Below are 45,946 nucleotides of genomic sequence, written 5' to 3'. Positions count from 1 at the left end.
TGTGTAGCTGACTGATACTAATAGATCGAGGGCTTAATCTTGATTAAGTTCAAAAGAATGCTGTGCAGTTTTCAGAGAATCATCTCTGGAACTAAGATATTTGGGGGTATAGCTCAGTTGGGAGAGCACCTGCCTTGCAAGCAGGGGGTCAGCAGTTCGAATCTGCTTATCTCCACCACATGGGTCTTTAGCTCAGTTGGTTAGAGCAACCGGCTCATAACCGGTAGGTCCGGGGTTCGAGCCCCTGAAGGCCCACCATATAAGGCCAAATAGCTCAGTCGGTAGAGCAGGGGACTGAAAATCCCCGTGTCGCTGGTTCGATTCCGGCTTTGGCCACCAAAACCTAGTATGTAAGTACTAGGTTTTTATTTTTTATGAGATGTTCTTTTCAAAGAATACTATTATGTTTATAATTAATATTAAGCGTATTATCTAACTTAATTTATGGAGGAGACTATATTTTGAGGATAAATAAATATATAAGTGACACTGGAATATGTTCAAGAAGAGAAGCGGATAAACTAATACAAAGTGGAAAAGTAACCATAAATGGAAAAAGAGCAGCTCTAGGTGATAGTGTAGAATATAATGATAAGGTTTTAGTAGACGGAAAGCCCTTAAAAGTAAAATCAAAAAGAGTGTATATTGTACTAAATAAACCTGTTGGCATAACCTGCACTACAGAACTTCACATAAAAGAGAATATAGTAGATTTTGTAGGGCATAAAGAGAGAATATTTCCAATTGGAAGACTAGATAAGGATTCAGAGGGGCTTATAATATTAACTAATGATGGAGATATAGTAAATAAGGTTTTAAGGTCAGAAAATAACCATGAAAAGGAATACATAGTAACAGTAAATAAATTAGTAACGGATAAATTTATTTCTAATATGGGAAATGGAGTTAATATAGAGGGGAAATTAACAAAAAAGTGTAAAGTAGAGAGGATTTCAGACTATACTTTTAGAATTATATTAACAGAAGGAAGAAATAGGCAGATTAGAAAAATGTCAGCAGCATTTGGTTACGAGGTTAAGAAATTAAAGAGAATAAGAATAATGAATATACTTTTGGGAGATCTCAAAAAGGGTAAGTGGAGAGATTTAACAAAGACTGAGTTAACAAGGCTATTCAAAGATATTGATTATAATGTAGAGATTCCTTAAAAACTTGACTCTATAAGTTATATAGGGTAAAATTTTTATGAATTAGAATATAATTTGTTGTAAAAATATTCAATAATATGGGGCTTAGAACTTAGCTGTATACTGGGCTCTATTTATTTTGTGTTGTTTAAAATACTATAAAATGTAGGTGATTATATGGAAAAGGATATAATGGAAATAGAACTTCAAAAGATTAAATCAAAGCTGTTATCTCCAATAAGAGAAGATTACAATCTAAAAGATTTTCTTAATAACATGACAAAGGACGAGCTAATTTCTATAAGAAAAACTTTAGGGGTTAAGGGGACAAGTTCTTTTACAAAACCTCAATTAATAGAAAGACTTAATGAGGTAATAAAAGAGAGTATACCTGATATATTACATAATATAACAGAAAAAGAATATTACATGCTTCTTATTATGATTCCGAAAAATGGAATAACACTGATTAATTTAGAAGATAAAAATCAATTAGAGATGATTGTAAGTCTTAGAAATTGGGGAATAGTTTATACTGGTAAAATTAATGATATGTTATTTGCCTCAATCCCTCGTGATATTTTCGGAGACATAAAAACTTCTATAGAAGACAAAAATGTTTCAGATTCTATAAGTAACAGACAAAAATGGTTAAGAGCAGTTTCAGGACTTTTGTATTTTTATGGTGCACTTGAAAAAGAAGAACTATATAACATGTTAATAAAGTTACTTGAAGAGGAAAAATCATTTGAAGAGTTTAGTAGAATAGTTGATATAGTTTGCAAAAATGGAAAGCTTATAAAGTCTGTGGATAATATATATTATTATTATAAAGTAGAAGATCCAAAGACAATTGTTGATGCACATAAAAAATCTCCACTTGAGTATCTAAATTTAGATATTAAGATTATTTATACATTTGGAATGGAAGATGCATTTAACTATAATGATTCTAACTATGCATTTTATGAGTTTTTAGTTAATAACCATAAGATGCTGCCACTTGATGCTGAAGCTTTAGTTAGTGAATGTGTATTTAAAATAAATAATGGATATACGAACCAGGAAGTAGTAAACTTTTTAAATACTTCTCTAGAAATAGATATACTTGATGAAAAAACAGTGATTAATCATATTGATGCCTTAGCACAAAATAACCCTCTTTGGACGTTGAAGGGAAATGCTAAGTCAGATATTTTAAAAGCATTAGGAAGAAATGATGAATGTTTTTGTGGTAGTGGGAAAAAATATAAGAAATGCTGTGAAGGTCGCTAATCAAATAACCTAGGCTTATGCTTAGGTTATTTTTTATGATATAATTATTGAATATACTTAAGAATATGAAGGAGAGTTACATGACGAAAATTACTTTAAAATCAAATATAAGAAAAAGAGTAGAAAAGGGACATCCATGGGTTTATGATAATGAAATAGATAAAATAGAAGGTGAATATTCAAATGGAGATATTGTGGATGTTCTAAATCCAAAGGGAAAGTTCATAGGAAGAGGATATATAAATGATAACTCAACAATTAGAGTTAGAATAATGACAAGAAACCCTAAGGAAGAAATAAATAGAGAATTTTTTGAAAGAAGAATAAAAAGAGCTTGGGAATATAGAAAAAAAGTAGTAGATACTTCAAGTTGTAGAGTTATATATGGTGAAGCTGATGAGATGCCAGGTATTATAGTAGATAAATTTAATGACTATTTATCTATTCAAACATTAACATATGGTATTGATCAATATAAAGATATTATAGTAGACATTTTGAAAGAAGTAATCGAACCTAAGGGTATATTTGAGAGAAATGATAATAATGTTAGAGAACTTGAAGGGCTAGAGCAATCTAAGGGAATTATATATGGAGACTTTGAACCACACACTATAATAAGTGAAAATGGAATAAAAATGCATGTCGATATTGAAAATGGACAAAAAACAGGGTACTTTTTAGACCAAAGAGAGAATAGACTTGCTATAAAAGATATAGTTAAGGATGGGGAAGTTTTAGATTGCTTTTCTCATACAGGGCCATTTGCTATGCATGCAGCATACTTTGGCGCAAAAAAGGTTACTGCTGTTGATATATCTGAACATGCAATTGAAACAGCAAAGGAAAATGCAAAACTTAATGGGTTAACAGATAAAATAGATTTTGTATGTGCTAATGTCTTTGATTTACTAAGAGAATATCAGGAAGAGGGAAAACAATTCGATGTAGTTATACTTGATCCTCCAGCGTTTACAAAGTCTGCAAAGAAAATAAAAAGTGCATATAAAGGATATAAGGAAATTAACTTAAGAGGAATGAAGCTAGTTAAACCAGGTGGATTCTTAGTAACAGCATCATGTTCACACTATATGTCTAAGGAACTATTTAGGGAAATGCTTCTTGAATCTGCAAGGGATGCTAGAAAGACTATCAGAGAAGTAGAGGTAAAAACTCAAGCTAAGGATCATCCATATCTTTGGAATTATGAAGAATCTTTATATTTAAAGTTTTTCATTTTAAACGTTTTATAAAGGTAAGTAGGTGTTAAGATGATAGAATTTAAAAATGATTGGGAAGTCTATTTAGCTGAAGAGTATAATAAGGATTATTATCAACAGCTTAGGAATTTTCTTGTTAAAGAATATAGTACAAAGACTATATATCCGAATAAGTATGATATTTTCAATGCAATTCACTTTACATCATACAGTGACACAAAGGTGGTAATACTAGGTCAGGACCCCTATCATGGACCTTCCCAGGCACATGGACTTAGCTTTTCTGTAAATACTAGTGTTAAGGTACCTCCTTCTCTACAAAATATTTATAAAGAACTCCATAATGATATTGGATGTTATATTCCTAATAATGGATACCTAAAGAAGTGGGCAGATCAAGGGGTAATGATGCTTAATACCGTATTAACAGTTGAAGCGGGTAAACCAAACTCCCATAAGGGAATAGGTTGGGAAATATTTACCGATAAGATTATTGAGACAATAAATATGAAAACTGATCCTGTTATTTTTATTCTTTGGGGTAAACATGCACAGGAGAAAGAATCATTAATAACAAATAAAAGTCATTTAATAATTAAATCACCTCATCCTAGTCCCTTTTCAGCTAACAGAGGCTTCTTTGGAAGTAAACCATTTTCTAAGGTTAATAATTTCTTGAATTCTATAGGTAAAGAAGGAATTGACTGGCAAATAGAGAATGTTTAGACTATGAAAACTATTATATAGAAATAAAAACCTCTTAATGATATAATGTTTTTTAATATATAACTTTAAGCTATATTAGTGTAAATAGGTATCCCTAAAAGTTATATAAGAATTAAAGGATATTATGTATATAAGACAGTTTAAAGATGGAGTTTATTGACTGTAAGGAGTTGATACAATTTGAAATTATGTTCAGTATGTAATAAGAACTTAGCTGTAATATTTACTACTAAGTTTGAAAATGGTGAAAATAAAGTAGTAGGTATGTGCGTAGAGTGTGCAAAGGACTCAGGTATACCTGTTATTGATCAAATAATGCAACAAAGTGGAATAACAGAGGAAGAATTAACTAATATAAATCAACAAATGGACACTATTTTTAAGGATTTAAATCTTGATGAACTTACAGATAGTAATTTTTTCTCATCACTTTTAGGGTCATCATCTAATGAAGGTGACTTAGAAGAACCATCTGAGGAAACAGTTAAAGAAGAGAATAATAGTAAAAAGAGCACTAAGAAGGATAGGAAAAAAGATAAAAAGACTAAAAATTTAGATACCTATGGTGTAAACTTAACTAACCTAGCTAAGGAAGGTAAAATAGACGAAGTAATTGGAAGAAGTAGGGAGATCCAAAGGGTAGTACAAATTTTAAATAGAAGAAGTAAAAACAACCCAGTTCTTATTGGTGAACCTGGGGTTGGTAAAACAGCTATTGCAGAGGGCCTTGCTTTAAGAGTTAGCAAAGGTGATGTGCCAGAAAAGCTTAGAAACATCAAAGTATATCTTTTAGATTTAACTGCTGTTGTTGCTGGAACTCAATTTAGAGGACAGTTTGAAGGAAGAATGAAGTCAATTATTGATGAGGTTAAAAACAGCAATAGAGAGATAGTCGTGGTAATAGATGAAATTCATAATATAATGGGTGCAGGAGAAGTTCAAGGTGGTGCAATGAATGCAGCTAATATCTTAAAGCCTGCATTAGCACGTGGTGAAATTCAAATTATAGGAACAACTACACTTGATGAATACAGAAAAAACATAGAGAAAGATTCTGCACTTGAAAGAAGATTTCAGCCAGTTTTAGTTGAGGAACCTACTATTGAAGAAACTGTAGACATAGTTCGTGGAATAAAGAATTATTATGAAAATTATCATAAAGTTAATATTTCAGATGACGTTGTAAAAGAAGCTGTTTTATTATCAGAAAGATATATTAGAGATAGATTTTTACCTGATAAGGCTATTGACGTTATAGATGAAGCTGCATCTAAGGTAAACCTTAAATCTAACCAAATTACTCAATTAGCTAGTGTAACTGATAAGCTTCATGAAACCATGAATCTAATGGAAGTTGCTAGAGAAAATCAAGACTATGAAAACTTAGCAAACTATAAGATGGAAGAAATAAAGCTAAAAGATAAAATTAAGTCATTAAAGGACGAGATAAAAGAAATTACACTTACAATAGAAGATGTAGCGGCTGTAGTAGAAGAGTGGACTAAAATACCTGTTCAAAGAATTACAGAGGGCGAAGCAGAAAGGCTTCTAAATCTTGAAAATAGAATTAAAAATAGAGTCATAGGACAAACAAAAGCAATTGAATCTTTATCAAGGGCTATAAGACGAAATAGGTCTGGATTTAAGAAGAAGAAAAAGCCTACATCATTTATTTTTGTTGGACCTACAGGTGTTGGTAAAACTGAACTTGTAAGAACACTTGCACTTGAACTTTTCAATAGTGAAGAAGCTTTAATTAGAATTGACATGTCTGAGTATATGGAAAAACATACAGTGTCTAAGTTAATAGGTGCACCTCCAGGATATGTAGGCTATGATGAAGGTGGTCAATTAACTGAAAAAGTTAGAAGAAAGCCCTATTCTGTTATTCTTTTAGATGAAATGGAGAAGGCACATCCAGATGTATTTAATATGTTACTTCAAATACTTGAGGATGGAAGATTAACTGATAATCAAGGCAAAACTGTTTCATTTGAAAATACAGTTATTATAATGACATCTAATGCAGGAACTAACTTTAGAAGCTCTGGTATAGGATTCTCTCAAAGTGAATTTGATAGATTAGAACAAAGTGTAAATGATGCTTTAAAGGAACATTTTAGACCTGAGTTTTTAAATAGAGTGGATGAGGTTATTATATTTAACTCATTGTCTAAGGAAGAATTAAAGCAAATAGTAAATATTATGCTTGATGAAGTAATAAATGATGCTAAGGATAAGGATATAAATATTAGTATTACTGAAGACTTGAAGGATTACATCCTAAAGGTAGGCTATGATGCCAAATACGGTGCAAGACCTTTAAGACGTGCTATACAAAGACATATTGAAGATAAGGTTGCAGAGGAATATCTAAAGGGTAATATTAAAGAAAATTCAAATATAACAGTTGATTTAGTTGATGAAGAAGTTGTTATAAGATAGTTAAAAGGCTGTAGATGTATCTACAGCCTTTGGTTTATAATGATTCATATGTTTCTTTAAGTAGAAGGGCATCATTTTCTAAAATAGGACTTTCACAAATTATACACCCCTTAGCGTTAAAATCCTTTAGAGCCTTTATACAATCTTTAAAATTAAAATCACTTTCGAGGAATGGAAGATGATTTTTTTCTCCCTTAGGTCCATAATTTATACCAGACATATGTATATGCATATCTTCAATAGCATCTCTCGATAGTTCTTTTTCGATGTATGATAAAACATTATAAAAATCTTTATATCCCTTAAGTCCACCATTTTCACGTGCATGAAGATGTGAAAAGTCTATACATAATTTACAAGTCTTTATTTCTTTACATATTGCAACAAGTTCAGTTAAATCACCAAATTGTGTTGGTTTCCCAGTAGTTTCAAGTCTATAATCTACACCAATATCAGGTAAAAGAGATAGATTATTTAAAATTGTTTCAAATGTTTCTTCCTTTGAGTCTTTAAGATAAAATCCAGGATGGAATACAAGGCTTCTTCCTTCTACTTTTTTAAGTGCATTAGCACCATTTACTATACGCTCAATTGACTTATCCTGCTTTTCTTTTTCGTCTGCATTAAGGTTTATGTAGTATGAACCATGGGCTGACAAATAAAAGTCTTTAGATAATTTTTCTGTTAAAATGCCATCTTTATTCTTATCAGTTACATTTACACTTCTAACAAAGGGAAGTTCCATTGCCTCAAGGCCTATTTTATTAAGGTGTTCTATACCTGACTTATAATTAAATTTTGTATTTTCATCTCCAAGTGGAAGTCCTGATATACCAAATAATAATTTGTCCATATAATAATCTCCTTTTATATTTAATTTACATATATTCTATCAAATATTCATTTTTACTTCTATAATGGTTACAATATAATATGTAGATAAATAGAGGAGGATATCATGAGAAAATTAAAGCTAAGGATTAAAAACAAACTTACATTAACGGAAGCACTTAGAATAATAAGATTTTCCGCTGAAAACCAAAGAAGTGTAAATCAAGGAGTTATAGATATAATAAAGAAAAGTTTTAACTTTAATGAAAAAGATTATATATATATAAAGGCAGAATTTGAACTAATATTATTAAGTCATAGCGTTGACCATATTCTAAGGTTATTGCAGGAATTTAGGGTTTTAGAAAAGTTAATACCAGGACTTTCTAGGTGCTATGGATTTAATCAACGTAGCAAGTATCATAACAAAGATGTTTTTGAACATATAATTTCGGTTACATCAATTGTACCTAGAGATATCACTTTAAGACTTTGTGGAATTCTACATGATATAGCAAAGCCTATATGCTTTACTATGGATTCTAAAGGGAATGGTCATTTTCCGAATCATGATGCATTATCTGCAAGTATGGCTAGGGATATTCTTAAGGGCTTTGGATATAGTGAAGATGTTATAGATAAGGTATACCTCTTGGTAAAGAATCATATGAAAAAGTGTAAAGTAGCTAGTAAGGAGAATTTAATAAAGTTAACAAATCTTGTAGGAAAGGACAATGTTATAGATCTTTTAGAGCTACAAATAGCAGATGACTTGTCTAAAAACCCAGAATATGTTAATGTAAAGCCTCTTGTATGCTTATACAAAATACAAAAAAACATAAACTAAGGCTACTTAGAAGTTATAGTGCTTCTAAGCAGCCTTAGTCGCTATTTAAGTTTTATCTTTTCAAATAATTCAATTAAGTTTTCTATAAGCATAGAATTCGTCATTGCACCAACGCCACCTGGAACAGGAGTAATTAGAGAAGCTTTCTTAGAAACATTATCAAAATCTACGTCTCCACATACTTTTCCATCAATTACGTTTATACCAGCATCAGCTATGATTACACCATCTTTAACCATGTCCTCTGAAATAAGACCTGCCTTACCAGCAGCAGCTATTATTATATCAGCTTCTAGTGTATGCTTCTTAACACTTTTTGTATGAAGATGGCATAATGTAACTGTGGCATTTTCTATTAATAGAAGTTGGGATACAGGTTTACCAACAGTCCTACCTGAACCTACAACAACAACTTCTTTACCACAAAAGTCAACGTTACTATCTTTAAGAGCACGAATTATACCTTTAGGGGTACAGGGAACAACACTCGGTTCTCCCATAAAGAGCTTACCAAGGTTTTCGGAATGTACACAATCAACATCCTTTAAAGGAGAAATTGAATTAGCTATTTTATTTTGGTCAAATTCATTAGGTAGTGGGAATTGTATAATGATTCCGTGGATACTATCTTCTTTATTTAATTTATCTAGCTCAGAAATAAGCTCTTTCTCTGTTATATCACTTTCAAACTTACTAATGTGTAGGTTTACAGAAAGTTCATCACAGGTTTTCACAATACTTTTAACATAGGAAACAGAGGAAGGATGATCTCCTACTTGCACAATTTCAAGATGAGGAACTTCACCATATTGATCATTTATTTTCTGTATTTTGTCTATAAGGGACAATCTTATTTTTCGTGATAATTCTTTACAGTCAATAATACTCATTATAGACCTCCTTGATTTTAATTTGATTATTGTTAATACTACAATTTTACTATTCTTGAAATAAAGCTATAAATTTTATTATTAACAACTTTATGGCATATATTTATTATTATATACATTTTAAGTTAAATTAGCAGTTGTATTGTTAATTTTACTTTTACAAATAAAATTAATCTATAATATAAATATGTATATAATATTAAATTAAGTATATATTTGTATTTTTTATAGATGCAATAGTAATTTATGAAAAAAATATAAAAAAAGTTTCTAAAATATGTTGACATTATATAGCGAAGTATATATAATAATTATTGTGAGCTGAGCGAGTAATCGCAAAGACAAACAGTTGGGTTATCGCCAAGCGGTAAGGCACGGGACTTTGACTCCCGCACGCGTAGGTTCGAATCCTACTAGCCCAGCCAATATGAGCCACTAGCTCAGTCGGTAGAGCACATGACTTTTAATCATGGTGTCCAGGGTTCGATTCCCTGGTGGCTCACCAGAAGTCAAGGATTATCCTTGGCTTTTTTTATATTCACTATTATGAAGCATACTAATTTACGTAAGGTTGAATAGATATTATACCCATATAAAAAGCATAAAATTTATGATAATATAATTGGTATACAATAGCCTAAACAAGTTTTGGTATTAATATGTATAAGACATAAGAGTGAGTATCTTTTAAATACACTCAATAATTCATATCTATAAAATTCATTAAGCTAATTAATTCTACAAAGTAAATCTTAATAAAACTTTTTATATATAAAAAATAATAATTAAATTATATATATTATAATTAGGTTTATAATGCTATATTAATAAGATATCTTTTAAGTATGTATAAATTAATTTTGTAAAAATAATAATTATTAATAAATAATTATTGCAAATAAATAAAGTTTATGATATATTATAAACATAAAGAATAAGAAAACAAAAACTTTAGGGGGGACTTAAATAATGAAAAAATTTGTATGTTTAGTTTGTGGATATGTTCATGAAGGAGATTCAGCACCTGAAGCTTGCCCACTATGTAAAGCAGGAGCAGATAAATTCCAAGTTAAGGCAGAAGGACAACTTGTTTACGCTGATGAACATAAAATAGGAATAGCAGAAGGAATCGATGCTGAAGTTCTAGAAGGACTAAAGGCAAACTTCATGGGAGAATGTACAGAAGTTGGTATGTATCTTGCTATGAGCCGTCAAGCAGATAGAGAAGGATTCCCAGAAATAGCTGAAGCTTACAAGAGAATAGCTTGGGAAGAAGCGGAACATGCTGCTAAGTTTGCAGAACTTCTAGGAGAAGTTGTAACTACAAGCACTAAGAAGAATCTTCAACTAAGAGTAGACGCTGAGCACGGAGCATGCCAAGGTAAGAAGGACCTAGCTACAAGAGCTAAGGAACTTAACTACGATGCTATCCATGATACAGTACACGAAATGTGTAAGGACGAAGCTCGTCATGGTTCAGCTTTCAAGGGAATGCTTGACAGATACTTCGGAGATAAGTAATTAATAGGGCCTGAAACCCTTTATATAGCACAACCGGATTATAACCGGAGGCAAAAAGGATGATTATTTAGTTAATCATCCTTTTTTATTTTTCTTATATATAAGTAAATAAAATATTTAATCATGGACTTTACTTTATGAAGATATATCACAAAAGGCTGAAATTACGAACCTAACAACTACAGTAGGAACTAAAGCACCTAATACAGATAACATTAAACTAACAACTGCTAAAGAGGTTACAGGTACGATAAATGAACTTTTTACAAATGCGAATAATGGGAAATCCTGGTAGCTAGCGTTGTTGGAAGTCCACTATTGGCTACACATACATTCAAACAACAATCAGATAAAGTACAAGGTATTAAAAATAAATTATGAAATAATTTGGTAGCTAATGGAGTAACAGCCAGTAGTACAGAAAGTTTAGAAGGAGCGGTTTTCAAGGGTGAATATATTAAGATTGTTGAGTATAAAGATAGGGTTAGAAAAGTATTATTTTAATAATGGAAATTGGATTTTAAATTAAATATGTGGTATTTTATGGTATATGAATAATTTTGTGATGGAGTGATATATATGAATACTATATATGATAAGGTAAAAGATATACATTATTTATTAAAGTACACACCTTATGAGGATAAATATGGTCTCTATACAACTAATATACTATTTACTGCTATTAAAATTGTAGATGTATATCATACAATTTGTATTGCAAGAGCTAATCTGCATTATATGGATAATGATGATTATGGGAATTTTGCGAGTGATGAAATAAGTAAGTTATTTGTAAATACTTTATTAATACAGAATGCTTTAATTTATTATAATTTTGCGATAGACTATAGTTGGCAAGTAATGTGGTTATATTACAGTCCTATGATAAAAGACATGATGCCAACTAATGAACTATATGAAAGCACTATAAAAGAATGCGATTATCAAAAGCTTAGATTAAGGTTGACTTTGGCCAATGAATTCAAGTTAAGAAAATTTTATTTAGAAAACTTTTTTGAAAATAATAATACACAAGAAATTAGGAAACTATATAACTTTATAAAACATAGAGGAACTGTACATTTTCCAGGTTTAGGTATGAATGAAAACAAGGCTAGTGTAGGTCTTTTTGGAATGGAAATGCCACTTATTTCTAGAGAAAGCATAGATCCTGATAAATTAAAAAATCAATTGATAGATTTGGATAATATGTTTGTAGAATATTTTGAAGAAATAATAGGTTTCTTAATACCATCTGAATATTTGCTTAATGGAGATGGAATAAGATCTTGTATTAATTATTATCAAAAATATAAACATGAATTAAAAGAGTATAACAAAAAGTGGAAGTGGTAAAAACTTGGTATTTACAATATTAGAGTACAATCTAGCATTGATATTGGTTCTCTATAGAATTAATTTAAATGACAAATATAATAATCTCATAATGGTAAAGATACTTTTAGGAGGTGTTTGTTTTGTCAGAAGTAGAGGATTTACTAAAAGATGTTGAGATCTTAAGGAAAAAACTATTGTATCTAATTGACAAAAAACAAGGTGATTTGGTTGATGAAGAGATAGTAAATTTAAGTAAGGTTTTAAATGCAGCATTAAATCAATATAACAAAGTTTTAGAAGAAAAGTTAAATCAATGATAGAGCTATTGAAGGCTCTTTTTTTATGCCTATAAATGACAAAGAACGTACGTTTTGAGGTGGTGAAATAGTAATATAATTAAACTAACAATGTTGTAAAATCATATTTTTAGTTATAAGTGATATTATCATAATTGATAATATACTATAGACATTTACTTGAGACAGTATTTATATAGAAATGATAATTTGATATAATATATATTACCATATAAAAGATATTAAGGAGAATTATTTATGAAGGTTAACTTTTATACTTCTAAAAGAGAGTACGATGAAAAGAAAGAAGAATTTAATAAAGCTATAATTTCAGTTGTTGAGAAAGGTATTTCTACGCTAGGACCAGAAGTAGTAAAGCTTGAGGATGAAATAAAAGAGTTTACTGGTGCTAAGTATGCTATTGGAGTAGCATCAGGAACAGATGCACTAGTTCTTGCATCAGATATTCTAGGCTTTAATGAAGGTACAGAGGTTATAACATCTCCATTTACATTTTTCGCATCCGCTTCATGTATAGCTAGAACTGGGGCTAAGCCAGTATTTGTTGATATTGATGAGGAAACTTTTAATATAGATGTAAACAAAATAGAAGAAAATATAACAGATAAGACAAAGGGTATATTACCAGTACATTTATTTTTACAAATGGCTGATATGGATAAGATTATGGACATAGCGAAAAGTCATAATCTAAGGGTTCTAGAAGATGCAGCTGAAGCATTTGGAATGAGATGGAGGGGTAATTCTGATGAATATAGACATGCTGGAACAATTGGAGATTTTGGGATATTCTCATTTTTCCCTACTAAGACCTTAGGGGGATATGGAGATGGAGGAATGATTGTTACTAATGATGAAAAGCTATATGAAATGGCAAAGATTTATAGAGTACATGGTGCTTCTAAAAAATATCACCATGAGTATATAGGATATAATTCAAGACTTGATAGTATACAAGCTGCTGTTCTTTCAGTTAAGATGAAATACATAAACGACTCTATAGAAAAAAGAGAAGAGATTGGATCATGGTATATTGATGGACTAAAAGACATTAAAGAAGTTAGAATACCTAAGATATTAGGAAATCAAAAACATGTGTTCTATGTATTCAATATATTAGCTGAAAAAAGAGATGAATTAGCTGAGTACTTAAAGGAAAAGGAAATAGGATTTAGTATATACTATCCAAAACCACTTCATCTTCAAGAATGCTTTAAATACCTTGGTCATAAGGAAGGTGATTTCCCGGTAGCAGAGAAGATATCTAAGGAAATTTTGGCGCTACCTATGTATCCAGAGTTAACACGTGAAGAAGTAGAATATGTATGTAATGTAATTAAAGAATTCTATGCTAAATAGATTAGAGGGACTGGCAAATTTGCTAGTCCTTTTTGTAATAAACCTTTATTAGTTATTCATAAGATATTATGTATAGCTATATGGAGGTGAATAGATGAGAGGATACAAGAGAGTAAGAAGAAAAAAGGGAGTTATAAACTTAATATTACTTTATGTAGGTATACTCATAGGATTATATTTACTAGCATTAATTATTACAGTTACATTAAATTTTTTGAATCCTACATCTTTAAAAGTAAAGACAATAACACGTCAAGAAGTATTTGATAGAGCAATTAGTATGATAAATTATACATGGGAATATAAGAAGATAGATGCAATAGAAGGTGTTACACCTCCATACTATTTAAATGAGAGTGGTAAGTTTATAGGAATACCATATTGTTATGGTGGTCAATTTTCACTTGATCATTCAAATGTAGAGGGTATAGGGAGTTTCCAAGACGCTTTAAATAAAAACTATTATCCAGGCAATATTAACACAAAAAATGGTTACGTTAAAGGAAGTGCAGGAGTTGATTGTTCAGGTTTCGTAGCCTCAGCTTTCAATATTAAAGAGAGAATATCAACATCAACAATGGATAAGTATTTTGGTAATATATCACTTAAGAAGATAAAACCAATGGATATTATAAACTCGAAGGGAAGACATGTGTACATATATCTTGGAACTACTAAGGACGAAAAGGGTATAATTATACTTGAATCCACAAGCAACGGTTTGAAAAAATATAAGGATAAAACAGTTGTAAATTACAAGACAATGAAGGAATTTAAGAAAGATTTAAACGAAAGAAATTACAGTATAATGAGATATAAAGGAATAAGAGGTAACGACATAAATAATAAGTTTGATAGCTACGAATTTAATAACAATGAAAGAAATGCTAAAATTATTGAGAACAATCAGGAAATTACAGGAAGCATAGATTACTTAGAAGATATAGATTATTACAATATGAACAATATAGATAATAAATTTATAAATGTTTCTAGTTTACAAATATCTCAAAAAATTACTATATATAATAATGAGAAAAGTTTCACTATTGATAAAAAAGGAAAATATGAAATAGATTTAAAGGGGAAAGTATATATAAAAGTAGAATTAAAAGGCAATAATTTAAAGGAAAAGAGCTATTCATTTGAAATATTTAATAAATAATCATTATTATTTATGTTAAGTACTTGAAAAATAATAAGTTTTATAATATCATCTTATAGTACATGTTTATTGATTTTTAATAAAATTTTTATAGATAAGGAGCTAATAAGATGAGCCTTTTTAAACAATGGGAAGAATTAGTAGAGGTTGATAGAACTCAACAAGAATCAGAAAGCTTTTGGAAAGAATATTTAGAAAAAGAAAGAGATGTATACATATACATTCTAAAGAATAAGGACGAAGTAGTTAAGGGGACTGTAAAGGACCTAGCTGAAAAGTTCAATATGGACTCAGTAACTTTTGCAGGATTTGTATCAGGAATTGAAACAAGTCTTAAAAACGAAATAAACCTAGATTCTTTAGAAGAATCTTCAGAAGTAGAATTAAACGTAGACTTCGAAAAGCTATTCTACAATATGCTAGACGCTAAGGCAGATTGGCTATTTACTTTAGAAGAGTGGGAAGAAGTATTATCACTTGAAGCAAGAGAAGCTATAGCTAAGGAGTACAAGCAATCAAAAACAATAGTTAAGGAAGAAAAGATTGGTAGAAATGATCCTTGTAAGTGCGGTAGCGGTAAGAAATATAAAAAATGTTGTGGTAAATAATAAAACAGGTGGATATCCACCTGTTTTTTTTATTTTAATCTTTTTAACACTTCTAATAGGTATTTCCACATTCTTTTCGTAGAAGGAATGCTTAGATGTTCATTAGGACTATGAACGTCAAAGTGGTCAGGACCAAAGGATATTATATCAAGCTCTGGTAGCTTACTTTTTAAAATTCCACATTCAAGTCCAGCATGAATAGCTGTTATAATAGGTTCTTTATTAAACATATCCTTAAACACATCTACGAATACGTTGCGTAGGTAGGAATCCTTAGAAAACTCCCATTCAGGATAATCACCATCTATATCTATTTTTGCATCAAATGAATTAGAAAGAACTATATGTTTGTTTAAAATATCCTGTTTTAAGGATGAAATAGAACTTCTAATAGCACTTTCAAATAGAACTTTACCAGATGATGTTTCAACTATTCCAAGATTAGTTGAACTTTCAGCAAGTCCATCTATAAAGTTACTCATCGACATAACGCCATTTGGTATAAGTGATATTATGTTTACAATTTTATTTGTTGTTTCTTTATCGAAGGATTCTCCTTCTAAAGAATTTTCAATTATTGAGACATTTATATTGTCATCTATGGACTGAAGTTCATTTTTAAAGTCTATATTAAACTGGGTAATTATATCTTTTAATTTATTAATATTCATTTTTTCAACAAAGACATTACAACTACATTCACGAGGAATAGCGTTCATTTTAGATCCACCATTTATATCTTTTATAAAGAAATCTACTCCCTCAACTAATAACTTAGATAATATTCTTCCCATAAGTTTATTTGAGTTGCCTCTTTGCTTTGTTATATCCATTCCTGAATGGCCACCTTTAAGGCCAGAAATGGATATGCTAAATCCTTTATAGTTATCCTTAAGAGATATATTGTTGCTATCAATAGTTATGCAGGTTCTAACACCACCACAGCAGCTTACAAGAAGGCTTCCATCTTCTTCTGAATCTATATTAATTAAATATTTACCACTTAAAAGCGATGGGTCAAGGTTCATAGCTCCTCCCATACCAACCTCTTCCTCTGTTGTTATAAGAACTTCTAAAGGGGGATGAGGAATATCATTTGATTCAAGTATTGCAAGTGCATAGGCAATAGCAACACCATTATCAGCTCCAAGAGTAGTATTTGTTGCATAAATCATATCATCAATTATTCTAGGTTTTATAGGGTCGATTAAAAAGTTATGACTAGTGTCATTATTTTTCTCACAAACCATATCCATATGACCTTGAAGTATAACTCCCTTAGAATTTTCATATCCTTTAGTGGCATTCTTTTTTATGATGACATTAAGGTGTTTATCTTGAAAAAATTCTAAAGAGTGTTTTTTTGCAAAGCTAACAAGATAGTCACTAATAGCTTTCTCGTTTTTTGATCCTCTCGGAATATTTGAAATTTCCTCAAAATATTTAAATACACTTTTTGGTTCTAAGTTTTCTAATATCATTTAGTCACCTCATAATTTAATAATTATGTTTCTATTATATGGTTTTAAAAAGATATTTACAAATTGGTTATAGAATAGATATAATTTATAGCTTGTAAAATGAATATAGCTATATTATAATATGTCTGCACATGAAAATTTCAATTTCGTATAATAACATTTATTCAACATTAATTTATAGTAATCGAATACGCATATCTTAATGGTTTTAATTATAAGGTAAGTTGTGACATTATTAACGCTGTTGACATAATTCTTTAAATATATAATAGATTATTAATAAATCAAGATTATATATAGTTTTATTTAAGTCTTTGGTATAACTTAAGGGAGGAAAGAAGTATGGAAAAGGGGATGTTAACAACACCTGAAATATGTCAGGAAACCATTCAAATCGGTATCAAAAAAGGTGTAAAAACAATGTTCTATCAAACACTAATATTAGCAACTCTAGCAGGTGCATTTATTGCTTTCGGTAGTTTTGTATCTATGGTGGGGTCACACGGTATATCAAACTATGGACTTTCGAAATTCGTAGCAGGTGCATTATTTCCAGTTGGTTTAGTTTTGGTTCTAGTGTGTGGTGCTGAATTGTTTACAGGAAATACACTTTTGATTCAAGCTTATATGGAAAAGGAAATCACATTATTTCAATTTGTAAAAAATTTAGTAACTGTATATGTAGGTAATTTCATTGGTGCATTTATGATTGCTGTTTTAATATATTTAAGTGGACTTTTATTAGGTAATGATGTAAAACTTGGGGCATATGTTATAAAGGTAGCTGCATACAAAGGAAGTCTTACTTTTATGAATGCTTTAGCTAGTGGTATATTGTGTAATTTTCTTGTATGTTTAGCTGTTTGGGGTTCCTATGCAGCTAAGGATGTTGCAGGCAAGATATTAATAGTTTGGGTTACGATTATGACATTTATAACTTCAGGGTTTGAACATAGTGTTGCAAATATGTATTACTTTTCAATCGGAATACTTGCAAAGCTAGACCCTAGAATTTTAGCTTCATCTCATCTTCCAGTGGATAAGATAAATAGCGTTAATATTTGGAATGCTATAGGTAATATTATACCAGTAACAATAGGAAATATCATAGGCGGTATGTTACTTGTAGGTCTTGCTTATTGGTTTGTTTTTGTAAGAATACCTAAAAATCAGGATGGTATAAAAAAATCTAAAGAAGATGTTTGTGAAAGTGAAAATGATAAGATAAGAGCATAGAATAATGAGTTGGAAGAATTTTCTTTCAACTTTTTATATTTTTAGACAAATAACTTAAATATTGATATAATGAATATGTAAAAAATTATATAAAAAATCAAGTTAGCAAGGAGTGGTATCAAGTGGATTTAAAGTCAAAGGAAAAAATCAGAAAATACTATATTGATTCTTGGACTGAAGCAGAGGATAGCGTAGTTGTTGAAACTGCTCTAAGAATATATATAAATAATAGTCATTATATATCACTTATGTGTACTCCAGATAAAATGGAAGAATTAGCTCTAGGCTTCTTATACTGTGAAGGTGTTATAAAGGATTATAGTGAAATTAAAAATATAAAGTTAGAAGATAACATACTAAACATTGAAATGGATAAGAAGGTTCATACTTACAAATTTAAGGATAGAGCAATGTCCTCAGGATGCTGTAAAGGAAGTATGCATATTAGCGTTATTAATCAAAATTCTCTTGAAAGGCTAGAATGCGATAAGGTATTCAATGCAGATAGTATTATTGGTTTAATGCATAACTTTAATAAGCATTCAGATCTTTTCCAAGAAACAGGTGGTGTTCATAGCTGCGGACTTTCAGATGGGAATGAAGTTATTTTATTTGCAGAGGATATTGGTAGACATAATGCCTTTGATAAGGTTATAGGTATGGCACTGAAAAATAATATCAAAATGGATGACAAGATTGTTCTAACTTCAGGTAGATTATCTTCAGACATCATAATTAAAGCAGCAAGTGCTAAGATACCTCTAGTTGTTTCTCATTCAGCAGCTACGAAGCTAGCACTTAATCTTGCTAAATCACTTAACATTGCTGCAGTTGGATTTGTAAGAGGAGAAAGATTTAACGTTTATACTTGTTTTGACAGAATAAAATAGAGGTGATAAGCTTGGAATTAAAGCTTGGAAATAGATTTAGGGAATTCATTAATGAAATTGAGAATTTTCTAAGGGATAGAAAGAACCTTATGGTTTATGAGGACTATATAGATGAAAATCTTAATAGTGCCTATAGATTCTTTTACTCAAATCCTAGGGACTTTTTAGAATTTATCAGTATAGATTTATATTTAAATCAAGAAAAAGAGGTTCCTTTAGGTAAAATAAGTACTATTACTTCTAAAAATGAAGTTAATAATGAAAATTTATATCCAATTTATGGTGAAGTTTTAACTGAGGAGTTTTTTGTTCGTGGTATAGAAAAAACCAAAATCAGTTTGATTTTAAATAGAAAAGGGTATGAAAATATTGAAGATGCAATAAAATACTTTGAAAAAAATATTATTTAATTAGCGTGAATTTTATAAAGCAAAAGCTACTGACTATAGTCAGTAGCTTTTATTTTTGGTTTTGCTGAAGAAAGTGATAAATAATAAAGATATATTTTTTAGTTACAATTCTTAAATTTATATTAAAAAGGTATAGACGACATGAAAATAGCATGTTAGAATGATATCAAGTCAAAGAATTTTGTAAATATTCAGCTAATTGTATATTTTAGGATCATTCTTGTATATACTCGATTATATGGTTCGAGTGTTTCTACTAGGTTACCGTAAAAAAAGCCTAACTACAGGAATAGCATAATAAAAGTGCTATTCTTGTAGTTAGGCTTTTTTATATTAGTACTTAAGGGGGAAAGGAAAATGGATAAGGGAATATTAACAACTCCTGAAATATGTGAGGAAACTATTAAAATTGGTATCAAAAAAGGTGTAAAAACAATGTTTTATCAAACATTAATACTTGCAATACTTGCTGGTGCCTTTATAGCATTTGGATGCTTTGTCTCTATTGTAGGATCACATGGGATTTCAAATTATGGACTTTCGAAGTTTGTAGCTGGTACACTATTTCCAGTTGGACTTGTTTTGGTTCTTATATGTGGAGCCGAATTATTTACAGGAAACACTCTCTTAATACAGGCGTACATGGAAAAAGAAGTTACACTATTCCAGTTTATAAAGAACTTAGTTACTGTTTATGTAGGCAATTTTATAGGTGCATTTATGAGTGCAGTTTTAATCTACTTAAGTGGACTTTTGTTAAGTAACGACTTGAAACTTGGGGCATATGTTTTAAAGGTAGCTTCTTATAAGGGAAGCCTATCCTTTTTAAATGCTTTAGTAAGCGGGATATTATGTAATTTTCTTGTGTGCTTAGCTGTTTGGGGCTCATATGCAGCTAAGGATGTAGCAGGCAAGATATTAATAGTTTGGGTTACGATTATGACATTTATAATATCAGGATTCGAGCATAGTGTTGCAAATATGTATTATTTTTCAATTGCAATACTTGCAAAGATTGATTCTAGAATTATAGTAGCATCTCATCTTTCAGCTGATAAATTAGAAAGCGTTAGTGTTTTTAATGCTATCGGAAATATAATACCTGTAACTATCGGAAATATTATCGGAGGTATGTTACTTGTAGGGCTAGCATATTGGTTTGTTTATGTAAAAATGCCTAGAGATAAAGATAATTCCACAAAGGAGAAGTACTAATAAAAATAAAGTTTATTTTCAATATATATTTAATATTAAGAAGAAGCTACTAAAGAAAATCAGTAGCTTCTTCTTAATTTGATGGTGAAAATACAATACCTACAGAACCAGGTCCTGTATGAACAACAAGTGATGGTGTTATTTGGGTAATACATATTTCACCTATATTATTAAATTCTTTTATCTTATCGTAGAGGAATTGAGCATCATCCTCTGCCATTCCTTGAAGTATCGAAACATTTGCTTTTGTAGTTAGTATGAATTTTTTTAGTGGTTCAAGCATTTTATCAAGGGCATTTTTCTTACCTCTAGCCTTTGAATAAGTAAAATACTTTCCTTCCTCATCAATAGATATTATTGGCTTCACATTTAATAAAGTACCAATTGTTGCAGCCACTTTTCCTATTCTACCGCCTTTTTGAAGATATTCAAAGGTATCAACAGTAAAATACACCTTAGTGTTTTTCTTAAAGGAGTCTAGCTTGGATACTATTATGTCAAAGTCTAGTCCAAGTTTAATAAGGCGTGCGGCTTCTAAAGTGACCATACCTAAACCACGGGATAACAATTTCGAGTCTACAATATGAATCTTTATTCCATCAATTTCATTTGCTACTGTATTCATCATACTATATGTACCACTTAAACCAGAGGATATTGAAACTACTAAACAGTGAGTATAGCCTTCAGACTTTATTTTTTTAATTGTAGCTAAAAAGTCTCCAGGGGATGGCATAGAAGTAGTTGGAATTTCTTTTTTAAAGTTAGCGTATACTTCATCAGCAGAAATATCAACTCCATCTTTAAATTCTCCATGGCTATAACTGATTCTTAATGGCAATACATTTATATTATTTTGTTGAATAATCTCTTTTGTTAAGTCGCATGAGCTATCAGTTACAAGAGCAATTTTATCCATATCATTAACCTCCAAATATTATATAGATAGTATCATTATACATCCTTAAATATTCTTTAACAAGTTATAGGGAAATGAATAACTTGTTAAAATAATCTTTATAAGAATATTCTGTATCATTTGTTTTAAAATATAAAATATTGGTAAAAATATTACTAATAAAACAGTATTGGAGTGATATTTACCAAATGTCAAGTATAAATACAATTTCCCTATTTAAGGATTATATGATAGAAAAAAAACTATCCGAAAGTGTAATAGAATATAACTTAAAAGTTGTTAACTTATTATATGATAATATTTTAATTCCACTTAATAAGGAACTTGATAGTATAGATGTTTATGCTTTTGAAGAATTTACAGATAGAATAGACATACTTGATAATAAGTTGCTAGGACGTGAAGGTATTGAGTTAATACTGGATGCAATGCTTATCCTAACGGAATTTTTAAAGTTTAAAAAGCTTATTAAGGGAGGTAAAATTGCATACTATAGAAGAATGTTTACTAATAAGGATTATTACTTAGATAAATATGATAGCATTAAAGGGAAAAAGGATAATGTTAAGGAATTTATAAGAAAAATTACTAAAAACAAATTAAGTTATCTATTTACAAGACTTTTAGATGAGATTAATGTATATACTTTTTCAACTATTTTGGAAGTAGAGAGTATTTTAGATGAAGAGGGAAGTGATGAAGCTTCAACTTTATTGATACATGCGTTAGAAAATATAAAGCTAATAGAAAAGAAGGGTAAAAGATTTATTGCTACAAAAAGGGGGAGGGCCCTTTTAAGATTAGAGCCTGAAGAAAGATATTCAGGAATTTTATATGCTTTTCTCTATGAAGTAAACTGGAATTCAAAGGGATTAAGCTCTAATGAGTTTAATATTAATGAGTTTATATCTGTTGTTTGTAGTATATTCAATAAAGAAGAATGCATATGTGTTGACTATAGTGAAATCTATGATACAGAAGATATAATTTCCTTTGTAAAGGGTAGTACAAGATTACAAAATTTACTTAAAGTTGATTTTAATAAAAAAGTTTTTGAAACTATATTTATAAATTTAGGTATTATAGATAGAGAGACTGCTAATGATAAAGAAATTTACACTATAAACGAATATGGTAAAAATATAATTAAACTTTTGTATAGTGAAAATGAAGTTTATATGAAGAGTAGAGTTGATAAGATAAACTTCCTAATTAAAAATAAGAGTTTTAATGTTTTAGAAAAAGAAATAATAAAGTTTATAAAAATATTTGGTGTTAATACTATAATGCTTGATTATCTTGGTCAAATTTTAATTGTAAAGAAACAATATAAAGAGGCATACAGTATTCTTTCATATGCATATGAAATATCATGTAAAAGAGGAAAGGTGGCAAAAAAAGCACTTTCACATCTTATAATATGTTGTAGAAAGCTTCAATTTTATATTGAAGAGGAGCAGTATCAAAAAAAATATAAGCTTATACAAAGATAAACCAGTAAAACTACTGGTTTATCTATATTTTAAATTATGTTTTCTAAGAAGGGAATATTTCATCTCCCAAATATTTGATGAAAGATCAACATAATATTTATGTGGAAAGTCAAATCTTAAAACTTCATCCCATAAATTAGAGACCTCATTTTGAGAGTATTCTCTTATCTCCTTTACACTAGGAGATGTATATACACATTTACCAGATTCAAAAATTGGGTTAAGTAGCTTTTTGGCATAGTAGTTATCTAGCCTTTTTCTTTTCCACGTATAAATAGGGTCGAAAATTTCTAAAGGCTTACTATCATCAATAATCTCATCATTGAAGGTAATAAGGTCAGCTATTGCCTTATGTGTATATTTATCAAATAGTCTGTAAACTTGTTTAAACCCTGGAGTTGTTATCTTCTCAGGATTTTCACTTATTTTTATTTTAGGGATAATACTTCCATCCTCTTCAACAGCAACTAGTTTATATACACCACCTAAAACCGGTGCTGATTTTGAAGTTATAAGTCTTTCTCCAACACCGAAACTGTCTATTTTAGCTCCTTGGCTAAGGACATCTCTAATTATATATTCATCTAAAGAGTTTGAAACTAATATTTTACAGTCTTCAAAACCAGCTTCATCAAGCATGATTCTTGCCTTCTCAGTAAGATAAGTAATATCTCCACTATCTATTCTAATCCCCTTTGGTCTAATACCAAGAGGAGCAAGTTCCTCTTTAAAGACTTTAATAGCATTTGGAATACCAGACTTTAGTACATTATATGTATCAACTAAAAGAAGACTGTTTTCAGGATAAGCCTTTACCCATGCTCTAAATGCTTCAAGTTCCGTGTCAAAGAGTTGCACCCAGCTATGAGCCATAGTACCTACTGCAGGTACTCCAAATAGTTTTTCGGCTATTGTACAGGCGGTTGAAGTACATCCTCCTATATAGGCAGCTCTTGCCCCAAAAATAGCACCGTCATATCCTTGTGCTCGTCTTGATCCAAACTCCATTACACTACGGCCCTTTGCGGCTCTAACTATTCTATTAGTTTTAGTAGCTATAAGTGTTTGGTGATTTATTGTTAGAAGTAGCATAGTTTCAATAAATTGAGCCTGCATTATTGGCCCTTTTACTACTACTAATGGTTCGTTAGGGAATACTGGAGTTCCCTCATTTACTGACCATACATCGCAGGTAAAATTGAAGTTTTCTAAATATGATATAAATTCCTCATCAAACATATTTTTGGATCTTAAATATTCAATGTCTTGACTTGAAAATTTAAGGTTTTTTAAGTATTCAATTAGTTGTTGAAGTCCTGCAAATACACAAAATCCACCATTATCAGGTACTTTTCTAAAATACAGGTCGAAATAAGCTATTTTATTTCCAACACCACTTTTAAGAAATCCATTTGCCATTGTTAGTTCATAGAAATCTACTAGTAAAGTTAAGTTTCTATCTTCCTTCCAATCTATTATAAAAGACATAGTTATTCTCCTTTAGCTTGTAATTAAAACAAAGTTTCTTTATAAACTATTTTATAGTTTACGCAAATATTATACAAGATATTATGAAAATTAACATAAAACTTTATAGAAGATAAAACACTATGTTAATTTTTGCAATAAAATAGTATAATGTGTATATGTTATAAATTAATTTTATATAATGGAGGTGTGTTAACAATTTGACTGATAATATATTTTACAAAAGCATGCCAAAGAGTCAACTACTTTCCCCCTTAGCAAGAGGAGAGTATGGGTTTATATATGAAAGTTTAAAGGAAGAAAAAACTTTTTCCTATATAGATGAAAATAATAATATTAATTTAGTAGCTAATTGTGGAAATAGGAATATTATGACTATTTTAAAGGCAAAAAAATCAATATATATTGATAAACATGCTCTTGGTGCTTTAATTCAGGTTAAATTCCTTGAATATGGTTTTTCATTTGATTTTGTTTACGACGTTTACAATAACTATGATTATAGTATTGTAAACAGTATTATAAACTCTAGTGAGGGAATAATAATTAATTTTCTTATAAATTATGAATCAGGTTATTCCAAGGCTTTTCATTTGAACTTTGATTTAGATGATAAACTTAAAGAGAGGTTAAATTACATAAAAGATACAACCTTTAATTTACAATATCCTAGAATTGACTTAGAGATTAAAAACGAAAATGAAAAAGTATCAAGGTTCCTAGAATATGAATACAACTTAAAAATTGTTGAGGATGTAATAGAAGCATGTGATAAGTTATGTAAATGGAAAAGCTCCGATAACTTCATTATCTACATGTCATATGATAAAAATATTACTTTATATTTAAGTGAAGAGTGTAAAAACTTTAATTTTATAAAATCTGAACTAAGTAGTAAATATAATTTAATAGATGAAGGAGAAAAAGTTATCAAAGGGGTTCCATTACTTAAGTACGATAGAGGATATTTATACTTTAACTCACACAAAGATTAAAGATGTTACTTTCTTAAAGTATTTTTTACTTAAGAAAGTAACATCTTTTATTTAAGAAACTAATATAGACAGTTCATCTTCTTCTAAATACTCCTTTTCTAAAAGAGCATCTGCTATTTTATCAAGCGTAGCCTTATTTTCCTGTAGTAAGGTTAATACCTCATTATAATATAGCGTAATATTATAATTACTTAAATCAAGGACTTTTTGAGATGCACCTTCTATCATTTCGTAGTTTAGCATTCCCATACTTTCAAACATTCCATAATGTTTAATCATAGATAGTAATATATTTGTAGCATGCTTAATGTCACCTTCTGCACCAGTGGTGATATTATCACTTCCAAATATGATATCCTCAGCAGCCCTTCCAGCTAATGATACTTTAATGTTGTTTATAAGGCTGATTTTTGTATGATAAAGACTATTAGGATGAATATTTAAAGTATATCCTCCAGCACCCTTTGTACTAGGGATAATACTTACCTTTTTTACCTTAACATTTGGGAGAAGTAATCTAGAAACTAATGCATGTCCAGCTTCGTGATAGGCAGTTATTCTTCTGTCATTTTCCTTGATGTAGCTCCTATCTTTCTTTTCAAATCCTGCAAGTACTATTTCATATGCCTTTTCAAAATCAAACTGTTCGATTAATTCCTTGTTGTTTTTAGCAGCGAGAATTGCAGCTTCATTAACTAGATTTTCGAGTTTTGCACCTGAAAAATATACAGTCATCTCAGCGAGTTTTCTTATATCAACATCATTTGATAGTGGCTTATCAGTGCAGTGAAGCCTTAGAATAGATTCTCTAGCATTAATATCTGGAAGTGATACTTCGATATGTCTATCAAATCTTCCAGGTCTAAGTAAAGCTTCATCAAGTGAATCAAGTCTATTAGTTGCAGCAAGTACAATAATATTATCACATGACTTAAACCCCGACATTTCTGTTAGTAGAGCATTTAATGTCTGATCTCTTTCATCATTAGATGAATCAGGGGAGGCTGCTCTTTTTTTTCCGATTGCATCAACTTCATCTATGAATATAACAGCCTTTTCATTTTCACGAGCTTTTTTGAATAAATCTCTAATTCTTGAAGCTCCAACACCAGCGTACATTTGTACAAAGTCAGAACCACTGGTTGAATAAAAGGGTACATTAGCTTCTGAAGCGAGTGCCTTTGCCATTAATGTTTTCCCTGTTCCAGGAGGACCATATAGAATTACACCTTTTGGTTGTCTTGCATTAAACTTCTTATATTTCTCAGGTGTTTTTAGAAAATCTACAAGTTCCCTAAGACTTTCTTTAGTTTCTATATTTCCTGCTACATCATCAAAGTTTATATTTGGAGCTGTTGCTTCTTTAAACAAGGAAGAGGACTTTAGCTTAGATTTAGATTTAATATATCTATAAGCTAAAAGCCCGACGCCTAGTATAAGCAAAACTGATATTATCATATTTGATAAATTGCTAGAAGAATAAGTACCTTCATGAACATTAATATCTTTAATCAAAAGTTCTTCTTTAAAGGTATTTGTATTTGGGTTTGAAGTAGAGTATTTTTTTCCATTTTTTAATGTATATTTAATATTTGATGAAGACTCTATATAAACATCGCTTATTTTACCTGAATTTAGTCTAACTAGAAAATCCTTATAACTTGATTTCATTACCGATGGTATATTATAGGAATATACTCCTATAAATAAGGATATTGTTAGTGCTAAAAAAGTTATAAAAAATAGTTTTTTCTTTATTTTTAACACCTAAGTCACCTCCTTGTTTACATAACTTTATTATAATTGAATAATACGAAATGTAAATAAATAACAGCAAAATATTCCATGTAAATATGTGAAAAAATAACCGATAACTAGGACATAATGCTGAAGAAAATGTATAATTATAATTACAAAAGTAAAGAGGATATATAATTTAGGAGGAAAATCTATGAGAATTTCAGGTATAGATAGAAAACCTACAATAGGAAAATCAAAAAAGAAAGGTAAAACAGAGGGGATAGGAGATTTTTCTAGTTTGCTGGACACAGCCAATAAGGAACAAGCTAAAATAAAAATTGATGAAATGTTAGATGAGATAGATAAGATTGGCAAAAAACTAATTTCAACAAGAAGTGTTGAAGATGCAAGGGAATATAAAGATAAAATTAAGGAATACTTAAATTTAATTGTTAAGAATATTTATGTTTTAAAGAGAGAAACAGGTCCATATAGTTATGGCATACACATACGAATTGAAGTAATTAACGAAAAGCTCGATAAATTAACGAAGGATTTAATTGAAAAGCAACAAGAGAGTATTGAACTTGCTAATAGAATATCTGAAATTAGAGGATTATTGGTAGATGTATATAAGTAGTTTTTATCATAGAAAAAATTTTTTATGGGGTATTGTATTCAATTAAAAAAAGATGTACAATAAGCTTACAGCCGAAAGGTTAATATGCCTGGGATGCTCGTATAGCTTTAGATTTGAACCGACATAGAATAAAGGGGAGCTGATGTCAATCAGGATATGTTATATCTACTACGAGTAGGGAAACAGAATACTTTTTGCAGGCACCCACCTGCTGAGAAGGCGGGTATCAAATTTAGAGTAAGCGACATGTTGGGTTTACTATGTAAATAACCTCCTGATTTTATCAGGAGGTTAAGTTTTGTTCTTTTATATTTTATTATAAAAGTCCAGCTACAGCAGGTAATAAACTAACTATAAAGGATACTAGAATTACTACTGTAACGATTTTAATCATTTTTTGGCGCTTTTCTTTTCTTCTACTCAAAATAAACACCTCTTTAAATTCTGTTTTACATATTAGTTTTTTTAAAATAAAATTATATGTAATATAATTATTATTATAAATCAGTTTTTAGTATAGTCAACATAAGTATTAAGGAGTAGATTTAAATATGAAAAAGTTTGGCAGTGCAGTAATTTTAGCAGGTGGTAAAAGTTCTAGGATGGGTTTTGACAAAAAAGATATGGTTATAAATAATGAGAGACTTTTGGTAAGTATGGTTAGAAAATTGCGAGATATTTTTGATGAGATTATTTTAATAACAAATAATGAAAATAGTCTTAATATTTTTGATAAAACCTCAAAGGATATTATTAAAAGTTTAGGACCATTATCCGGTATATATACAGGACTTAGCTTAGCTAGTAGTGAATATGTATACTTTATTGCATGTGATATGCCAGTAATAAATAAAAGCTATATTTTATATATGATAAAACAATTAGAAAACAAAAATGCTGAGGCTTGTGTCACCAGATATAATGAATGGATAGAACCATTTAATGCATTTTATTCTAAAGTAGTTTCAACTAGTATAGAGGAATTTCTAAATAATAATCGTAGAAGTATATATAGTCTTGTATCCTCTCTCAATACTATATATATTGAAGAAAATATAGCAAGAGAGTTTAGCAAGGACTTTGAAATGTTTTACAACCTAAACACAAAAGAGGATATTGACAATTACATAAAATACAACAATGAAAACCTAGATTAAATACTAGGTTAATTATACTTTCTATAAATATATTTTAATTACAAAAGTAACAACAAGATATTATTGTAGTATCTTGTTATAGTGTTATAAAGTGTAAATGATTTTTAGGGAGGTATATTATGAAAGATTATGATATAGCTATGGGAATTATAAGAGTTACTGAGGCAGCAACTCTTCAGTGCTCAAAATTTCTTGGAAGAGGAAATAGTGAAACACTTGACAAGGTGGCGGTAGATGGGGCAAGACATGCCTTTGAACTTTTACCAATTAAAGGGAAGGTTGTAATTGGAGAGTGTGAGCTTGAAAAATTACCAATAATGTACCATGGTGAAAAGGTAGGCATGTGGGAGGATGATCAGGTAAAGGCAGATGTTGCAATTGACCCTCTAGATGGTGCATCACTTGTTGCTAAGGGGAGACCAAATGCTTTATCATCTATAGCAGTAACTGAAAGAGGGGGAATTCTAAGTCTTCCTAAAATATACATGAAAAAAATAGCGGTTGGACCTAGAGCTAAGGGTTCTATAGATATAAATCTTTCATTAACTGAAAATATTAAAAAAGTGTCAAAATCTCTTAGTAAGGACATAACAGAAATGACTTTAATGATTCAAGATAGAGATAGGCATTCAAGTATAATTGAAGAAGCTAGGGGTGTTGGTGTTAGAGTTAAGATATTTTCAGAAGGGGATATAGCTGCAGCACTTGCAACAGCATTTGAATATACGGGAGTAGATATGCTTATAGGAATAGGAGGAACCCCTGAGGGAACACTTGCAGCAGCTGCTCTAAAGTGTATAGGAGGGGAATTACAAGCTATTCTTACCCCACAAAATGATGAAGAAATCAATATGTGCAAAAGGGCTGGGATTGATGACTTGAATAAGATATTTACTCAAGATGACCTTATAAAATCCGATGATGTATATTTTGCTGCAACTGCTATAACAAATTGTGATGTTCTAAAAGGAGTAAGATACTTAGAACATAAGGCTATTACTGAATCCTTAGTTATGAGATCATTTAATGGAACAGTTAGATTTGTTAAAGCTACACACAATTTAGATAAAAGTATGTTAAGTTTGGATTGATCTAAATTTAATGCTTAAAGATACATAAGGAGAATTTTACATGGAGCGTTTTTTCTTTTCAGCATTTATTTTTTTACTTACAATTACTTGTATATTTCTTAAGCCTTTTAATAAGAAGGAATGGGTATATACAACTTTTTTTGCGATGTTAACCTTATTGTTTGGACTTGTTAAATTTCATGATATTGAATATGTCTTTTCAAATGTATGGAATGCTGCTCTTTCACTTATTTCTATAATGATTATATCATTAGTACTTGACGATATTGGCTTTTTTAAGTGGTCAGCTTTAACTATGGTATTAACATCAGAGGGAAATAAATTTAAATTGTTTTTAAATTTAATAATATTAGGTTCATTAATAAGTGTTTTCTTTAATAATGATGGGGCAATACTAATACTTACTCCTATAATTTATGAAGCCATGAAAAGTCTTGGATTAACATACAGGGAAACTATTCCATTTCTTTTTGCATGTGGTTATATAGCTGATACGGCTAGTGTTCCCCTTGTAGTTAGCAATCTTGCAAATATTGTTGCTGCTGATACACTTTCAATTGATTTTACTTACTATCTTAGTAAAATGATAATCCCAGGGATTGTGATAATTGTATCTGTTTCAGTAACTATGTTTATTAATTATAGAAAAGAGCTAACAGGTTATTATAAAACTACAAATATAATTAATCCTGATGATTGTGTTAAGGATTGGAGTATTTTTAATTCAGGAATATTTACTTTATTACTTGTTATAGTTGGGTATTTTATTGGAGGGTTATATCGCATACCAGTATCAATAATATCAACCCTCGGAGCATTATTTCTTTTAGCTCAGGGTTACAGACGAAAAACAGTTAAAATAAATGGAATATTAAAAAAAGCACCATGGTCTATTTTAATTTTTGTACTTTCAATGTATTTAATAGTCTATGGTTTATACATAAATGGTTTAAATGTTGTCATGTATAATATTATGCAATTTTTAAATAATAAATCAGTTTTAGTAGTATCACTTCTCTATGGTATAATATCAACTATAGCTGCATGTTTTATGAATAATCTACCATCTGTTATGGTAGGTTCCATAGCAGTAAATGATAGTCTACTAAATGGTGTTACAAGAGAAATAATTTCATTTGCGAATGTAATAGGAAGTGATGTTGGTGCAAAAATAACACCAATAGGCTCTCTTGCAACAATTATGTGGATTGGTATATTAAGTCAAAGGGGTATTAAAATAAGTTTTAAGGAATATACAATAACTTCTCTTAAAATTATAGTTCCCCCATTACTAATAGGACTTATAGTATTAGCAATTATGTGAGGTGTAAAATGAAAAAAGAATTAAGAAAAGAACTAATAAAAAACAGAACTTCTATGGAAAATGTTGAAGTAGAAAAGCTAAGCGCACTTATAAACTCATACATAATGGAGTGGGATAAGTATAAAGAGGCTAAAGCAATTATGAGTTACTACTCATTTAGAAACGAAGTTTTAACTGATGAATTAATAAACCATTCATTCGATGAAGGAAAGACAGTTGTACTTCCTAAGTCAATAAAAGAAGGTAGTAAAATACTTCCTTGTATTATAAAAAGTTTATCTGAGCTTAAAAAAGAAAACTATGGAATAATGGAACCACCTACAGATAACTTACTAGATAGAGATGAACTTGATATTGTTTTTGTTCCTGGTGTAGGCTTTGATAAAAGAGGATTTAGAATAGGTTACGGCGCAGGCTACTATGATAGATTCTTAAATGACTATAAAGGTATCAAGGTTGGAGTATGCTTCGAACTTCAAATGGTAGAATATGCATATAATGATGAACATGACATCGCTATGGATTATATTATTACAGAAAAGGGCATAATAAAAACTGGTGATGAATAATGAAAATGTATGCTCTAGATGGAGAGTGTAGAGAAATAAAGGAAAGTGATATTCGTGATGATGCCTCTTGTTTTTACTGGATTAATATGTCATATGACGATAAGTATATGTTAGAAAAGTATATGGGTGTAAACCTTTATACACATGATGATTGTATATCAAAGCTTGAGGCTTCAAAGGTTGAATTTTATGATAAATATACTTTACTTACAATTGTGTCTATGAATTATGATGCTGGAAAGCTTTCTTCAGAGAATATCATAGTATTTTTAAATGAGAAATTCATATTCACTTTATGTAAAAGTCCAGTAAAGATAATTAAGGAACTTGAAAACGACTTTATATCACATAAAAATAGTGCCTTTTTCTCCACTAAAAACTCTCCCTCAAAGCTATTATATTATATACTAGATAAAATAATTTTAACAGATTATGAGATAATAATAAAACTTGAGAAGATAGCAGACAGCCTTGAATTAAACATAATGAAAAATGCTAGCAAACAGTTTTTAAATGCACTTATACACTTAAGACATCAAATACATACTTTAAGAAGATCAGTTGCTCCTTTAAGATATATTGGAGACGATTTAATTACAAATGAAAATGAAATATTTGAAGTTGAAACTATCAGAAACTTCAAAAACATTAACTCAAAAATTGATAAACTTATGCTTTCTTTGGAAAGTCTTGTTCAATATACAGCGCTTGTTAGAGAATCCTTTGAAACAGAGATGGCTAACAAAACAAACGAGTTAATGAAGCTTTTTACTATAGTTGCAATGATATTTTCTCCGTTAACTTTGGTGACAGGTATATATGGAATGAACTTTAAAATTCCGGAATATAAGTGGGAATTTGGTTACTTATATGTAATTTTATTAATGATAGGATTATCAGTTGGACTATTTTTCTACTTTAAAAAGAAAAACTGGATGTAGGAAAGGCGGTGTTACTTTGAAAAAATTAGAAAAAAAGTATGATCTTTTTTGGGAAACTGCAAGTGATGATGACATTAAAAAAGTAATGGAATTTAATGATGGCTATAAAAAGTTTATGGATAACTCAAAAACAGAAAGAGAATCTGTAGAAGAAATAGTCAAAATAGCAAAAGCAAATGGATATAGAAATCTTAAAGACATTATTAAAAATGGTGGGGATATTAAATCTGGAGATAAGGTATATGCTATTAATATGGATAAGGCGATTGCTTTATTTAATATAGGAGAAGGATCTTTAGTAGATGGAATGAACATTATAGGTTCTCATGTAGATGCTCCAAGAATTGACTTGAAACCAAATGCACTTTATCAAGATGAGGGTCTTGCTTTGTTTGAAACTCATTACTATGGAGGTATTAAAAAATACCAATGGGTTACTATTCCATTAGCTATACATGGAGTATTTATTAAAGAAAATGGTGAGAAGGTTAATATAGTTATTGGTGAAGATGAAAATGACCCAGTTGTTTATATTTCTGACCTTTTGATACATCTGTCTGCCAATCAAATGGAGAAAAAACTTGCTAAGGGTATAGAAGGTGAAGATTTAAATATCCTAGTTGGAAGTATTCCATTAAAAGATAGTAATAGTAAAGCAAAAGTTAAATCAAATATACTAAAAATATTACATGAAAAATATGATATAGTTGAAGAAGATTTTGTAAGTGCAGAAATAGAAATAGTACCTGCTGGAAAGTCTAGAGATGTAGGCCTTGATAGAAGCATGGTTATGGCTTATGGTCATGATGATAGAGTATGTGCATATACATCATTGATGGCTCTTACAGAGATTAGTGGGCAACAAAAGACTGCAGTTACTTTATTTGTAGATAAAGAGGAAATAGGCAGTGTAGGTGCCACAGGAATGGAATCAAGATTCTTTGAAAATATGGTAGCAGAAATTATGAATCTTAAAGGTGAATACACTGAGATTAATTTAAGACGTTCACTTTCTAATTCAAATATGCTTTCAGCAGATGTTACTGCTGCTATGGATCCTATATACAAATCTGTTCTTGAAAAGAATAATGCTGCATACTTAGGTAAGGGTGTTGTACTAACAAAGTATACAGGATCAAGAGGTAAAAGTGGAAGTAATGATGCAAATGCAGAGTTTGTAGCAAAAGTTAGAAGGATATTTAATAATAACAAAATAACATGGCAGACTGCTGAACTTGGAAAAGTAGACCAAGGCGGCGGGGGTACAATTGCATATATACTTGCTCAATATGGTATGGAGGTAGTAGACTGTGGAGTTGCACTTCTTAGTATGCATGCACCATTTGAAATAGCAAGTAAGGCAGATGTATACGAAGCCTATCGCGCATATAAGGCTTTTATGATAGAAGCATAGTCTAATTTAGAGTGATATGAAAGTAATATATTACTTTCTATACTAATATTCAATAAAGAAAAAGAGTTACTATTTAGTAAAAACTAGGTAGTGACTCTTTTTCTTTATAAAAATAAGGTTAAAGTAAAAAAAATTGGCCAACTAGTATTTATCATAAATTATATTATCATAATTGATAATATAATTTGAAAACAAAAAATAGAAAACTGATAATAAAAAAATAAAATAATTAAGAATATTTGTAAATATTAATTAATATTCTTTGAAATATTTATTAATATATTGTAAACTATATTTAATGGTAATACCTATCATTTTTAGCGGTAATACCTATCATAATTACGTAGTTTTGTTACTATAAATAATAAAAGCTTTCTTTTTCAGATATGATTTATATTTATATGCTTTTACGATCTAATATTCTATATTGAACAGCTTCAGCTACATGGTTTAAATCTATACTATCAGATAAATCCATATCCGCAATTGTTCTAGAAAGCTTAAGAATCTTGTTTAGTGAACGAGTACTTAAAGATAAATTATTAAATATGTCTTCAAGAAAATTATTGGTTTCCTTAGATATTTGGCAATATTTTTTTATATGTGAGGTTTGCATTTCAGAGTTAAACTTAATGTTTTCATTAATAAAACGAATTCTCTGGATTTCATGAACCTTCTCAACTCTATTTCGTATACTAATTGAAGATTCTTCATTTTTAGTAGAATTAATTTCTTTATAGCTAATAGGTTCTATAGAAATATGTATATCAATTCTATCTAGTATTGGACCAGAAACTTTAGAAAGATAATTTTTAATTTCATAATCATTACATCTACATTGTTTGTTTATAGTATCATAACCATAATATCCACATTTGCAAGGATTCATAGAAGCAACGAGTAAAAATCTAGAAGGATATGTATATATTCCTTTAGCTCTTGATATTATTATATTACCTGATTCCATAGGCTCTCTTAATGCCTCAAGGGATTCACGCTTATATTCAGGAAGTTCATCAAGATAAAGAACTCCATTATGTGCAAGAGATATTTCTCCTGGAAGAGGATTTACACCTCCACCTATTATTGCACTAAATGATGCTGTATGGTGAGGCTCCCTAAAAGGTGGAATAGTTATAAATTCGCTTTTATTTGAGCACTTTCCTGATATACTATGAATTTTTGTTACTTCAATTGCTTCTTCAACTGTAAGACTTGGAAGTATAGTTGGAATTCTTTTAGATAGCATAGTTTTGCCACCCCCCGGTGGCCCCAGCATTAATATATTATGATTTCCACTAGCACATATTTCTACTGCTCTTTTAGCGAAGCTTTGTCCCTTAACCTCAGAAAAGTCTAAATGAAAATTTAGGTTTCTCGAAATATTTCTAGAGATTTTAAGGGGATTTATTGAAATTTCTTTATTTAAAAATAACACTACTTCTTTAAGAGTTTTAACAGGATATATGACTATATTATCTATAGATGAAACTTCATTTATATTATCAAATGGAATGAATATTTCTTTAATACCTTTACTTCTAGCTTCTAGAACCATAGGAAGACATCCCTTAGTGTAGGTTATATCCCCACTAAGTGAAAGCTCTCCAATAAATGCAATTGAAGATGTATCAAATGATTTTATACTTCCAATATTATGTAATATGCCTATTGCTATAGGTAAGTCAAAATGGGGACCTTCTTTTTTCAGATGAGCTGGTGCAAAATTAACTATGATTCTACTTAGTGGAAACTCTAATCCAGAATTTTTAATAGCAACTCTTACTCTATCTTTTGATTCTTTAATTGTTATATCTGGGAGGCCTACCATATTGAAGACAGGTATTCCATTTTGAACATCTGCTTCTATTTTTACTATAAATCCTTCAACACCATGTAAGGATATTGAATTAATAGTACTAATCATTTAAATCATCTCCTTATTGGAGATTGTAGCCGTAGTTCAGGCTATCTATACAATGAATTGTGGGAAAATTGTGAATTATGTAATAGGGGGGTAACTAATGAAAACAAAAATAATAAATGTTAATTTTAAATGCGGTAAAATTCATCAAAATAATGATGATAGACTTGAGAATCTGCACTCAAGCCTTGCTGAAAAATTTAAAAAATCTAGAATGGAATTTGAGAGAATCTATAGTATCGAAAGAAGAATAGAGGGGTTTATTGGCTTCAATCAAAAGGATTATGAACAAAAAGTGGGGTGGAGTATTCTAGGTATCAGTATTGTATATATTTATGTTGTAGCAATACTACTTAACTTTCACAATTCTCTTTTTACTGTAGCTTTATTACTAGTAGGGGAATGGTATATCTTAGGTCTAAGGGGCAAATTATTTGCAATTTTTAAAAGCATAAAACTATCAAAATGCTTAAAAAGTATGAGTAAAGATAGTTTAGGTATTCTTAAAAATTTAATATTAGAAAGAGATAAAATAGAAAAGTCTATTGAGAACAATAAATATATAGAATATAAATACCTGCTAAAGTATATTCAAGATGATTTGTTAAGAGAAAGGTTCTTTGAACTTATAGAGGAATATATTTCTACTAACAGTGTAGATAATTTAAATCAAGCTGCAAAATACGCTGTTAAGGAAAGTCATAAAGTTAACTTTGGCCTTAGAAGAGAGTTTTAACGCATTTGACTCAGGTTGAAAAGTGTTAGTATAATAACAGAAGAAATTATAAAGGCATTAGATTTAACTTAAGAAGGTGTTTAAATGACAAAAAAACTGAAAGTTGGAATTATTGGTGCTGGTGCAGCAGGAATAACAGCAGCTATATTTATATCACGCTTTGGTGGTGAGGTATTCCTATTTGAACAATTAGATAGAGTAGGTAAAAAAATACTAGCAACAGGTAATGGAAGATGCAATATGACTAACACTGGAATCGATATATCAAGGTTTCATGGAGAAAATCCTAAGTTTGCATTTTCAGCCTTAAAAGAATTTAGTTCATATGATTCTATGGATTTCTTTCATGAACTTGGAGTTCTTTGTAAGGAAGAAGATGGGGGTAAAGTATATCCCTATAGCGATCAAGCATCTAGTGTATTAGATGTATTAAGGTATGAATTAGAATCTCAAGGAATAAAGGAAAGAGTATTAACTACAATAGAAAAGGTTAGTAAAACTGATAAAGGTTTTGTTTTACTAAGTAGTACTAAAGAAAAGTTTTTAGTTGATAAAGTAGTAATTGCTACAGGGGGGAAATCTTCTCCAAAGTTAGGGTCAAAGGGAATAGGGTATAAAATAGCAAAGGATTTAGGTCATAGTATAATAAATCCAGTTCCTGCACTAGTTCAACTAAAATTAGATTATGAAAATCTAAAGGCAATTAAAGGTGTAAAATTTATAGGTAATGCAGCAATTATATCTCAAGGTAAGACCATAAAGGAGTATGATGGAGAGATTCTATTTACTGACTATGGTATTTCAGGTCCACCTATTTTACAACTAAGTAGAACCGCAATGTTTGCATATAATAATGAAGAAACTCCTTATATAAAAGTAGATATGTTTAAAGACCTAAACTATGAAGAATTTATGTCACTAATTAAAGAAAGATTATCTACTGCCAATAATAAACCAATTGATTTTGCTCTTATTGGATTAATTAATAAGAAGTTGATTCCCATTGTATTAAAAGATGCTGGAATAATAAATTTAAAAAAGTTATGTAAAGATATATCTAAGAAGGAAATTGAATCACTATGTAAAATTCTTAAAGGCTGGACCTTTAAGATATCAGGATGTACAGGATGGGAGTTTTCTCAAGTTACTGCTGGAGGCGTTAATGTAAAAGAAGTTAACCCTAAAACACTTGAATCTAAAATTATAAAAGGGCTGTTTTTTGCAGGTGAAGTTTTAGATATTGATGGCGATTGTGGTGGGTTTAACTTGCAGTGGGCGTGGTCCTCAGGTTATCTTGTAGCAAACAATATATTTCATGATTAAGCAGTAGAATAAGTTCTACTGCTTTTCTTAAACCTACTACCTTTGAATAGAAAGATATTTAAATGACAAGAATGTAAATATCATTTAATGTATAGGAGAGAATTAATTGAGTATTTTTGAAAAACTATGGTTTACTAAAGTAGACATAGATAAAAACATAAAACTGGATATTTTAAATAAAGGAATAGAATTAAAGAAACTTTATAATCATAGCTATGAAAATTTATTAAAATTAGGACTATCTCTGAAAGATGCTATGGCATTTGAAAAAGCAAAAGACTCAGAGTATATCAATAAAGTTATTGATTATTTAGATAGAGAAAATATAAGATTTGTATTTATAACTGATAAGGAATATCCTGCTTTATTAAAACATATTTATATGCCACCTATAGGACTTTTTATTAAGGGGTGCAATATTAATCTTAATAACTCTATAGGGATAGTAGGTGCAAGACGTGCAAGTATTTATGGAAAGGAAGTAGCTAGAAAACTAGCAAGGGAAATCTCTTTAAATGGTATAACCGTTATTTCTGGTTTAGCATTAGGAATAGATGCTAGTGCACATATTGGTTCTATTGAAGGAAGTGGAATTACTGCAGCAGTAATTGGAAGTGGTCATATGCATACTTATCCCAAGACTAATAAACATCTTTATAATGAAGTTTTAAAAAAGGGATGTATTATTTCTGAATATTTTCCAGAACAAGAGCCATTAAAACATAGGTTTCCTGAAAGAAATAGAATTATAAGTGGAATATCCAAGGGTACTCTAGTAGTTGAAGCTGGAGATAAAAGTGGGTCTTTAATTACCGCAAACTTTGCTCTAAACCAAGGTAGAGAAGTATACTCTATTCCAGGAAACATATATTCACCTACAAGTATCGGCTGTAATAAGCTTATAAAAGAAGGTGCAAAGATTGTAATCGATGTTAATGATATATTAGAGGACTTCGATTGTGTCAAAGAAATTTCAAAAGAACATAAAAAGAATTTAGATGAAGATGAAACCAATGTAGTTTCTTGCTTGGAAAGTGGTAATAAAAGCTTTGAAGAAGTAGTAAATATCCTCAATATACCTTCAAATAAGCTTTTAGTAATTTTAAGTAAACTTGAGTGCAGAAGAATTATCAAGAGGGTTTATGGTAATTATTACTCAATTTACCAAACTTGATTTTCTAACACTATATCATTTATAATACACTTATTGTGTATAAAATAAATTCGGAGGTGTTTTTATGGCTCAGTCCCTGGTTATAGTGGAATCGCCAGCCAAGGCTAAAACAATTGGTAAATTTCTAGGAAAGAATTTTAAAGTTCATGCATCAATGGGACATGTAAGAGATCTTCCAAAGAGCCAAATAGGCGTCGATATAGATAATAACTATGAACCTAAATACATAACAATTAGAGGTAAAGGTGAAATTTTAAGTACATTAAAAAAGGAAGCTAAAAAAAGTGATAAAATATATCTTGCTACCGACCCTGATAGGGAAGGTGAAGCTATCTCTTGGCATTTAGCACATGCTTTAGGTTTAAATAACGATGATAGTATAAGAATTGAGTTTAATGAAATAACTAAAACCGCTGTCAAATCAGCAATAAAGAATCCACGCAGAATAAATAATAACTTAGTATATGCACAGCAAGCTAGAAGAATAGTTGATAGACTCGTGGGTTATCAAATAAGTCCTATACTTTGGAGAAAGATTAAATGGGGACTTAGTGCAGGTAGAGTACAGTCTGTTGCTGTTAAGTTGATTTGTGATAGAGAAAAAGAAATTAGAGAATTTATTCCAAAAGAATATTGGTCTTTAACCGCAAAGCTTAAAGCTAAAGGAGGAGTATTTGAAGCTAAGTTTCATGGCAAAGGTAAAACGAAACTTCCCCTTGATAATGAAAATGACGTAAATAAGATACTAGATGAAATTAAATCTAAAGACTTTGTTGTACATGAAGTGAAGAAAAGTGAGAGAAAAAGAGTACCTCCTGCACCTTTTATAACAAGTACACTTCAACAAGAAGCTTACAAAAAAATAAACTTTTCAACTAAGAAAACAATGTCTGTTGCCCAACAATTGTATGAAGGTATTGACATTAAAGGTGAAGGTACTGTTGGTCTTATAACGTATATGAGAACCGACTCAACAAGATTATCTACGGAAGCCCAGGATTCAGCTAAAAGCTTTATCGAAGAGGAATATGGTAAAGAATATTTATCACCTATTAATAGAGTTTATAAATCAAAAGGGACATCTCAAGATGCTCATGAAGCTGTTAGACCAACATCAGCCCTAAGAACACCTGAAAAAATCAAAGATTCTTTAACTAATGATCAATTTAAACTTTATAAACTTATATGGAGTAGATTTATAGCTAGCCAAATGAGTGATGCTATTTTTAATTCAGTTTCTGTTGATGTTACTGTAGGTGAATATCTTTTTAAAGCATCAGGGAGCACCATAAAGTTTCCAGGCTTTCTTAATACATATAAAATTGATGACGACGATGAATCTAAGAAATTACCTGAGCTTAATGAAGGAGAAGTACTTATTTCAAAGGGTATTGAACCTAAACAACATTTTACTCAACCACCTGCTAGATATACAGAAGCAAGCTTAGTTAAAACCCTTGAAGAAAACGGAATTGGAAGACCTAGTACATATGCACCAATAATAAGTACAATTACAGATAGAGGCTATGTTTTAAAAGATAAAAAAACATTGGCACCAACTGAACTTGGGGAAATTGTTACTGAACTACTAATCGAATACTTTAACAATATAGTTAACGTTGAATTTACAGCTAATATGGAAAAAAAACTTGATGAAATAGAAGCTGGCAGTGAAGAGTGGAGAGAGGTTGTTAATAACTTCTATTCCCCACTTAAGGACCTTATTGAAACTGCGGAAGAACAAATAGCAAAAATTAGTATTGAAGAACCTGTTGAAGTTACAGACATACTTTGTGATAAATGTGGTAAGAATATGGTTATAAAGCATGGTAGATACGGAAAGTTTTTAGCTTGTCCTGATTATCCTGAGTGTAAAAATACAAAACCAATTCTTGAAGAAATTGATGTTCCTTGTCCTAAATGTGAATCTACCATTGTAATAAGAAGAAGTAAAAAGGGTAGAACTTTTTATGGATGTAGCTCATACCCTGAATGTGATTTCGTTAGCTGGAACAAGCCAACAAATAAAAAATGTCCTGTTTGTGGAGAGATTCTTTATGAAAAAGCAACGAAAAAAGAAACAAAACTTATATGTAATAATGGAGATTACGAAGAAAAAATAGAAAATAATCCTGATGATGAAAAAATAAATTAACATAATGTTCACAATTATCCTGAGCTTTAGACCCTCTCAAATATTGCTTAATAAATTTTTTTATGTTAAAGTGAGTTGTGTTCTTGGGATGAACAATTCAAAATATTATATATTTTTTAATAATTCTAAAAATATACTATACTTTCAAAATATACGATATATACGATATATGATAATTATTATTAAAATTATAAAAATAGTAACAGAACATGCAGCTTATTTAAAGTTACTAAGAAATTATTAGATTAGAAAGATTTATTTGGGAGGTTATTCAGTAATGTCAACACTATTAGATAAAACAAGAAGATTGAACAAAATATTACAAAAAACAGCTACTGAAGCTGTTATGTTTTCAGATATTTGTAAAACTTTAAGTGATGTAATGGATTGTAATGTATATGTAGCAAGTAGAAAAGGAAAAATTTTAGGCCATGGTATTAAAGATGAATATGAGGCTGAATTAGTTAAGGATAGATTATTAAAAGATAATAAATTTTCTGAAGAGTATAATGCTATGCTTCTTCAAATCACAGAAAGTAGACCTAATCTTACAGATGGTGAATATTCTGCCTTTGGTGCTTCAGAGCAAAATATTAATAGTAATAAGGCAATAACTATTATACCGATTATAGGTAATAGAGAGAGACTTGGTACTTTAATTCTTGCTAGATATTCAAAGGAATTTAATGATGAAGATTTAGTTCTTGCAGAATATAGCTCTGCAATTGTTGGAATGGAAATAATAAGATCAAGACATGATGAAATAGAAGAAGAAGCAAGAAAGAAGGCTGTTGTTCAGTTAGCACTTGGAACACTTTCATATTCTGAACTTGAAGCAGTTGAGCGTATTTTTAGTGAATTAGATGGAAATGAAGGACTTCTTGTTGCAAGTAAAATTGCTGATAAAGTTGGAATTACAAGATCTGTAATTGTTAATGCATTAAGAAAGTTTGAAAGTGCTGGAGTAATAGAGTCAAGATCTCTTGGTATGAAGGGAACACATATAAAGATTCTTAACGACAAACTTATTGAAGAATTAGATAAGTTAAAAAACTAGTAAAAACTGGTTGATAATAAATATACTAATATAATTAGATTGTATTGCCTTATAAAAAAAATTATGTTATACTTTGTAAGGTAAATTACACACGCCGTACAATTTCTGAAAAGGTGCCCTAGAGGTTTTTTAGAAAAATGACTATGGCGGAGGAATAACCTGGAGGTGCAATATGTCAGTAATATCAATGAAACAACTACTAGAAGCTGGTGTACACTTTGGACACCAAACAAGAAGATGGAACCCTAAAATGGGAGAATACATCTTCACAGAAAGAAATGGAATTTATATCATCGACTTACAAAAAACTGTAAAGAAGATGGAAGAAGCTTATGATTTCGTTAAGGAAGCTTCAGTAGATGGATGTGAAGTACTATTTGTTGGTACTAAGAAGCAAGCTCAAGATTCAGTTAAGGAAGAAGCTGCAAGATGCGGAATGCACTTTGTAAGTGAAAGATGGCTTGGAGGAATGCTTACAAACTTCAAAACTATCAGAGCTAGAATCCAAAGACTTATGGATCTTGAAAAGATGCAAGAAGATGGAACTTTTGATCTTCTACCTAAGAAAGAAGTTATCAAGCTTAAGCATGAAATGGAAAAACTTGAAAAGAACCTTGGTGGTATCAAGAACATGAACAGAACACCAGATGTTCTATTCGTAGTAGATCCAAGAAAAGAAAAGAATGCTGTAGCTGAAGCTAAGATATTAGGAATTCCTGTTGTTGGTATCGTAGATACAAACTGTGATCCAGATGAAGTGGATTATGTAATACCAGGAAATGACGATGCTATTAGAGCCGTAAAGCTGATAGCTGGAAAGATAGCAGAAGCTATTATCGAAGGAAGACAAGGCGAACAAACTGCTGAATAATAATATAAGGGGTAAGGGTAAAGGAGTTTCCTATCCCTTACCTTTATTAACATAAGGGAGGAAATATAATATGGCAATCACTGCAAAAATGGTTAGCGAGTTAAGAGAAAGAACTGGAGCAGGTATGATGGACTGTAAGAAGGTTCTAGTAGAAACTGATGGAGATATGGAAAAAGCTGTTGAGCTACTAAGAGAAAAGGGTCTTGCAGCAGCTGCTAAGAAGGCTGGTAGAGTAGCTGCAGAAGGTCTTGTTGAAACATACATATCTGAAGACGGATCAAGAGGAGCAGTTGCAGAAGTTAACTGTGAAACAGACTTCGTTGCTAAAAACGAAGAGTTCATAGCACTTGCTAAGAACGTTGCTAAGCAAGCAGCACTTTCATCAGCTGCTGATGTTGAAGCTTTATTAGCTGAAAAGTACATTGCAGATGAAAGCATTACAGTTCAAGAAGCAGTTACTGCACTAATTGCTAAGCTTGGAGAAAACATGTCAGTAAGAAGATTTGATAGATTTGAAACAGCTGGAGTTCTTTCACAATACATCCATGGTGGTGGAAGAATAGCTGTTATGGTTGAGCTTGACTCAGCTAAGACAGAAACTGCTGAAATGGTTGCTAAGGAACTTGCTCTACAAGTTGCAGCATCAAATCCTCTTTTCCTATCAAGAGACATTGTATCAGAAGATGTTCTTAATAAAGAAAGAGAAATATACAGACAACAAGCTCTTAATGATGGAAAGCCAGAAAAGGTTGTTGAAAAGATGGTTGAAGGAAGAATTAACAAGTACTTTAAGGAAGTATGTCTTCTTGAACAACTTTGGATAAGAGACCAAGATTTCTCTATAACTAAGCTTGTAGAACAAAAATCAAAGGAACAAGGATCAGACATTAAGGTTGTTAGATTTGCTAGATTTGAAAAAGGTGAAGGTATAGAAAAGAAAGAAGAAGACTTCGCTGAAGAAGTAAGAAAGCAAGCAGGACTAAGCAAGTAATTTGCTTGTTGTAATTGTATCGAGAATTTTTCGATTACTGTAATTTAAAAGAGAACACACCGTGTTCTCTTTTTTTAAAAACCAAATACAATATAGAAGATATATATATATATATATAAATAATAATTCGGAGCAAATGGAGGTTAATCAACTATGAATTCTCCTAAATATAAAAGAGTAATGCTAAAGCTAAGTGGAGAAGCGCTAGCTGGAAAAAAGGGACATGGTTTTGACTTTGACGTAGTAGATAGAATAGCAAATGAAGTTAAAGAACTAGTAGAATCAAATATAGAAGTTACTATGGTAGTTGGCGGAGGAAATATATGGAGAGGTAGAAATGGAGTAGGTATGGAAAGATCTACCTCAGATTATATGGGAATGCTTGCAACATGTATCAACTCTCTAGCTATGCAAGATTCCCTTGAAAGAATGGGAGTTCATACTCGTGTTCAAACTGCTATAGAAATGAAGGAAGTTGCTGAACCATTTATTAGAAGAAGAGCTGTAAGACACTTAGAGAAGGGAAGAGTAGTTATTTTTGCTGCTGGATCAGGTAATCCTTATTTCTCAACTGATACTGCAGCAGCCTTAAGAGCTGCTGAAACAGATGCTGAAGTAATACTTCTTGCTAAAAAAGTTGATGGAGTTTATGATTCAGACCCAAATATTAACCCAAGTGCTAAGAAATTTGATAAGTTAACCTTTAAGGAAGTTCTCGAAAAAGACCTAAAGGTTATGGATGCAACTGCAACATCACTTTGTAAGGAAAATGATATACCAATAATAGTATTTGCTTTAGATGAACCTGGTAATATTCTAAAGGCGATTACTGGAGAAGTAACGGGAACTCTAGTTACTAATTAAGTGTATTATAAAGGAGGATTTTGGTTATGATAAAGGAAGTTATATCTGCTTCAGAAGATAAAATGAAAAAATCTATAGAAGTTTTATCGAAGGAACTTCAAGGTCTAAAGGCAGGAAGAGCAAACCCTTCAATGCTTGATAGAGTTGTAGTAGAC

41 protein-coding genes, 5 tRNA genes, 1 other RNA gene and 1 riboswitch (1 of these 48 cut by a window edge) are annotated in these 45,946 nt (G+C 30.3%); of the genes, 40 read left to right on the top strand and 7 right to left on the bottom strand.

The annotated features are described in order from the left end of the window. Positions 1–102 precede the first annotated feature (102 nt). From CLCY_RS02170 to CLCY_RS02135, 8 genes are all read left to right on the top strand, one after another. A tRNA-Ala gene (locus tag CLCY_RS02170) sits at positions 103–178 on the top strand. Positions 179–181: 3 nt separating this feature from the next. Next, positions 182–258, top strand: a tRNA-Ile gene (locus CLCY_RS02165). Positions 259–263: 5 nt separating this feature from the next. Then, positions 264–339: transfer RNA gene (locus tag CLCY_RS02160), tRNA-Phe, on the top strand. A 122-nt stretch (positions 340–461) separates the two neighbouring features. Then, complete coding sequence (rluF, locus tag CLCY_RS02155; RefSeq protein WP_048569493.1) at positions 462–1,169, top strand: 23S rRNA pseudouridine(2604) synthase RluF; 708 nt, start codon at positions 462–464, stop codon at positions 1,167–1,169. 156 nt (positions 1,170–1,325) lie between these two features. Next, positions 1,326–2,423 carry an SEC-C metal-binding domain-containing protein gene (locus CLCY_RS02150; RefSeq protein ID WP_048569492.1) on the top strand — a complete coding sequence of 366 codons (1,098 nt, stop codon included), beginning with the start codon at positions 1,326–1,328 and terminating at the stop codon, positions 2,421–2,423. Positions 2,424–2,503: 80 nt separating this feature from the next. Continuing rightward, positions 2,504–3,676 (top strand): class I SAM-dependent rRNA methyltransferase, encoded by a 1,173-nt coding sequence (locus CLCY_RS02145; protein ID WP_048569491.1) that lies wholly within the window; start codon positions 2,504–2,506, stop codon positions 3,674–3,676. Between the two features lie 18 nt (positions 3,677–3,694). Then, complete coding sequence (locus tag CLCY_RS02140; protein WP_048569490.1) at positions 3,695–4,369, top strand: uracil-DNA glycosylase; 675 nt, start codon at positions 3,695–3,697, stop codon at positions 4,367–4,369. Between the two features lie 180 nt (positions 4,370–4,549). Beyond that, positions 4,550–6,814 carry an ATP-dependent Clp protease ATP-binding subunit gene (locus CLCY_RS02135; RefSeq protein WP_048569489.1) on the top strand — a complete coding sequence of 755 codons (2,265 nt, stop codon included), beginning with the start codon at positions 4,550–4,552 and terminating at the stop codon, positions 6,812–6,814. A 34-nt stretch (positions 6,815–6,848) separates the two neighbouring features. Here the strand turns inward: CLCY_RS02135 and CLCY_RS02130 are convergent, their stop codons facing one another. Further along, positions 6,849–7,667 carry a TIM barrel protein gene (locus CLCY_RS02130; RefSeq protein WP_048569488.1) on the bottom strand — a complete coding sequence of 273 codons (819 nt, stop codon included), beginning with the start codon at positions 7,665–7,667 and terminating at the stop codon, positions 6,849–6,851. Between the two features lie 105 nt (positions 7,668–7,772). On the opposite strand from CLCY_RS02130, the gene CLCY_RS02125 reads away from it, so the two are divergent. Continuing rightward, positions 7,773–8,492, top strand: a complete 720-nt coding sequence (locus CLCY_RS02125) for an HD domain-containing protein (protein ID WP_048569487.1) — start codon at positions 7,773–7,775, stop codon at positions 8,490–8,492. A 41-nt stretch (positions 8,493–8,533) separates the two neighbouring features. Here CLCY_RS02125 and CLCY_RS02120 read toward each other — a convergent pair whose 3' ends face one another. Continuing rightward, the gene (locus CLCY_RS02120) at positions 8,534–9,382 is read right to left on the bottom strand and encodes a bifunctional 5,10-methylenetetrahydrofolate dehydrogenase/5,10-methenyltetrahydrofolate cyclohydrolase (protein WP_048569486.1); all 849 of its coding nucleotides are present in this window, start codon (positions 9,380–9,382) and stop codon (positions 8,534–8,536) included. 350 nt (positions 9,383–9,732) lie between these two features. Between CLCY_RS02120 and CLCY_RS02115 the strand changes: the two genes are divergently transcribed. The 8 genes from CLCY_RS02115 to CLCY_RS02080 all read left to right on the top strand — a co-directional run bounded on the left by CLCY_RS02115 (position 9,733) and on the right by CLCY_RS02080 (position 15,693). Next, a tRNA-Gln gene (locus CLCY_RS02115) sits at positions 9,733–9,807 on the top strand. Between the two features lie 4 nt (positions 9,808–9,811). After that, positions 9,812–9,887 (top strand) — tRNA-Lys (locus tag CLCY_RS02110). A gap of 464 nt (positions 9,888–10,351) precedes the next feature. Further along, entirely contained in the window at positions 10,352–10,903 is a 552-nt protein-coding gene (locus tag CLCY_RS02105; protein WP_048569485.1) for an NADH peroxidase, read from the top strand. Between the two features lie 579 nt (positions 10,904–11,482). Next, positions 11,483–12,262 carry a hypothetical protein gene (locus tag CLCY_RS02100; protein ID WP_048569484.1) on the top strand — a complete coding sequence of 260 codons (780 nt, stop codon included), beginning with the start codon at positions 11,483–11,485 and terminating at the stop codon, positions 12,260–12,262. Positions 12,263–12,375: 113 nt separating this feature from the next. Further along, positions 12,376–12,561, top strand: a complete 186-nt coding sequence (locus CLCY_RS02095; RefSeq protein WP_242844926.1) for an aspartyl-phosphate phosphatase Spo0E family protein — start codon at positions 12,376–12,378, stop codon at positions 12,559–12,561. Between the two features lie 237 nt (positions 12,562–12,798). Next, positions 12,799–13,920: a DegT/DnrJ/EryC1/StrS family aminotransferase gene (locus CLCY_RS02090; protein ID WP_048569482.1), complete on the top strand. Its 1,122-nt coding sequence runs from the start codon at positions 12,799–12,801 to the stop codon at positions 13,918–13,920. A 94-nt stretch (positions 13,921–14,014) separates the two neighbouring features. After that, on the top strand, positions 14,015–15,085 hold the full coding sequence (locus CLCY_RS02085; protein ID WP_048569481.1) for a C40 family peptidase: 1,071 nt from the start codon (positions 14,015–14,017) through the stop codon (positions 15,083–15,085). Positions 15,086–15,195: 110 nt separating this feature from the next. Beyond that, the gene (locus tag CLCY_RS02080; RefSeq protein ID WP_048569480.1) at positions 15,196–15,693 is read left to right on the top strand and encodes an SEC-C metal-binding domain-containing protein; all 498 of its coding nucleotides are present in this window, start codon (positions 15,196–15,198) and stop codon (positions 15,691–15,693) included. A 29-nt stretch (positions 15,694–15,722) separates the two neighbouring features. On the opposite strand, the gene CLCY_RS02075 is transcribed toward CLCY_RS02080, so the two are convergent. Next, entirely contained in the window at positions 15,723–17,174 is a 1,452-nt protein-coding gene (locus CLCY_RS02075; RefSeq protein WP_048569479.1) for an aminoacyl-histidine dipeptidase, read from the bottom strand. 342 nt (positions 17,175–17,516) lie between these two features. On the opposite strand from CLCY_RS02075, the gene CLCY_RS02070 reads away from it, so the two are divergent. The 4 genes from CLCY_RS02070 (at position 17,517) to CLCY_RS02055 (ending at position 20,925) form a co-directional block, all read left to right on the top strand. Further along, positions 17,517–18,410, top strand: coding sequence for a formate/nitrite transporter family protein (locus CLCY_RS02070; RefSeq protein ID WP_048569478.1), 894 nt, complete (start codon positions 17,517–17,519; stop codon positions 18,408–18,410). 122 nt (positions 18,411–18,532) lie between these two features. Next, entirely contained in the window at positions 18,533–19,300 is a 768-nt protein-coding gene (gene fdhD / locus CLCY_RS02065) for a formate dehydrogenase accessory sulfurtransferase FdhD (protein WP_048569477.1), read from the top strand. A gap of 11 nt (positions 19,301–19,311) precedes the next feature. Beyond that, positions 19,312–19,710: a hypothetical protein gene (locus tag CLCY_RS02060; RefSeq protein ID WP_048569476.1), complete on the top strand. Its 399-nt coding sequence runs from the start codon at positions 19,312–19,314 to the stop codon at positions 19,708–19,710. A 200-nt stretch (positions 19,711–19,910) separates the two neighbouring features. Then, positions 19,911–20,014, top strand: a riboswitch (purine riboswitch). Between the two features lie 53 nt (positions 20,015–20,067). Further along, positions 20,068–20,925, top strand: coding sequence for a formate/nitrite transporter family protein (locus CLCY_RS02055; protein WP_048569475.1), 858 nt, complete (start codon positions 20,068–20,070; stop codon positions 20,923–20,925). A 73-nt stretch (positions 20,926–20,998) separates the two neighbouring features. On the opposite strand, the gene CLCY_RS02050 is transcribed toward CLCY_RS02055, so the two are convergent. Continuing rightward, on the bottom strand, positions 20,999–21,844 hold the full coding sequence (locus tag CLCY_RS02050; RefSeq protein WP_048569474.1) for a DegV family protein: 846 nt from the start codon (positions 21,842–21,844) through the stop codon (positions 20,999–21,001). A gap of 188 nt (positions 21,845–22,032) precedes the next feature. Between CLCY_RS02050 and CLCY_RS02045 the strand changes: the two genes are divergently transcribed. Beyond that, the gene (locus tag CLCY_RS02045) at positions 22,033–23,337 is read left to right on the top strand and encodes a hypothetical protein (RefSeq protein WP_048569473.1); all 1,305 of its coding nucleotides are present in this window, start codon (positions 22,033–22,035) and stop codon (positions 23,335–23,337) included. Positions 23,338–23,355: 18 nt separating this feature from the next. Here the strand turns inward: CLCY_RS02045 and CLCY_RS02040 are convergent, their stop codons facing one another. Continuing rightward, positions 23,356–24,825, bottom strand: coding sequence for a nicotinate phosphoribosyltransferase (locus CLCY_RS02040; protein WP_048569472.1), 1,470 nt, complete (start codon positions 24,823–24,825; stop codon positions 23,356–23,358). Positions 24,826–25,025: 200 nt separating this feature from the next. On the opposite strand from CLCY_RS02040, the gene CLCY_RS02035 reads away from it, so the two are divergent. Then, a complete protein-coding gene (locus CLCY_RS02035; RefSeq protein WP_048569471.1) occupies positions 25,026–25,820 on the top strand; it encodes a hypothetical protein in 795 nt (264 codons plus the stop codon). Positions 25,821–25,871: 51 nt separating this feature from the next. Here the strand turns inward: CLCY_RS02035 and CLCY_RS02030 are convergent, their stop codons facing one another. After that, complete coding sequence (locus CLCY_RS02030; protein ID WP_048569470.1) at positions 25,872–27,587, bottom strand: ATP-dependent metallopeptidase FtsH/Yme1/Tma family protein; 1,716 nt, start codon at positions 27,585–27,587, stop codon at positions 25,872–25,874. Between the two features lie 184 nt (positions 27,588–27,771). Here CLCY_RS02030 and CLCY_RS02025 point away from each other — a divergent pair, with 184 nt between their 5' ends. The 8 genes from CLCY_RS02025 to CLCY_RS01995 all read left to right on the top strand — a co-directional run bounded on the left by CLCY_RS02025 (position 27,772) and on the right by CLCY_RS01995 (position 34,696). Next, a complete protein-coding gene (locus CLCY_RS02025) occupies positions 27,772–28,200 on the top strand; it encodes a YaaR family protein (RefSeq protein WP_048569469.1) in 429 nt (142 codons plus the stop codon). A gap of 82 nt (positions 28,201–28,282) precedes the next feature. Further along, positions 28,283–28,460: non-coding RNA, 6S RNA (ssrS, locus tag CLCY_RS13410), on the top strand. 291 nt (positions 28,461–28,751) lie between these two features. Next, entirely contained in the window at positions 28,752–29,357 is a 606-nt protein-coding gene (mobA, locus tag CLCY_RS02020) for a molybdenum cofactor guanylyltransferase (protein ID WP_048569468.1), read from the top strand. A gap of 119 nt (positions 29,358–29,476) precedes the next feature. Next, positions 29,477–30,448, top strand: a complete 972-nt coding sequence (gene glpX / locus CLCY_RS02015) for a class II fructose-bisphosphatase (RefSeq protein WP_048569467.1) — start codon at positions 29,477–29,479, stop codon at positions 30,446–30,448. Between the two features lie 40 nt (positions 30,449–30,488). Next, the gene (locus CLCY_RS02010) at positions 30,489–31,772 is read left to right on the top strand and encodes an ArsB/NhaD family transporter (protein WP_048569466.1); all 1,284 of its coding nucleotides are present in this window, start codon (positions 30,489–30,491) and stop codon (positions 31,770–31,772) included. An 8-nt stretch (positions 31,773–31,780) separates the two neighbouring features. Continuing rightward, positions 31,781–32,341: a 5-formyltetrahydrofolate cyclo-ligase gene (locus tag CLCY_RS02005; RefSeq protein WP_048569465.1), complete on the top strand. Its 561-nt coding sequence runs from the start codon at positions 31,781–31,783 to the stop codon at positions 32,339–32,341. After that, positions 32,341–33,282 (top strand): magnesium transporter CorA family protein, encoded by a 942-nt coding sequence (locus CLCY_RS02000; RefSeq protein ID WP_048569464.1) that lies wholly within the window; start codon positions 32,341–32,343, stop codon positions 33,280–33,282. The genes CLCY_RS02005 and CLCY_RS02000 overlap by 1 nt, the downstream gene beginning before the upstream one ends. Positions 33,283–33,298: 16 nt before the next feature. Then, complete coding sequence (locus tag CLCY_RS01995; protein WP_048569507.1) at positions 33,299–34,696, top strand: aminopeptidase; 1,398 nt, start codon at positions 33,299–33,301, stop codon at positions 34,694–34,696. Positions 34,697–35,093: 397 nt separating this feature from the next. Here the strand turns inward: CLCY_RS01995 and CLCY_RS01990 are convergent, their stop codons facing one another. Continuing rightward, complete coding sequence (locus tag CLCY_RS01990) at positions 35,094–36,623, bottom strand: YifB family Mg chelatase-like AAA ATPase (protein WP_048569463.1); 1,530 nt, start codon at positions 36,621–36,623, stop codon at positions 35,094–35,096. Between the two features lie 97 nt (positions 36,624–36,720). Here CLCY_RS01990 and CLCY_RS01985 point away from each other — a divergent pair, with 97 nt between their 5' ends. The 9 genes from CLCY_RS01985 to frr all read left to right on the top strand — a co-directional run. Further along, positions 36,721–37,356: a hypothetical protein gene (locus CLCY_RS01985; RefSeq protein WP_048569462.1), complete on the top strand. Its 636-nt coding sequence runs from the start codon at positions 36,721–36,723 to the stop codon at positions 37,354–37,356. 84 nt (positions 37,357–37,440) lie between these two features. Next, positions 37,441–38,679: a BaiN/RdsA family NAD(P)/FAD-dependent oxidoreductase gene (locus CLCY_RS01980; RefSeq protein ID WP_048569461.1), complete on the top strand. Its 1,239-nt coding sequence runs from the start codon at positions 37,441–37,443 to the stop codon at positions 38,677–38,679. A 106-nt stretch (positions 38,680–38,785) separates the two neighbouring features. Continuing rightward, positions 38,786–39,853, top strand: coding sequence for a DNA-processing protein DprA (gene dprA / locus CLCY_RS13275; protein WP_053083234.1), 1,068 nt, complete (start codon positions 38,786–38,788; stop codon positions 39,851–39,853). A 64-nt stretch (positions 39,854–39,917) separates the two neighbouring features. Further along, the gene (gene topA, locus CLCY_RS01970; protein ID WP_048569460.1) at positions 39,918–42,008 is read left to right on the top strand and encodes a type I DNA topoisomerase; all 2,091 of its coding nucleotides are present in this window, start codon (positions 39,918–39,920) and stop codon (positions 42,006–42,008) included. 277 nt (positions 42,009–42,285) lie between these two features. Further along, the gene (gene codY / locus CLCY_RS01965; RefSeq protein ID WP_048569459.1) at positions 42,286–43,065 is read left to right on the top strand and encodes a GTP-sensing pleiotropic transcriptional regulator CodY; all 780 of its coding nucleotides are present in this window, start codon (positions 42,286–42,288) and stop codon (positions 43,063–43,065) included. A gap of 172 nt (positions 43,066–43,237) precedes the next feature. Next, positions 43,238–43,936 carry a 30S ribosomal protein S2 gene (gene rpsB / locus CLCY_RS01960; RefSeq protein ID WP_048569458.1) on the top strand — a complete coding sequence of 233 codons (699 nt, stop codon included), beginning with the start codon at positions 43,238–43,240 and terminating at the stop codon, positions 43,934–43,936. A 70-nt stretch (positions 43,937–44,006) separates the two neighbouring features. Next, positions 44,007–44,927: a translation elongation factor Ts gene (tsf, locus tag CLCY_RS01955; RefSeq protein ID WP_048569457.1), complete on the top strand. Its 921-nt coding sequence runs from the start codon at positions 44,007–44,009 to the stop codon at positions 44,925–44,927. A gap of 153 nt (positions 44,928–45,080) precedes the next feature. Further along, positions 45,081–45,791 carry a UMP kinase gene (gene pyrH / locus CLCY_RS01950; protein ID WP_048569456.1) on the top strand — a complete coding sequence of 237 codons (711 nt, stop codon included), beginning with the start codon at positions 45,081–45,083 and terminating at the stop codon, positions 45,789–45,791. A gap of 26 nt (positions 45,792–45,817) precedes the next feature. Then, positions 45,818–45,946: the 5' end (the start) of a ribosome recycling factor gene (gene frr, locus CLCY_RS01945; protein ID WP_048569455.1), read on the top strand. It continues 426 nt past the right edge of the window; the window shows 129 of its 555 coding nt (coding positions 1–129); its start codon is at positions 45,818–45,820; the stop codon falls past the right edge of the window.

The organism is Clostridium cylindrosporum DSM 605 (assembly GCF_001047375.1).
Classification (GTDB): Bacteria; Bacillota; Clostridia; order Clostridiales; family Caloramatoraceae; genus Clostridium_AB; species Clostridium_AB cylindrosporum.
This window is presented reverse-complemented; position numbering and strand designations above follow the sequence as displayed.

Excerpts from the sequence above, each read along its gene's own strand:
- CLCY_RS02000 (WP_048569464.1), top strand. The coding sequence starts at position 32,341 with ATGAAAATGTATGCTCTAGATGGAGAGTGTAGAGAAATAAAGGAAAGT.
- CLCY_RS02050 (WP_048569474.1), bottom strand. The coding sequence starts at position 21,844 with ATGGATAAAATTGCTCTTGTAACTGATAGCTCATGCGACTTAACAAAA.
- CLCY_RS02045 (WP_048569473.1), top strand. The coding sequence starts at position 22,033 with ATGTCAAGTATAAATACAATTTCCCTATTTAAGGATTATATGATAGAA.
- codY (WP_048569459.1), top strand. The coding sequence starts at position 42,286 with ATGTCAACACTATTAGATAAAACAAGAAGATTGAACAAAATATTACAA.
- CLCY_RS02070 (WP_048569478.1), top strand. The coding sequence starts at position 17,517 with ATGGAAAAGGGGATGTTAACAACACCTGAAATATGTCAGGAAACCATT.
- CLCY_RS02105 (WP_048569485.1), top strand. The coding sequence starts at position 10,352 with ATGAAAAAATTTGTATGTTTAGTTTGTGGATATGTTCATGAAGGAGAT.
- CLCY_RS02145 (WP_048569491.1), top strand. The coding sequence starts at position 2,504 with ATGACGAAAATTACTTTAAAATCAAATATAAGAAAAAGAGTAGAAAAG.
- CLCY_RS02010 (WP_048569466.1), top strand. The coding sequence starts at position 30,489 with ATGGAGCGTTTTTTCTTTTCAGCATTTATTTTTTTACTTACAATTACT.
- CLCY_RS02140 (WP_048569490.1), top strand. The coding sequence starts at position 3,695 with ATGATAGAATTTAAAAATGATTGGGAAGTCTATTTAGCTGAAGAGTAT.
- CLCY_RS02085 (WP_048569481.1), top strand. The coding sequence starts at position 14,015 with ATGAGAGGATACAAGAGAGTAAGAAGAAAAAAGGGAGTTATAAACTTA.
- CLCY_RS02130 (WP_048569488.1), bottom strand. The coding sequence starts at position 7,667 with ATGGACAAATTATTATTTGGTATATCAGGACTTCCACTTGGAGATGAA.
- glpX (WP_048569467.1), top strand. The coding sequence starts at position 29,477 with ATGAAAGATTATGATATAGCTATGGGAATTATAAGAGTTACTGAGGCA.
- pyrH (WP_048569456.1), top strand. The coding sequence starts at position 45,081 with ATGAATTCTCCTAAATATAAAAGAGTAATGCTAAAGCTAAGTGGAGAA.
- mobA (WP_048569468.1), top strand. The coding sequence starts at position 28,752 with ATGAAAAAGTTTGGCAGTGCAGTAATTTTAGCAGGTGGTAAAAGTTCT.
- CLCY_RS02005 (WP_048569465.1), top strand. The coding sequence starts at position 31,781 with ATGAAAAAAGAATTAAGAAAAGAACTAATAAAAAACAGAACTTCTATG.
- CLCY_RS02125 (WP_048569487.1), top strand. The coding sequence starts at position 7,773 with ATGAGAAAATTAAAGCTAAGGATTAAAAACAAACTTACATTAACGGAA.
- CLCY_RS02025 (WP_048569469.1), top strand. The coding sequence starts at position 27,772 with ATGAGAATTTCAGGTATAGATAGAAAACCTACAATAGGAAAATCAAAA.
- CLCY_RS02100 (WP_048569484.1), top strand. The coding sequence starts at position 11,483 with ATGAATACTATATATGATAAGGTAAAAGATATACATTATTTATTAAAG.
- CLCY_RS02040 (WP_048569472.1), bottom strand. The coding sequence starts at position 24,825 with ATGTCTTTTATAATAGATTGGAAGGAAGATAGAAACTTAACTTTACTA.
- CLCY_RS02080 (WP_048569480.1), top strand. The coding sequence starts at position 15,196 with ATGAGCCTTTTTAAACAATGGGAAGAATTAGTAGAGGTTGATAGAACT.
- CLCY_RS02055 (WP_048569475.1), top strand. The coding sequence starts at position 20,068 with ATGGATAAGGGAATATTAACAACTCCTGAAATATGTGAGGAAACTATT.
- CLCY_RS02150 (WP_048569492.1), top strand. The coding sequence starts at position 1,326 with ATGGAAAAGGATATAATGGAAATAGAACTTCAAAAGATTAAATCAAAG.
- CLCY_RS02075 (WP_048569479.1), bottom strand. The coding sequence starts at position 17,174 with ATGATATTAGAAAACTTAGAACCAAAAAGTGTATTTAAATATTTTGAG.
- CLCY_RS01990 (WP_048569463.1), bottom strand. The coding sequence starts at position 36,623 with ATGATTAGTACTATTAATTCAATATCCTTACATGGTGTTGAAGGATTT.
- rpsB (WP_048569458.1), top strand. The coding sequence starts at position 43,238 with ATGTCAGTAATATCAATGAAACAACTACTAGAAGCTGGTGTACACTTT.
- CLCY_RS02090 (WP_048569482.1), top strand. The coding sequence starts at position 12,799 with ATGAAGGTTAACTTTTATACTTCTAAAAGAGAGTACGATGAAAAGAAA.
- tsf (WP_048569457.1), top strand. The coding sequence starts at position 44,007 with ATGGCAATCACTGCAAAAATGGTTAGCGAGTTAAGAGAAAGAACTGGA.
- CLCY_RS02120 (WP_048569486.1), bottom strand. The coding sequence starts at position 9,382 with ATGAGTATTATTGACTGTAAAGAATTATCACGAAAAATAAGATTGTCC.
- CLCY_RS01980 (WP_048569461.1), top strand. The coding sequence starts at position 37,441 with ATGACAAAAAAACTGAAAGTTGGAATTATTGGTGCTGGTGCAGCAGGA.
- topA (WP_048569460.1), top strand. The coding sequence starts at position 39,918 with ATGGCTCAGTCCCTGGTTATAGTGGAATCGCCAGCCAAGGCTAAAACA.
- CLCY_RS01985 (WP_048569462.1), top strand. The coding sequence starts at position 36,721 with ATGAAAACAAAAATAATAAATGTTAATTTTAAATGCGGTAAAATTCAT.